The sequence below is a fragment of the Delftia sp. ZNC0008 genome, from assembly GCF_000799035.1.
Taxonomy (GTDB): Bacteria; Pseudomonadota; Gammaproteobacteria; order Burkholderiales; family Burkholderiaceae_C; genus Comamonas; species Comamonas tsuruhatensis.
On sequence record NZ_JTKZ01000466.1, the window covers coordinates 1 to 48,493 of the forward strand.

General features: G+C 65.4%; 58 protein-coding genes, 2 tRNA genes and 1 pseudogene. 43 read left to right on the plus strand and 18 right to left on the minus strand.

What is annotated here, in order from left to right; all coding sequences use genetic code 11:
- The 40 genes and pseudogenes from L995_RS15495 to L995_RS15670 form a co-directional block, all read left to right on the plus strand.
- A pseudogene (locus L995_RS15495) lies at positions 1-267 on the plus strand (hypothetical protein); the annotation flags it as partial.
- Complete coding sequence (locus L995_RS15500; RefSeq protein ID WP_047472531.1) at positions 264-782, plus strand: HNH endonuclease; 519 nt, start codon at positions 264-266, stop codon at positions 780-782. The pseudogene L995_RS15495 and the gene L995_RS15500, both read left to right, overlap by 4 nt.
- Positions 783-868: 86 nt before the next feature.
- The gene (locus L995_RS15505; protein ID WP_231574443.1) at positions 869-1,252 is read left to right on the plus strand and encodes a DUF1367 family protein; all 384 of its coding nucleotides are present in this window, start codon (positions 869-871) and stop codon (positions 1,250-1,252) included.
- A complete protein-coding gene (locus tag L995_RS33185; protein ID WP_156136083.1) occupies positions 1,249-1,386 on the plus strand; it encodes a hypothetical protein in 138 nt (45 codons plus the stop codon). The genes L995_RS15505 and L995_RS33185 overlap by 4 nt, the downstream gene beginning before the upstream one ends.
- Positions 1,383-1,838 carry a hypothetical protein gene (locus L995_RS15510; RefSeq protein WP_047472533.1) on the plus strand — a complete coding sequence of 152 codons (456 nt, stop codon included), beginning with the start codon at positions 1,383-1,385 and terminating at the stop codon, positions 1,836-1,838. Before L995_RS33185 ends, L995_RS15510 begins: the two co-directional genes overlap by 4 nt.
- A gap of 41 nt (positions 1,839-1,879) precedes the next feature.
- Positions 1,880-2,323, plus strand: a complete 444-nt coding sequence (locus tag L995_RS15515; protein WP_047472534.1) for a zinc finger-like domain-containing protein — start codon at positions 1,880-1,882, stop codon at positions 2,321-2,323.
- Between the two features lie 441 nt (positions 2,324-2,764).
- On the plus strand, positions 2,765-3,391 hold the full coding sequence (locus L995_RS15520; protein ID WP_231574444.1) for a Rha family transcriptional regulator: 627 nt from the start codon (positions 2,765-2,767) through the stop codon (positions 3,389-3,391).
- A gap of 48 nt (positions 3,392-3,439) precedes the next feature.
- Positions 3,440-3,513: transfer RNA gene (locus L995_RS15525), tRNA-Gly, on the plus strand.
- A gap of 88 nt (positions 3,514-3,601) precedes the next feature.
- A complete protein-coding gene (locus tag L995_RS15530; protein WP_047472536.1) occupies positions 3,602-3,859 on the plus strand; it encodes a hypothetical protein in 258 nt (85 codons plus the stop codon).
- 15 nt (positions 3,860-3,874) lie between these two features.
- Positions 3,875-4,567, plus strand: a complete 693-nt coding sequence (locus L995_RS15535; RefSeq protein ID WP_052195810.1) for a hypothetical protein — start codon at positions 3,875-3,877, stop codon at positions 4,565-4,567.
- Positions 4,539-5,882, plus strand: a complete 1,344-nt coding sequence (locus tag L995_RS15540) for a PBSX family phage terminase large subunit (protein ID WP_047472570.1) — start codon at positions 4,539-4,541, stop codon at positions 5,880-5,882. Before L995_RS15535 ends, L995_RS15540 begins: the two co-directional genes overlap by 29 nt.
- Positions 5,882-7,687: a phage portal protein gene (locus L995_RS15545; protein ID WP_047472538.1), complete on the plus strand. Its 1,806-nt coding sequence runs from the start codon at positions 5,882-5,884 to the stop codon at positions 7,685-7,687. Before L995_RS15540 ends, L995_RS15545 begins: the two co-directional genes overlap by 1 nt.
- A 1-nt stretch (position 7,688) precedes the next feature.
- Positions 7,689-7,916 carry an Acb2/Tad1 domain-containing protein gene (locus tag L995_RS15550; protein WP_047472539.1) on the plus strand — a complete coding sequence of 76 codons (228 nt, stop codon included), beginning with the start codon at positions 7,689-7,691 and terminating at the stop codon, positions 7,914-7,916.
- An 8-nt stretch (positions 7,917-7,924) separates the two neighbouring features.
- Positions 7,925-9,061, plus strand: coding sequence for a DUF2213 domain-containing protein (locus tag L995_RS15555; protein ID WP_052195812.1), 1,137 nt, complete (start codon positions 7,925-7,927; stop codon positions 9,059-9,061).
- 15 nt (positions 9,062-9,076) lie between these two features.
- Positions 9,077-9,556 (plus strand): structural cement protein Gp24, encoded by a 480-nt coding sequence (locus L995_RS15560; RefSeq protein ID WP_047472540.1) that lies wholly within the window; start codon positions 9,077-9,079, stop codon positions 9,554-9,556.
- Between the two features lie 3 nt (positions 9,557-9,559).
- Positions 9,560-10,540: a DUF2184 domain-containing protein gene (locus tag L995_RS15565; protein WP_047472541.1), complete on the plus strand. Its 981-nt coding sequence runs from the start codon at positions 9,560-9,562 to the stop codon at positions 10,538-10,540.
- An 85-nt stretch (positions 10,541-10,625) separates the two neighbouring features.
- Positions 10,626-10,952: a hypothetical protein gene (locus L995_RS15570; protein ID WP_047472542.1), complete on the plus strand. Its 327-nt coding sequence runs from the start codon at positions 10,626-10,628 to the stop codon at positions 10,950-10,952.
- Positions 10,953-10,954: 2 nt separating this feature from the next.
- Positions 10,955-11,452, plus strand: coding sequence for a DnaT-like ssDNA-binding protein (locus L995_RS15575; RefSeq protein WP_052195813.1), 498 nt, complete (start codon positions 10,955-10,957; stop codon positions 11,450-11,452).
- On the plus strand, positions 11,452-11,841 hold the full coding sequence (locus tag L995_RS15580) for a hypothetical protein (RefSeq protein ID WP_047472543.1): 390 nt from the start codon (positions 11,452-11,454) through the stop codon (positions 11,839-11,841). Before L995_RS15575 ends, L995_RS15580 begins: the two co-directional genes overlap by 1 nt.
- Positions 11,842-11,843: 2 nt before the next feature.
- Positions 11,844-12,905, plus strand: coding sequence for a hypothetical protein (locus tag L995_RS15585; protein ID WP_047472544.1), 1,062 nt, complete (start codon positions 11,844-11,846; stop codon positions 12,903-12,905).
- Between the two features lie 98 nt (positions 12,906-13,003).
- A complete protein-coding gene (locus L995_RS15590) occupies positions 13,004-13,543 on the plus strand; it encodes an HNH endonuclease (RefSeq protein WP_047472545.1) in 540 nt (179 codons plus the stop codon).
- A gap of 53 nt (positions 13,544-13,596) precedes the next feature.
- Entirely contained in the window at positions 13,597-13,989 is a 393-nt protein-coding gene (locus tag L995_RS33190; RefSeq protein WP_156136084.1) for a hypothetical protein, read from the plus strand.
- Complete coding sequence (locus tag L995_RS15600; protein WP_047472547.1) at positions 13,986-14,411, plus strand: DUF4128 domain-containing protein; 426 nt, start codon at positions 13,986-13,988, stop codon at positions 14,409-14,411. The genes L995_RS33190 and L995_RS15600 overlap by 4 nt, the downstream gene beginning before the upstream one ends.
- Positions 14,412-14,423: 12 nt before the next feature.
- Positions 14,424-14,627: a hypothetical protein gene (locus L995_RS15605; RefSeq protein WP_047472548.1), complete on the plus strand. Its 204-nt coding sequence runs from the start codon at positions 14,424-14,426 to the stop codon at positions 14,625-14,627.
- A 104-nt stretch (positions 14,628-14,731) separates the two neighbouring features.
- The gene (locus L995_RS15610) at positions 14,732-15,451 is read left to right on the plus strand and encodes a hypothetical protein (RefSeq protein WP_047472549.1); all 720 of its coding nucleotides are present in this window, start codon (positions 14,732-14,734) and stop codon (positions 15,449-15,451) included.
- Positions 15,452-15,546: 95 nt separating this feature from the next.
- Complete coding sequence (locus L995_RS15615) at positions 15,547-15,975, plus strand: hypothetical protein (RefSeq protein ID WP_047472550.1); 429 nt, start codon at positions 15,547-15,549, stop codon at positions 15,973-15,975.
- Positions 15,976-16,022: 47 nt separating this feature from the next.
- Positions 16,023-16,301 carry a phage tail assembly chaperone gene (locus tag L995_RS15620; RefSeq protein WP_047472551.1) on the plus strand — a complete coding sequence of 93 codons (279 nt, stop codon included), beginning with the start codon at positions 16,023-16,025 and terminating at the stop codon, positions 16,299-16,301.
- Between the two features lie 71 nt (positions 16,302-16,372).
- Entirely contained in the window at positions 16,373-16,867 is a 495-nt protein-coding gene (locus L995_RS15625) for a tape measure protein (RefSeq protein WP_047472552.1), read from the plus strand.
- Between the two features lie 55 nt (positions 16,868-16,922).
- Positions 16,923-17,408: a hypothetical protein gene (locus L995_RS15630; RefSeq protein ID WP_156136085.1), complete on the plus strand. Its 486-nt coding sequence runs from the start codon at positions 16,923-16,925 to the stop codon at positions 17,406-17,408.
- Positions 17,409-17,465: 57 nt separating this feature from the next.
- Entirely contained in the window at positions 17,466-17,675 is a 210-nt protein-coding gene (locus L995_RS15635) for a hypothetical protein (RefSeq protein ID WP_047472573.1), read from the plus strand.
- 86 nt (positions 17,676-17,761) lie between these two features.
- A complete protein-coding gene (locus tag L995_RS15640; RefSeq protein ID WP_082001560.1) occupies positions 17,762-22,660 on the plus strand; it encodes a tape measure protein in 4,899 nt (1,632 codons plus the stop codon).
- The gene (locus L995_RS32080; protein WP_082001561.1) at positions 22,657-23,568 is read left to right on the plus strand and encodes a carbohydrate-binding protein; all 912 of its coding nucleotides are present in this window, start codon (positions 22,657-22,659) and stop codon (positions 23,566-23,568) included. Before L995_RS15640 ends, L995_RS32080 begins: the two co-directional genes overlap by 4 nt.
- Positions 23,565-24,797, plus strand: coding sequence for a hypothetical protein (locus L995_RS33195; protein ID WP_156136086.1), 1,233 nt, complete (start codon positions 23,565-23,567; stop codon positions 24,795-24,797). Before L995_RS32080 ends, L995_RS33195 begins: the two co-directional genes overlap by 4 nt.
- Positions 24,794-25,498 carry a hypothetical protein gene (locus L995_RS32085; RefSeq protein ID WP_082001562.1) on the plus strand — a complete coding sequence of 235 codons (705 nt, stop codon included), beginning with the start codon at positions 24,794-24,796 and terminating at the stop codon, positions 25,496-25,498. The genes L995_RS33195 and L995_RS32085 overlap by 4 nt, the downstream gene beginning before the upstream one ends.
- 10 nt (positions 25,499-25,508) lie before the next feature.
- A complete protein-coding gene (locus L995_RS15645; RefSeq protein ID WP_082001563.1) occupies positions 25,509-26,036 on the plus strand; it encodes a hypothetical protein in 528 nt (175 codons plus the stop codon).
- A gap of 60 nt (positions 26,037-26,096) precedes the next feature.
- Positions 26,097-26,510 carry a structural protein P5 gene (locus tag L995_RS15650; RefSeq protein WP_047472556.1) on the plus strand — a complete coding sequence of 138 codons (414 nt, stop codon included), beginning with the start codon at positions 26,097-26,099 and terminating at the stop codon, positions 26,508-26,510.
- Between the two features lie 6 nt (positions 26,511-26,516).
- Positions 26,517-26,897, plus strand: a complete 381-nt coding sequence (locus L995_RS15655; protein ID WP_156136087.1) for a hypothetical protein — start codon at positions 26,517-26,519, stop codon at positions 26,895-26,897.
- Complete coding sequence (locus L995_RS15660) at positions 26,884-27,294, plus strand: hypothetical protein (RefSeq protein WP_082001564.1); 411 nt, start codon at positions 26,884-26,886, stop codon at positions 27,292-27,294. Before L995_RS15655 ends, L995_RS15660 begins: the two co-directional genes overlap by 14 nt.
- A complete protein-coding gene (locus L995_RS15665) occupies positions 27,291-27,509 on the plus strand; it encodes a hypothetical protein (RefSeq protein ID WP_047472558.1) in 219 nt (72 codons plus the stop codon). The genes L995_RS15660 and L995_RS15665 overlap by 4 nt, the downstream gene beginning before the upstream one ends.
- Entirely contained in the window at positions 27,499-28,032 is a 534-nt protein-coding gene (locus L995_RS15670; protein WP_047472559.1) for a DUF2514 family protein, read from the plus strand. The genes L995_RS15665 and L995_RS15670 overlap by 11 nt, the downstream gene beginning before the upstream one ends.
- A 202-nt stretch (positions 28,033-28,234) precedes the next feature.
- On the opposite strand, the gene L995_RS15675 is transcribed toward L995_RS15670, so the two are convergent.
- Both L995_RS15675 and infA read right to left on the minus strand, forming a co-directional pair.
- Positions 28,235-28,311 (minus strand) — tRNA-Pro (locus L995_RS15675).
- Positions 28,312-28,371: 60 nt separating this feature from the next.
- On the minus strand, positions 28,372-28,620 hold the full coding sequence (gene infA, locus L995_RS15680; RefSeq protein ID WP_012206460.1) for a translation initiation factor IF-1: 249 nt from the start codon (positions 28,618-28,620) through the stop codon (positions 28,372-28,374).
- Between the two features lie 452 nt (positions 28,621-29,072).
- Between infA and asd the strand changes: the two genes are divergently transcribed.
- Positions 29,073-29,927, plus strand: a complete 855-nt coding sequence (gene asd, locus L995_RS15685; protein WP_026062786.1) for an archaetidylserine decarboxylase — start codon at positions 29,073-29,075, stop codon at positions 29,925-29,927.
- 48 nt (positions 29,928-29,975) lie between these two features.
- Here the strand turns inward: asd and L995_RS15690 are convergent, their stop codons facing one another.
- From L995_RS15690 to L995_RS15725, 8 genes are all read right to left on the minus strand, one after another.
- On the minus strand, positions 29,976-30,248 hold the full coding sequence (locus L995_RS15690; protein ID WP_227468472.1) for a hypothetical protein: 273 nt from the start codon (positions 30,246-30,248) through the stop codon (positions 29,976-29,978).
- 86 nt (positions 30,249-30,334) lie between these two features.
- A complete protein-coding gene (locus L995_RS15695; protein WP_047472560.1) occupies positions 30,335-31,387 on the minus strand; it encodes an NAD(P)/FAD-dependent oxidoreductase in 1,053 nt (350 codons plus the stop codon).
- 13 nt (positions 31,388-31,400) lie between these two features.
- On the minus strand, positions 31,401-31,730 hold the full coding sequence (gene fdxA / locus L995_RS15700) for a ferredoxin FdxA (protein WP_012206456.1): 330 nt from the start codon (positions 31,728-31,730) through the stop codon (positions 31,401-31,403).
- A 165-nt stretch (positions 31,731-31,895) separates the two neighbouring features.
- Positions 31,896-33,263, minus strand: coding sequence for a sulfate adenylyltransferase subunit 1 (locus L995_RS15705; RefSeq protein ID WP_047472561.1), 1,368 nt, complete (start codon positions 33,261-33,263; stop codon positions 31,896-31,898).
- Positions 33,263-34,195, minus strand: coding sequence for a sulfate adenylyltransferase subunit CysD (gene cysD / locus L995_RS15710; protein ID WP_016448348.1), 933 nt, complete (start codon positions 34,193-34,195; stop codon positions 33,263-33,265). Before cysD ends, L995_RS15705 begins: the two co-directional genes overlap by 1 nt.
- A 40-nt stretch (positions 34,196-34,235) precedes the next feature.
- Positions 34,236-34,994 (minus strand): phosphoadenylyl-sulfate reductase, encoded by a 759-nt coding sequence (locus tag L995_RS15715; RefSeq protein WP_047472562.1) that lies wholly within the window; start codon positions 34,992-34,994, stop codon positions 34,236-34,238.
- A 1-nt stretch (position 34,995) separates the two neighbouring features.
- Positions 34,996-35,379 (minus strand): DUF934 domain-containing protein, encoded by a 384-nt coding sequence (locus L995_RS15720; protein WP_016448346.1) that lies wholly within the window; start codon positions 35,377-35,379, stop codon positions 34,996-34,998.
- 28 nt (positions 35,380-35,407) lie between these two features.
- Positions 35,408-37,240 (minus strand): nitrite/sulfite reductase, encoded by a 1,833-nt coding sequence (locus L995_RS15725; RefSeq protein WP_047472563.1) that lies wholly within the window; start codon positions 37,238-37,240, stop codon positions 35,408-35,410.
- 381 nt (positions 37,241-37,621) lie between these two features.
- Between L995_RS15725 and L995_RS15730 the strand changes: the two genes are divergently transcribed.
- The gene (locus L995_RS15730) at positions 37,622-38,539 is read left to right on the plus strand and encodes a hypothetical protein (protein ID WP_231574446.1); all 918 of its coding nucleotides are present in this window, start codon (positions 37,622-37,624) and stop codon (positions 38,537-38,539) included.
- On the opposite strand, the gene L995_RS15735 is transcribed toward L995_RS15730, so the two are convergent.
- The 8 genes from L995_RS15735 to L995_RS15770 all read right to left on the minus strand — a co-directional run bounded on the left by L995_RS15735 (position 38,475) and on the right by L995_RS15770 (position 47,407).
- Positions 38,475-39,308 carry an ABC transporter ATP-binding protein gene (locus tag L995_RS15735; protein WP_047472565.1) on the minus strand — a complete coding sequence of 278 codons (834 nt, stop codon included), beginning with the start codon at positions 39,306-39,308 and terminating at the stop codon, positions 38,475-38,477. The two genes, L995_RS15730 and L995_RS15735, sit on opposite strands and share 65 nt — an antisense overlap.
- A complete protein-coding gene (locus L995_RS15740; RefSeq protein WP_047472566.1) occupies positions 39,301-40,314 on the minus strand; it encodes a FecCD family ABC transporter permease in 1,014 nt (337 codons plus the stop codon). Before L995_RS15740 ends, L995_RS15735 begins: the two co-directional genes overlap by 8 nt.
- Positions 40,314-41,375 (minus strand): iron ABC transporter substrate-binding protein, encoded by a 1,062-nt coding sequence (locus L995_RS15745; protein ID WP_047472567.1) that lies wholly within the window; start codon positions 41,373-41,375, stop codon positions 40,314-40,316. Before L995_RS15745 ends, L995_RS15740 begins: the two co-directional genes overlap by 1 nt.
- 5 nt (positions 41,376-41,380) lie before the next feature.
- Positions 41,381-41,932 (minus strand): DUF2478 domain-containing protein, encoded by a 552-nt coding sequence (locus tag L995_RS15750; protein ID WP_016448340.1) that lies wholly within the window; start codon positions 41,930-41,932, stop codon positions 41,381-41,383.
- A 132-nt stretch (positions 41,933-42,064) separates the two neighbouring features.
- Entirely contained in the window at positions 42,065-44,146 is a 2,082-nt protein-coding gene (locus L995_RS15755; protein WP_047472568.1) for a TonB-dependent receptor plug domain-containing protein, read from the minus strand.
- A 191-nt stretch (positions 44,147-44,337) separates the two neighbouring features.
- Positions 44,338-46,278 (minus strand): FAD-dependent 5-carboxymethylaminomethyl-2-thiouridine(34) oxidoreductase MnmC, encoded by a 1,941-nt coding sequence (gene mnmC / locus L995_RS15760; RefSeq protein ID WP_047472569.1) that lies wholly within the window; start codon positions 46,276-46,278, stop codon positions 44,338-44,340.
- 15 nt (positions 46,279-46,293) lie between these two features.
- Positions 46,294-46,962 (minus strand): trimeric intracellular cation channel family protein, encoded by a 669-nt coding sequence (locus tag L995_RS15765; RefSeq protein WP_016453307.1) that lies wholly within the window; start codon positions 46,960-46,962, stop codon positions 46,294-46,296.
- Between the two features lie 172 nt (positions 46,963-47,134).
- Positions 47,135-47,407, minus strand: a complete 273-nt coding sequence (locus L995_RS15770; protein ID WP_012206441.1) for an oxidative damage protection protein — start codon at positions 47,405-47,407, stop codon at positions 47,135-47,137.
- 144 nt (positions 47,408-47,551) lie between these two features.
- Here L995_RS15770 and L995_RS15775 point away from each other — a divergent pair.
- Positions 47,552-48,493: sulfate ABC transporter substrate-binding protein (locus L995_RS15775; protein WP_047472575.1), on the plus strand; the 942-nt coding region annotated here is incomplete at its 3' end.

A 48,493-nucleotide genomic window follows, 5' to 3' on the forward strand; every position in this document is an offset into this window, starting at 1 on the left:
CCGCGTCACGGCTACAGCCAGCACGCGCACCTGAACCTCGGCAAGGGCTTCGCGCTCAAGACCGACGACCGCACCGGCTTCCCGCTGTGCTGCGCGCGCCCGGGCATCGAGGGATGCCATGCGGCCTATGACCAGTACCGCCTGGTTGAAGGCGGCAGGGATGGGCACCGCGCCTACGGCCAGGAATGGGGCCGCATCACCCGCCACACGATCCAACAGCGCGGTCTCTGGCCCGCGCACCTGCCTCTCTGGAGCGAAGAAGCATGAAAGCCACCGACCTGACAGCGGAAGCAGTCCGCGCAATGTTCGACTACGACCCTCTGACCGGGCGGCTCAGCTATCGAGAAGATCGTCGGTGCGGGCGTGGCCGGATCTCCATGAAAGCTGGCCAAGAGGCTGGCACGCAGCGCCCTACAGGCTATCGCCTCGTCAACATCGGTGGCAAACCAATGCTGACGCACCGCCTTGCCTGGCTGCATGTGCATGGTGAATGGCCTCAGCACGACATCGACCACATCAACGGCGATCCTTCCGACAACCGGCTGGCGAATCTGCGGGATGTGCCGCACTCCGTCAACCAGCAGAACCTGCGGCGATCCACCAAAGGGCGCAAGCATGGGACTCTCATGGGCACCGCGTGGCATGCCGGGACCAGGAAATGGCGCGCGCTGATCGCCGTCAATGGCCGGCAGAAATCGCTTGGCTATTTCGCCACCGAAGAGCAGGCCCACCAGGCGTACATCGCCGGCAAACGTCGGTATCACGAGGGCTGCACCATATGAGCCATTGCATCATTCTGAAGGGCGACGACGGGCGCCTGCGAGGGTCAGGAGAGGTCAATGAGCGCGCTTTTCAAAAGTGGCGCCGCATGGTGGCGGAACTCCCTGTGGGGCAGACGCTTTCATTCAGCTTCCGACTGCCGCGCAGCCTCGCGCACCACCGCCATTTCTTTAGAAAGCTCGAGGTTCTGCTGGACCAGACCGAGGCCTTTGACGACGCCACGAAGCTGCGCCACTGGCTGCTGATGGGCGCAGGCCACTGTGATTTCGTCCCGGGCCTGGACGGCAAGCCCAACGCGATCCCCAAGAGCATGGACTTCGAGGCCATGGACGAAGCCGGATTCTGCGAGCTGCAGCGCGCGATCGACAACTTCCTGTGGACGGGGCATGCCCAAGCAGTCCTTTGGCCCGCACTGGACGTGCACCAGCGCTGGGCCTGCATGGAGAGCTTCATGGGAGGTTTCGAGCGATGAGCCAGACCGAGTACTACCTGCTGCTGATGTTGGTGCTGGTCAGCCCCCGCATGAACGAATGGGTGCGCAACGGCATGTTCGGTTTCTGCCTTGGTGCCTGCCTCTGGAAGACCTATGGAGGACTGCTCGGATGAAGCGCCACCACCAACACCGCGCACCCGCGCAGCTGCCCAAGTTCTGGCGGCCGAAGCTGGCCGAGTCCACGAAGCTGAGCGCGAAGGTCGCCCACCACGACCTGGTCCACCGGCTGGAGACCGGCACGGCCACCGTGGCCGATTTGTGGGACTGGATCGAGACCGGCTTCACCTACAGCCAGATGTTCCGGTTGCTGTGGGAAGACGGCGAGCCCCTGACGGAAGAGGCCGAGCACGCCATCGCCGCCCAGCTCAACACCTACCCGGCTGTGTGCCAGCGCCTGCGCGCCAAGAAGCGCGTGGGCCTGTCTGGGCCCGAGCTGCAGATCGCGCGCCAGGCCGCCCAGGTCTTCGACGGCCTCATCGACCTGGACCGCAACGGCATTGCAGTGGCCGCCGTGCAGTGGTCCGAGAAGCAGATGCGCCAAATCCGCCGCGCGCTCTCGATCTGAACCACGCCATCACCTATCCCTGCCAGAAAGAGGACTCCACAATGATCGAAGAACGCTACCTGTCCGCTACCAACGCCTCGAACCTGGCTGACGTGCCCCACCGCATCGGCCAGGTGGACCTGATCAAGGCCAGCGGCCTGAGCGAATACAGCATGGCCTCTCACTACCTGCGCCTCATCTCCAAGCCCACCAGGAGCGACATGGAGCGCATGCATGCCGCCCTGGTCTCCGCTGCAGAGGCGCGCGGGCATACCGACGTGCACGAATCCGTAACGCTGGCCATGGACTGGCTGATGGACCCGCGCTGCAAAGTCTGCAACGGCGCCGGCCTTGTCGAGCGCAAGGGCAAGGACCACAAGTGCCCGAAGTGCAAGGGCGAGAAATTCCGCAAGGAGCCATCCGACATGCTGGCAATGAGCCTGATCACCTATGTGCAGGAATGCCGGCGGGCCCACTCCAGCCGGATATTCAAGCGCCTGCACTGAAATTGACATGGCATAAAACGTGTGGTAACGTTTGCGCCGCGTTGTGTCGAAAGGCACGATGTTTGAGCTGTGCTCAGGCCACTCAATCCGTTGAAGCACTCCCCCGGCGTTGAAACCGGGGCAGGACAGAGATGGATTGACGCGCCCAAAAGATAGCCCGCAAGGTCCATGCCCTGCGGGCTTTTTCGTTTGCGCCCGAACCAGCCGGGACGCGCGCTGCGGGATTGGCGCGCGGGAATGTCTCGCCACAAGCTGCGGAGCTGGTCAGCGAACGGCATCCCCCCAGCGCCCCAGCAGGCGTAAGTCCGATGGGGTGACCAATTCATGCGGGGGTGTTGCAGGGGAGGAAATCCTGTGCTACCTTCTGCCCGTCCGTTAGCAATAGCACTGAACGTTCCGGTTTGCGCCGGAACGGTCGCGACCAGGAAGCCTCGATCAGCAATGACCGGGGCTTTTTTCATTTCCGCGATCAATCCGCGTACACCAATAGAGCCACCCAGTGGCCGCCCAGCAAACCGCCCCAGTGGCGGTTTTTTCGTTTCCAACCACGAAAGGACAGCTATGCAAGCATTCACGCCACTGGTCGTCATCGTTGATGGCGAGCCCCTGGCCTCAACTGAAACCATCTGCCAGGGCATGAAGGCCCAGCACGCCAGCACCATGAAGCTGCTGCGCCGGCATCGCGCCGCCATGGAGCGGTTCGGCTTGGTCAGATTTGAAATCCGGGCAAGAGCGGAAGGGTCGCATGGCGGTGGCGATGTCGAATACGCGCTTCTGAACGAGCAGCAGGCGGCCTTGCTGATTTCGCTCATGCGCAACACCGCCGCCGTCGTAGCCTTCAAGGCGGACCTGATCTCCGAGTTCTTCCGTATGCGTGATGCGTTGAACCAGCGCGGGCATGACCTATGGAAACAGTTGCAGGCCGCCATCGCCCAGGAGGTCGAGTCCAAAGTCCGCGCCTCCTTCGGATCGCACCTGATGCTGGAGCGCAAGAAGGAAAAGGCGCCGCTGCTGGCCCGCATCGAAAGCCTCAACGCCGAGATCCAGCCCGCGCTTCCGCTGCACTGACCACCACCGGTTCTTCGTGGTTGCCCGCTTCGGCGGGCTTTTTTATTCGCGGCCTTGGCCTATCGGTCGGGCATCAGCCTTCCAAGCTGAGGAGCCGGGTTCGATTCCCGGAGGCCGCTCCAGTTCGCCACCGCTCGGGCGCATCCACCACGCCTCACGCGCCAGGGACGCCTTGCCCGCAGCGGTGGCACCTATTCACAGGAGAGCGCCATGACCCCGCGCGACCAAATCCAAGAGCACGCCAAGACCCTTTCCGCCGAGATGCGGACGGCCATTCAGAAATTCCACGATGCCACAGGTGGCCTGAAGGTCGATGAGGTCTATGTTTCGTATGTGGATCACAGCGTCCGCTCCAGCCTGATCAGCGCTGACGGCGACTACATCCTGGAGGGCCGGCACGGTGCGCTCAAGGGGGTTTCTGTGCGCATTGCAGATTGGTTCTCTGACAAGTCCACCAAACAGAACTGATTGAAAGGGCCTGCCATGGCAACACCGGCAAAGGCAAAGCCGGCTGCTGACGTGGCTGGCGCACAAGACAAGAAGGCGCCCGACTGGGAGCGCATCGAGGCGGACTACCGCGCCGGCCTGCTTTCCATCCGTGAGATCGCCGCCGCGTGTGGGGTGTCCCATACCGCGATCCAGAAGCGTGCCAAGGCCCAGGGGTGGGAGCGAGACCTGCAGGCCAAGATAAAGGCGAAGGCTGATGCCCTGGTTGCCAAAGCCGAGGTTGCCAAGTCGGTTGCCACGGAGACATTGGCAACCGAGCGGGTGCTGGTTGAGGCCAATGCGCAGGTCATCGCTGATGTCCGCGTTTCCCACCGCCGCGACATTGCCCGCAATCGCGCGCTCGTCATGAAGCTCATGGAAGAGCTGGAAATCCAGACCGACAACCTCGGCTTGCTGGAGCAGCTGGAAGCCGCGCTTGCTGGAGAGGATGGCCCCGAAGGATTGCTCAAGGCATGCCAGCGCGTGACCTCCACATCTGGCCGCATCGACAGCGCCAAGAAGCTGGCCGAGGCCATGAAGGTGCTGGTGACGATGGAGCGCGAGGCATACGGCATTGCCGAGCCCACCAAGGTTGAAGTGTCGAACCCCGATGGCAGTCTGGCGCAGAAGGGGCGGGGCCTGGCCGACTTCTATGCAGACCATGTACCAGCTCAATCCGAATCTGCGTGACTTCTGGCGCACTCGCAAGCCGTACAAGCTGCTGAAGGGCGGACGGTTCTCATCGAAGACTCAGGATGCTGGCGGCATGGCCGCCTTCCTGGCGCGCAACTACTCGGTGCGGTTCCTGTGCCTGCGACAGTTCCAGAATCGGATTGCGGACTCGGTCTACACCGTGGTCAAGGAGAAGATCCAGCAGGCCGGGTGGAGCGACGAGTTCGACATCGGCGTGTCCACGATCCGGCACAGGGAGACCGGCTCCGAGTTCCTGTTCTACGGCCTAGCCCGGAACATCGAGGACATCAAGGGCACCGAGGGCGTGGATGTCTGCTGGATTGAAGAGGGCGAAGGCCTGACGGAGGAACAGTGGTCGATCATCGACCCCACCATCCGCAAGGAAGGGTCTGAGGTCTGGATTCTCTGGAACCCTGACCTGATCACCGACTTCGTGCAGGCCAAGCTGCCCGCGCTGCTGGGTGACGATTGCGTCATCCGCCACATCAACTACCTGGATAACCCGTTCCTCTCGGAAACGGCCAGGAAGAAGGCCGCGCGGCTCAAGGAGGTCGATCCAGACGCCTATCGCCACATCTACCTGGGGCAGCCGCGCACCAGTGATGACGCCGCAGTGATCAAGTTCGCGTGGGTGGAGGCTGCTGTCGATGCTCATCTGAAGCTCGGCATCAGCCTGTCTGGCGCGCGCGCGGTCGGCTATGACGTGGCCGACTCCGGCGCCGACAAGAACGCCTGCTCGATCTTCGACGGCGCCGTGTGCCTGGAGATGGACGAATGGTCCGCGCCCGAGGATGAGTTGAACCAGTCCACGAAGCGGGCATGGGCGCATGTGGCCGGCGGCTCGCTGGTCTACGACTCGATTGGTGTCGGGGCGCACGTGGGATCGACGCTGGCCGACATGGGCGTGAAGTCGGGCTATCACAAGTTCAACGCTGCTGGCGCGGTCATCAACCCGGATCTGGAGTACGCGCCCAAGGTCAAGAACAAGGACAAGTTCGAGAACCTGAAGGCACAGGCCTGGCAGGACGTGGCCGACCGGCTGCGGAACACCTTCAACGCCGTGACCAAGGGCGAGAAGTTCGAGCCGAGCGAGCTGATCAGCATCAGCGGCGGCATTGCCAAGCTGGAGCAGCTAAAGGTGGAGCTATCCACCCCGCGCCGGCGCTACAGCAAGCGAGGGCTGGACATCGTGGAGCCGAAGGATGCGCTGGCCAAGCGCGGCGTGCCTTCGCCCAACCTGGCCGACGCTTTCATCATGGGCGCGTGCCCGCATCTGGTCGAACGATCTGGATATTCCTGGAGAGGCTTCTGATGGGCATCATCAAAAACATGGCTGATGGGCTCGTCAACATCGTGGCGAACCTGGGCACCGCGCGCGACAAGGCGGCGCACAACCAGTACGTGGACACGCTGCTGGCCGGGCCCGCGCTGCTGGCCGCGTACCGCAACTCCTGGTTAGCCCGGGCCATCATCGACTACCCGGCAGAGGACTCGACCCGGAAATGGCGCCAGTGGCGCGCCGAGGCTGAGCAGATCACCAAGATTGAGCGGCTGGAGAAGCAGCTGCACCTCAAGCGCCGCGTGCAGGATGCCGTGACGGCCGCGCGGCTGTATGGCGGGTCGGCGATCTACCTGAACACCAAGACGGCGAAGCAGGAGCTGCCGCTGCAGGCGGGCAAGGAGGAGGTCCGGTCCCTGGTGGTGCTGACCCGGAATAACCTGACCCCGGACCAGGTGGTGCGCGACATCGACAACCCGTTCTACGGGCGACCGGAGTTCTACACACTGGCCACGGGCGACAACGCCGGCCAGGTGCGCATCCACGCCAGCCGGCTGGTGATCTTCCGAGGTGCCACGCTGCCTGAGGATGCGAACACCGCCACGGCGAACCAGGGCTGGGGTGACAGCGTGCTGCAATCCACGATGGATGCCGTCCAGCAGATGGACGGCACCATGGCCAACATGGCCTCCCTGGTCTTTGAGGCCAAGGTGGACGTGCTGAAGTTCAAGGGCTTCGCCGACCTGCTGGCGGACGGGGGCAATGACGCCCAGGTCACGCGCCGGCTGAGCACGCAGGCGGCCATGAAGGGCATCAACGGCGCCCTGGTCATCGACGCCGAGGACGACTACGAGCAGAAGAGCGCCAACTTCGCCGGCCTGCCGGACGTGGTGGCCAAGTTCATGGACGCCGTGGCCGGTGCCTCGCGCATACCGGTCACGCGCCTGTACGGCCGCGCCGCCGTGGGCCTGTCTGGCTCCGGCGACGGCGACGAGCGCGTGTACTTCGACCGCATCGGGCACATCCAGGCCACGGAGATCCAGCCGGCCATGGAGCTGCTGGACGAATGCCTGATCTGGCAGGCCCTGGGCAAGCGGCCCGAGGAGATCTATTTCGAGTGGCGCCCACTGCGGCAGCTGACCGAGACGGAGCGGGCCGACATCTTCAGCAAGACGGCCTCGGCCGCGCGCTCGCTGGCTGGCGCCACTGCTGGCGAGCTGATCCCCATGGACGCGCTGTCCGATGCGCTGGTCAACGAGCTGACGGAGCAGGGGATGCTGCCCGGCCTGGAGCAGGCGGTGGAGGAGTTCGGGAGCCTGCGCGAGCAAGGCCTGCCGGCAGAGGGCGAGGAAGACCCGCCAGCCACTGGCGCCGCGCCGCTGGCCGATGCCGCGCCGCGCCCCCTGTACGTCAGCCGCAAGGTGCTCAACGCCGCCGAGATCCTAGCCCATTACCGGGAGCAGGGCGTCGGCGATCTGGTGGCCGCCGCAGACATGCACGTGACCATCACCTACAGCCGCCAGCCCGTGAACTGGATGGCGATGGGCGAGGCCTGGGGCAGCGAGCTGACGGTCAACGCCGGCGGCGCGCGGCTGATGGAGGCCTTCGGGGAAAGCAAGGACACGGCCGTGCTGGCGTTCGTCAGCAGCAGCCTGTCCTGGCGCCATGAGGAGATGGTCCGAGCCGGCGCGACATGGGACTGGCCGGAGTACCAGCCGCACGTCTCGATCTCCTACGCCTTCGCCGGCGACATCGATGCCATCGAGCCATGGCGCGGCGAGATCAAGCTGGGCCCCGAGATCTTCGAGGCCCTGGACGAAAACTGGAAGGAGAGCTGACATGGAAACTTTTCAACAGCCAAAGATCACCGGATACCGCCAGCTGACCGAGGCCGAGGCGGCCCTGATGAACGAGATCAAGGCCCAGGGCGTGGTGCTTGGGGAGTTGGTCGAGCGTCTGCGGGCCGCTCCCGATGTGGATGGCCGCTGGGCTGCCATCGGGGCGACTGACCTGCAGACGGGCCTGATGGCGCTCACTCGCGCCGTGGCCCGGCCGACGACCTTCTGAGGCCCGCCATGAACGTGAAATTCGCTGACCGCGTGGCCGTGGGCGAGCTGAAGGAGACCCGCGAGGGCTACCTGGTGGCCACGGCCCGCGTCGCGCGCACCGGCGTGCAGCTGTACTACGCGAGCGAGCTGGGCGACGTGGCGCGGGATGCGGGCTTCAAGCCAGGCGACGTGGTGCGGGTCTATCGGCACGCCGACGAGGTTTTCGCCAAGGACTCGCTGGCCAGCATCACCCGGCTGCCCGTGACCGTTGATCACCCGGCCGAGGAGGTCACCGCGGCGAACTGGCAGCAACTGGCCGTGGGGGAGGTGGGCGACGCCTACGCCACCGAGCCCGAGTGGATCGTGGTCAATCCCATGATCAAGGACGCCGGGGCAGCCAAGGCCGCGCGCACGACCCATCAGGAGATCTCGATGGGCTACAGCGCCGCGATCGTCCCGGCCCGTGACGGCCTGGAGGCCGACTTCGAGCAGCGCGGCATCCGCTACAACCACCTCGCCCTGGTGCCCAAGGGCCGCGCCGGCGAGATGGCACGCATCGGCGATTCCTGGGGCGCGAGCCCTGTCCAAGATTTTCAACCGGGCATTTCGCCCAAATCCAAAGGAGGGCTTATGCCTGACATGAAGACGGTGGTGCTGGGCGACAAGGCCGTCCAAGTTGCCGACACCGATGTTGCTCTGATCGAGCAGTACAAGACCGACATGGCGCGCAAGCTGACCGATGCCGAGTCCAAGCACGCCGCGGCCATCGCAGCCAAGGACGAAGACATCGGCAAGCTGCGCGCTGATCTGGCGACCGCCCAGGCCGCAGCCAACATCGATGTGGATTCCCTGGTGGCCGCGCGCTCCGAGCTGGTGGGCCTGGTCAAGACCATGGACGCCAGCATCGACCCCAAGGGCAAGACCGACGCCGAGCTGCGCAAGGCCGCCGTGCTGGCCAAGCTGGGCGACAGCATCGTCAAGGACGCCAGCGACGCCGAGATCACCGGCATGTTCAAGGCTCTGGCCAAGGACGCCGCCACCACGAACCCCGTGGCCACCGCGCTGCGCCAAGGCGTGGTCAACGTGGGCGACGCCCAGTCCCTGGCCGACAAGGCGCTGGCCACCGCCAATGCCGACCTCAACGCCTGGCGCACCAAGCAGTAAAGGAGGGCACACAACATGCCTATTCAGTTCAAGGAAAACCTCGTCGCTTTCGCTGTTGGCCGCCGCGTCAACATGGAAGAGTGGAACACCATCACTCGCACTAAGGAAGGCTCCGGTACGCTGGGCTTCGGCGTCCCCGTCAAGCCCGGCACTGGCGCGCACACCTGCGTGCAGATCACGGCCACCACCGGTGAAAACGTGCTGGGCATCACCGAGGCCTCGCAGGTCCTGCCGCGCTCCGGTGACGGCTACGCGCAGTACGACAACGTCGGCATCTGCGAATCCGGCGTCATCGGCGTGCTGCTGGGTGCCAACGTGACCAAGGGCCAAGCCGCCCGCTGGAACACGGCCGCCAACAACTGGACCGGCGCTGCCCAGTCCGCCACCGTGGTGACCATCCCCGGCGCGCAGTTCGAGGAAGACGGCGTCAGCGGCGCGGTCGGCGTCGTGCGCTACCGCCGCCCCGTCCCTTCGCTTTCCGTTTCGGGAGCCTAAAAAATGCACCAATTCAACGACCAACAAGCACTCGCGTTCGTCACCAACCAGGCCTACCAGGTCAACCAACGTGTGTACGAGTCGCGCCACCCCGACTGGGAGTTCGGCCGTCTGATCTTCGTGGACAGCTCGGCGCCCGAGTGGTCCCCGGGTATCCTGACCTACACGTCCGACAGCACCGGCCGCGCCAACTGGCAGTCCGGCTACGCCAAGGACATCCCGCTGGCCGATGTCAACCAGGACATGCAGACCAAGACCTTCCAGCTGGCGGCCATCGGCTACCAGTGGAATCTGGAGGAGGTCAACACGACCATGGCCTTCCCTGGTGCAAGCCTGTCGGATCGCCGCGCGCGCGCCGCTCGCCTGGCGTACATGAAGTTCATGTACGACCTGACCCTGAAGGGCGCGCCTGAAAAGGGCATGGGCGGCCTGATCAACTACAGCGGCGTCGTGACGGTCAACGCTCCGGCGGACGGCACCGGCAGCTCCACGCTGTGGGTGAACGCGGCTGGCGTGGGCCAGAAGACCCCGGCCCAGATCGTGCGCGACATCAACATCGCGCTGCAGGGCATCTCGCTGGCCACCTTCGAGACCGAGCTGGCAGACACCATCCTGCTGCCCGTGGAGGCCTACAACTACATCGCCGCGACGCCCTACAGCGCCACGACGATGGAGACCATCCTGTCGTTCGTGCTGCGCACCAACCTGTACACCATGCAGACCGGTCGTCCCCTGACCATCCGCACGGTGCGCGAGCTTGGCACGGGCGCCGCCAACGGCACCACGGGCCGCATGGTGGCCTACAAGAACGACGGCGATTACGTGAAGCTGCACTTGCCCATGCCGCACCGCTTCCTGCCGGTGTACCAGGACGGCCCGCTCAACTACGCGGTGCCCGGCATCTTCCGCACCGGCGGCGTCGAGCTGCTGACCACGGTGGCCATGCGCTACTTGGACCAGATCAGCGAACCGCCCACCCCCTGACGGGTCTGGGTTGAGGGCTACGGCCCTTGACCCGGCATACACAGCCCATTGCCCCGCAGTGGGCTTTTCTATGCCTGGAGCGACCATGAAAAAGATCACGAACCTGACCAACAGCCCCTATGACCTACAGGGCGTCGATGGCCCGGTGCGCCTGCCGGCCTTCGGCAGCGTCGAGGGCGAGTTCTCTGGCGAGTACCTGGACCTGCTGGCTGCCAGCATGGCCGTGCGCTTGGAGGGTGCTGAAGCGCCCGCGCCGGAGCTGACCGCCGCCGAGGACCTGCACGGCGTCGATGCTGCTGCTGAGCCCGCGGACGTGCGCTCCCAGTACGAGGCCCTGGCCGGCAAGCCTGCAGACAAACGCTGGTCCGACAAGCGCGTGGCGGAAGAGCTCGCCAAGCTGCAGAAGGCCTGACCATGGCGGCATACGGAACAGATGATGGCCTGACGGCCTGGCTGACGGCCCAGGGCCTGGCCTTGCCACCTGGCGCCACGCCCGCTACGCTGCGCGCGATCGGCAGCGCCTATGTGGATGCGGCATACGAGACCAGGCTGCAGTGCAGCCACCGCGCCGGCGGCTTCTCCCAGGAGCTGGCCTGGCCGCGCGCCGGTCACCGGGTGAACGGCCAGCCCGTGCCCGAGGACCTGATCCCGCCGGCCTGGATCAATGCCAGCTACCGGGCGGCCTACCTGCAGGCGATCACGCCAGGCTGGGCAACGGGAAGCACCGATCCCAACCGCATCACCAAGCGCGAGAAGGTGGACGTGATCGAGCGCGAGTTCTTCTCGGCGGCTGATGTCGGCGGCGGTGCCTCGGCGGCCGGAATGGCCTCGGACGCCATCATCAATGGGATGGTCCTGCCCTGGCTGTGCTCCAGCAAGCGCCGGGCCGACACGCTGTTCAGGGTGATCTGATGGCCGACTTCTACAGCGAGATGGCCGCCATGACGCGCGGCCTGCTGGCACCGACCAGCCAGGGCGGCCTGGGCCAGGGCGAGATCGTGCTGACCCGCAAGACGCCCGGCACGCCCGGGCCGAACCCGTGGGATCCCGTGGAGCCCGTCACGCAGTCGGAGACGCTGCGCGGCGCGGTGCGCGGTGTGAGCCAGCGCCTGGTCGGAACGGAGATGGGCGGCACGGTGATCCTGGCGTCCGACCGGCAGGCCATCTGCGAGGTGCCCCAGATGCAGTACCAGGCTGGCGACACGCTTTCGGTGGATGGCACGCCAGTCCACATCATCGCCTTCGAGCGCATCCCGGCTGCGGGCACCACGTCGGCAGTGCGCTTCACGATTCGAGGTTGACCATGGCCACGCGCCCCACGATGTCCCAGGCGCGCCTGTTCGCGCTGCTGATCGCCGAGCTGCGGCCTGAGGTGCACCGCGCCTTCATGGCCTCCGTGACGGACCTGCAGGCCAACGTGGATTGGCGCGCGCTGCTGGACGCACTGGCGCGCTTCGACACCCCCGCCGCCATCGCGGCGCTGCACATTGACCCGGCCGCCTGGGCTGAATACAGCTCTGTCATGACCGACACCTACGCCAAGGCCGGCGCATCTACGGCGGCGCAGATCCAGGCGCAGGGCCTGGCCGGGATTGGCAACCGCTTCCGGATGACCAGCCCCGGCGCCCAGGAGTGGATCGCCGAGAACGTGGCCGGCCGTGTGGTGGGGTTCAGCCAGGAGCAGGCAGAGGTGGCGCGCCGCGTCATCGAATCCGGTTATGCCCAGGGCCAGGGCCCGCGCAACATCGCCGTGGACCTGGTTGGCCGAGCCACTGGCGGCACTGCCCGCGAGGGTGGTGTGCTGGGCCTGGACGGCCCGCGCGCCGCGCGCCTGCAGGCTGTGACCGAGGGAATGCGCACGGCAGAGGGTGTCCGGGCCCTGGTGATCGAGCACGTCGACGGCACGCTTTCGGTGCGCTACCAGGTCAACACCGCCACGGAGCAGCGGATCCTGAAGGCCTACAAGGCTGGCAAAGCCGTGCCGGACGCAGAGAGGGCCATCAGCGAGCGCCAGTACCGAAACGCATTGCTGAAGGCTCGGGCCGACACGGTGGCCGAGACGGAGACCGCCAACGCGGTGATGTCGGCGCGGATGGAGCAGTGGAAGCAGCTGGCGGATTCTGGCGTTGTCGACCCAGCGAACGTGATCAAGACTTGGCGCCATCGTCGTGGTGCCTCTCTTTACCACCGACCCGATCATCTCGCCAAATCCGGCAAGTCAGTGCGCGGTCTGTTCACGCCATTTGTATTTCCGGATGGCGCAGCGCTTCAATTTGCCCACGACCCGAAAGGCGGAGCGAAGCACGTGATCCGTTGCGGCTGTGACACTGAATTTCGCGTCGATCACGCAGCCGGGCTGGAGTAGCCAACTGGATGCATGAACAGTAAAATAAGCGAGCCCGCAAAGGACTGGCATCCGATGCGGGCTCTGACCAAACCATCATTCGAAGGAGGAATGAAAGCATGGCTGCGCGCATTTTACCGACGCCTGAGCAACTGCGAGAGCTGCTCCGCTACGAGCCTGACACCGGCAAGCTGTTCTGGCTGCCGAGGCCACGAGAACTTTTCGCAACAAAGCGGTCGTTCAGCTTGTGGAATACCCGTTTCTCTGGGAAAGAGGCGTTCATCACAGTGGGCCCTGTTGGCTACAGATATGGCGCCGTCTTCGGCCACAAGATGTATGCCCATCGGGTCATCTGGGCGATGCAATCCGGCTCTTGGCCGCGCGCAGACATAGATCACATCAACGGTTGCAGAACTGACAATCGGTTCTGCAATTTGAGGGCTGCCACGCGTGCTGAGAACCTGATGAACATGAGTGGTTCGCGCGGAGCATCTGGCGTCAAAGGCGTTTCCCTGCTCGCCAACGGGATCTTCCGTGCCGAGATCAGGGCTTACGGGAAGAGATTCAACCTGGGACGCTTCAAAACCCTGGGCGAGGCCGCGAAAGCCTACGCCGAGGCAGCACATCGTTTGCATGGAGAGTTTGCGAGGACCGAATGACTAATTCATTCTCTGCGGCTATAGGTCAGTGGGCGTCGGAGTCGAAAGAGCGCATGACTGCCGTTTACCGCCGGTCGTTTGAACTGCTCGGTGAAGAGATGGCCAGGTCAAAGAACGAGGGCGGACGGGTTCCGTACAAGACGGGCAATCTGTCGAGATCCATCCTGGCATCGACTCAGGGTATGCCGAAGACGGCAATTGGCCCCTTTTCAGGAAGCAACGTAGGAGTGGTGGCTGCCACGCTTCGGCTGGATCAGCCGGCGTGGATCGGCTATCAAGCCATTTATGCCAGACGCATGAACTATGGCTTCGTCGGCGCTGACAAGCTGGGCCGCGTGTTCAACCAGGCCGGCAGCCACTTCCTGGAGGGCGCCATTGACGCCTGGCCACAGATCGTGGCCCAGGCTGCGAAAGAGATCCAGGGCGCCGTGGAGGGCCGTCAATGAGCGCAGGTATCGAGACATCCATCTGGCTGGCCCTGAAGTCGCGCATCGACACGCTGCCGCTGGCCTATCCGAGGGCGTGGCCGGGGCAGACGTTCCAGGTGCCCAGCACCGGCGGCCAGCTGCTGCCGTTCCTGCGCATCGGCCGTGTCACGGTGGCGCCGTCGCGCCAGCTGCTCGCCGACGGCAAGCCGCACGAGCGCAGCGGGTCGCTGATGCTCACCCTGGTGCAGCCGCTGGGCCAGGACGTGGCGGTCTACGACCAGATCGCCGCGGGCATCGCCGAACACTTCATCGACGGCACGCAGATGCGCTACGGCGCCGTGTGCGTGGCCGTCAGCTCGTACCCGCATGTACAGGAGGGCTACGAGGACACGGGGTACTGGACAGTTCCCGTTCGCATCCCCTGGCGATGTTTTGCATGAAAGGAGGTGGCCATGTGCCCTGACTGCAAGGCGCGGCAACAGCTCGCGCGCGATGCCCTCTACCGGGCGAAGGTGGGCGAGGCCTTGGGCCACGTCGTGAAAGGCGCTGCCGAGATGGTGGGGCTGAAGGAAAAGACCGGCTCTGCTGAGCTGGCCGAGCAACAGGCGCCGCGCGCTGAACGCCGGGCCAAGAAGGGCGCCACGCCCACCGAATAGCGCCCCGCGCGGGCGTCAGCATCGTTTTTTCAACCGACCCGGCCCAGCGCCGGGTTTTTCGTTTCGCCGCCCCTGTGCGGCTTTTTTGCGTAGGAGCAAACACTATGAGCGGTGGACTCTACCCCATTGCGGGTTCGAAGATCTTCATCGGCGGTCCCGTCACCGCCAAGGGCACGGTCGCGGCATCTGACTTCCAGGGCGCCGTCTGGACCGAGATTGGCGGCTGGGCGAACGCCGGCAGCATCGGCGACACCCAGAACGTGGCCGAGCAGGACCTGATCAACGAGCGGCGCACCCGCAAGATCAAGACCACGCGCAACGCCGGCACCATGGAGTCGCAGTTCGTGCCTATGGCCACGGACCCCGGCCAGATCAAGTTCAAGCAGGCCATCGAGGAATGCCGGCCGTACCAGTGGAAGATCGAATGGGGCGCGGACTGCCAGCCTTCGTCCGAGGTCGCCATCAGCATCGCCACGCCGGGCGTTGTGACCTGGAATGGTCACGGCTTGGCAGCGGGCCAGCCGGTGGTCTTCACGAACGAGGGCGGCGCGCTCCCAACAGGCCTGACGGCTGACACGGTGTACTACGTGGTCGCCACGGGGCTGACTCCCAACGCGTTCAGCGTGGCTGCCACCCCTGGCGGCGCCGCGATCGATACCACTGGCACCAGCACTGGCGTCACCACGGCCACCGCCCCCCCGGCAGGCATGACGGACCTCTTCTTTGGTTATGCCATGCCCGGCGCCCGCTCTGGTGGCGCTGCGACTGCCGTGCATCTGCGCACGTGGTCTGTCGCGGTCGACAGCAACATCATCGAGGTCTGACCTCGGCTCACTGAAACCCCGAAAGGGGCCAGGGGCCGGGGGGAGTGGTTCACCCGCCGGCCCCGCCTGAACCATCGAACCGAGGAATTCGCAAAATGGACATCAATAGCCTCATCGTGACCGACGAAGGTCTCGCAGCACTGGACAACGGCGCCTGGGTGCGCGACATCGGCGGCATGCCGGGCCTGGCCCTGAAGGTGCGCGGCCTGACCTCGCCCGACGTGCAGAAGGCGATCACCGCCAAGCAGGCCGCCCTGCGCGCCAAAAACAAGGGCAAGCCCCTCGAAGCTGAACAGCTGGCCAAGACCATGAACGAGATCCTGGCTGAGCAGGTGCTGAAGGACTGGGAGGGCATCGAGGATGCCGGCCAGCCCGTAGCCTACGACCAGGCGCTGGCCACCAAGTGGATCACCTCGCGCAACGGCGAGAAGTTCGCCTCCATCGTGCTGCGCGCGGCCCAGATGGTCGATGCCGACGCCAACGCCTTCGTGGAGGAGGCGGGAAAAAACTCGTCGCCCGCCTGAAGTGGGCACTTGAAAACCCCGACGCGGCCGAGACCATCGCGGACTACGTGCGCTTCGGGCAGGAGATCCCCAAGACGCTCATCCCGCCAGAGCTGACCGACGTGGAGTGGCCGATCTGGCGGGCCTTCTGGGAGCTGTCCACCGAGCGCGGTGTCGGCATGGGTCCCGGGCCGATCCCGATCTCAGCCATCCGCGCCGCCGGCCAGGCACTGGGCCTGCAGGAGCAGTTCTTCAAGCCCATCGTCCGCGCCATGGACAACGCCTACCTCTCGCACGTCACCGGCAAGGAGAAGACCTTCAGCCGGGAAATGATGCGCAAGGGATGAGCCGGCCGGAGCGGGCCGGCGCTTCTTCACCTGGCCCGCTACGCGCGGGCCGCCACATTTCAGGAGGCAGTATGGACTGCAAACCCATCCCCAAGGACCTTGAGTCCGAAGCCCTGAGCGCCGAGGCGTGGAACCACCTGGCGGAATATGCGCCGCGCCTAGTTCGGGCCGCGGCTGAAGGCCTGGGCGTGTCGCTCGGGGCCATCCGTCAAATGGCCGCAGAAGGGCGGATCACATCAGCGGTGCTGGCGGGCGCCTTCCAAAAGAAGGCGCAGGACCAGCAGCAGGAGGACTGCGACCGCATGGCCGAGATCGATGCGAAGGCCGTCGCCTACGGATTCAGTCACGCCGATGTCTTGCGCGCGCTAGATGCCGTGGGCATGCCAGAGTTCGCCGCGGGCGACATGCTCGCCAGGGTGCATCCCGGCGAAGCCATCGTGCCGGCCAAGTTCGACCATTGGCCCGAAGCGCTGGCTCTGGGCCGCGAGATTGTCCGGCTCAACACCCAGATCGCCCGGATTCTGGACCGTTGGGACAGCGACGGCACGCCCAACCAGCGGGCATGATCCTCACCATTCGGAGTTTGCTACGATGGCTACAGTTACAAAAATTGGAGCGAACGTGATCACATACAAGGCCATCTCCGAAATCTTTGCTTCCCACAAAAGGGACCAGCAGGACCAGATTGATGCGATGAAGACCGCCGCGCGCGACTTACTCGATGCCTATGTGGAAAGCTTGGACCTGACATCAACCACATGGGTGAACGCTGCAGGTCATGATGAGCCGTATGTCCAGATGGGCAAGTTTGACGGCCACTCGCACACTGCCAAAAGGGTTCAGGTGATATGCGCGGGTGGTGCAGACCCGAAGATACAGTTCAGCATTTCCCTGGCTCTTCAGTCTTCGCCGGATCTTTTGCCAGACACCTTTGTGAACGTAGACATGGAAATGTCGATGTGCACCAACGAATTCCGGCTCACCATGCTCGACTCGGGACGTGCCATCGGAATTCCTTTCGAAGGCGGGGAGGGAAGATTCGGCGCCGCCTGCTCGGTGATCAGCCAATGCATTCTGTCTGCGTTTACTGTAAAAAAAGCGCGCTGATAATCTTCTGAACATAGGTGCGCTACGATCAGCGCCATGTAACTGCCTGGAGGGCGTATGCGAGTATTGGTCTATATCGGCGCCGTGATCGCGGCCATTTGCCTGCTGTTCTCGTTCTTTGTGACAGGGGCCCCGCAGCAGGCCGCACTGGCGGGAATGGCCTGCGCCTTCGCCATCATCCCCTACGTCCTCTTCCGAGTCCAAGCGACAGCCATTGCTGAAGACCATCACAGAGAGTTGATGGAACTGCTGAAGCAGAAGCAGTAAACACGTCCAGATAGAGCTAGCCACCTCCGGGTGGCTTTTTTTATGCCCGCACGGTAATCCCTGCGGGCTTTTTGTTGGGGTTGAATATGGAAGTCGCAGCACTCGGATTGCGTGTGGACGCCAGCGGCGTGGACGGCGCGGCCAAATCACTCGAGAACCTCACCACACAGGGCGCGCGCGCTGAGAAGTCTCTGAGCAGCGTTGAGGGTGCGGCATCGAAGACGGGCAATTCGCTCAAGACACTGGGTGATGGTTCGGCCAAGGGACTGGGGGCCGTGTCGTCTTCTGCATCGGCAGCGGCTGCAAGCGTGCAAGGCCTGGGCGGCAGCACGAAGTCCGCCCAGCTCTCACTGCGCGAAATGCTGGCCCAGGCGGCCAGCGCCAGCCAATCTGTGGCTCAACTGGCCTCAGCCATGACGGCAGCAGCGAATGCCGCTCAGGCCGGCGCCAAGGCGCAGGCGGACGCCGCCAAGTCTGCTCAGGAGATGGGGCGGGCTTTCCAAGCCGCCAGCGAGCAGGCAAAGGGATACAGCGCTGCTGCGCAACAGGCCTTTGCGACGAGTAAGGAAGGTGCGGCGGGTGCGTCCGAGGCCTTCGGTCTGCTGCGCACTGCAATGGTCGCTGTGGCCTCGCTTACCGTGGTGAAGCAGTTCGCCACGATGGCCGACGCGATGACCAATGTGAATTCGCGGTTGAAGCTGGTGACCTCCAGTTCCCAAGAACTCGTGACGGTGCAGGCGCAGTTGTTCTCGGTCGCCCAAAGCACGCGCATTCGCTACACCGATTTGGTAGACACGTTCGCGCAGATGTCGCGTGCCACCAAGGAGCTTGGAGTCTCTCAGCGTGACATGCTCAAGGTCACGGAGACCATCAGCCAGGCGGTGACGATCTCGGGCGGTTCAGCTGCGTCTGCACAGGCTGCCCTGGTGCAGCTGTCTCAGGGCTTCGCTGCCGGCGCGCTGCGTGGCGAAGAACTGAATTCGGTGATGGAGCAAACGCCCCGATTGGCCCAGGCCATCGCGCAAGGTTTGGGCGTGAGCATTGGCGAATTGCGCCGTCTCGGCGGCGAGGGGGAGTTGACGGCCGAGAAGGTGCTGGGCGCGCTGCAGAAGTCTTCCGAACAGGTGAAGACCGAGTTCGATCAGATGAGCGTGACCATTGAGCAGTCACTGACCAGGGTCGGCAACAGCGTGATGAACCTGGTTGGCACGGTTGACCAGCTGGCCGGTGCATCTTCTGGCGTTGCCGGCATTTTCTCGCGCTTCTCAACGAACCTGGACTCGCTGGATGGACAGGTAAAGGCGATGGCGTCAGCCAACAGCCTGTCGGACTTTTTCTTCACGGCCTTCAACACCGAGCAAAGGCTCAACGAAGAGCTGGCCGTCACTCAATCCGAGTTGAGCAACCTGAGGACACGGCTGGAGGCCAACCCGGACAACATCTATTTGAAGTCCGCGACGGCTGATGCTCAGGCGCTGGTTGGCCAGTTGAATGCTGCAATCGGCCGAATGGCCGTGCTGAAACAGGCTGGCAGCGCATCCGCAGCTGGCGGAAACGGCGATCCCTATAACGACGGTTCGGCATACAGCGGCTACCAGAAACTGGAGAAGGACCGCGAGGATGCGGCGCATCGCCTGGCCCAGATCACCTCTCGGCAAAACGGCATTACGAAGCAGTTTCTGGCCGACCTGAAGACCTACCAGGACGCCCTGAAGACAGGCGTCATTACCGAAAAGGAGTACGCCGAGGCGGTAAATCAGGCCAATAAAAAGCGCTACGAAGGCACTGAGGCTGGCAAGGAGGCCGCGAAGCAGGCGAAGGCGAATGCTGCAGCGGGGAAGCACGAGCAAACCGCGTACATGGGACTCAAAGCCTCCATCGAGGAAAAGATCGCCCTCAACCAGCAGGAGGTCAATTTCTCCGGTCGAATCAACGAGGCCCAGAAGGCAGAGATCAAGCTGAACGAGGACCTGCGGAGCGGGAAGCTCAAGCTGACCGCTGCGGATGAAGCCACCCTTCGCGCGCGCATCGAGATTTGGAAGCAGCAGGAAAAGCAGAAAGACCAGGCCAAGCGCGAAGTGGCCATGTACCAGCAGCAGTCCGAGGCGGCCCAGCAGCTCGCCGACGAATACGTGCGCCAGTCCAAGGCCGTCGAGTCGGTGCGCGTGGCCAGCGACAAGGCCGACCAGGCCCTGCGGGACCAGCTGGAGCGCATGGGCGTGGAGGAATCCATGATCGGCCGCACCACGGCCGCGCGCGAACTGGCCGTGGCCATGCTGGACGCAGAGATCGAGCGTCGCAATGCCCTGAACGCCATCGACAGCAACCTCGACATCAACGAGACCGTGCGCCAGGAGCAGCGCATCAAGGTGGAAGAGCGCTACGCCCTGCGCGTGTCGCTGGCCCAGCGCAAGGTCTACGTGACCGAGTGGGACAAGACCAGCCAGCTGATCAGCGACACGCTGTCCGACTACATCATGCGCGGCGGGGAAGATGCAGCGCAGTACCTGAAGCGGCTGTTTGCCACGCTGGTGCTGCAGCCGGTCGTCCAGGCCGTGGTGGGCGGGCTCATCGGCGGCGGCGGTGCCGGCGGCGCGGCCGCGACGAGCCTTCTGGGCAGTGGTGCCTCGGGGCTGGTCAGCAACCTGCTGTTCGGCGGCATGTCGCTGACCACGGTTGGCAGTTCCATCGGCGCCGGCATCATGGCCACGCTGACTGGCTCCAGCCTGGGCGGCGCGGGCGCGGCCGGCATCCTGGCCGGCGGCTCGTCGGCGCTGGGCATGCTGGGCGGTGCGTTGCCATACCTGGGCGCCGGCCTGGCCGTGCTCAAGATCCTGTCCGGCGACTGGTTCGGCAGCCGTGGCCCCAACCACTCGGGCGGCGTGGCCTCCACGGCGACGCAGGACCGTGCCGAGGCCGCGCGCCAGGCGCTGGGCGTCGATGCCTGGGGCAACACCCTGGGCGACTTCACCTCGCGTGGCAACGCCGAGATCGACAAGCAGCTGGACACCACCCTGAAAGGGATGCTGGACCTGTACAAGCAACTGGCCAAGATCGGCGGCGCCACGGTGAAGGACATCGACATCGCGGCCGGATTCAGCGTCAACCCGAAGCACGGCGACGAAGGCGCGATGGGCTTCTTCCAGATCATCGACAAGGCCACGGGCGAGATCCTGTCCCGGTTCAAGGATCGGGAGATGGACACCGACCCCCAGAAGGCCTGGGCCAAGTTCGTTGCCGAGATGGGTGGCGCGCTTGTCACGGAGATCAAGAAGGGCGACATTCCCGGCTGGATGAAGGAGGAGCTGGACGCCCTGGGCGACGACGTGACGCTGGAGGGGCTGAACGCCGCGATCCAGCGCATTGCTGTCATCGATGCTGCATTCAAGGGCTGGGCGGACACGGTGATCGGGTTCGCGAACCTGACGGCGAAGGCCCAGACCGAGCTACTCAAGTTCTCCAACGGCATCGAGGCGCTGGCCAACAACGTCAACGCCTTCTATGCCAGCTTCTACAGCGAGCAGGAGAGGGCCGAGATCTTGCAGCGACAAGTGCGTGACCAGCTCAAAAAGCTGGGCATCGACATCGATCCTGCAGGCGGCGAGGCTGCGAAGAAGGCCTTCCGCAAGCTGATCGAGGATGCGCTGGCCTCTGGCAACAACGAACTGGCGGCAAAGCTGCTGGCCCTGGCGCAGCTGTTCGGCGTGGCGGCCGACGCGGCGCAGAAGTCGGCCGAGGTGGCCGCTGATGCCGCGAAGACCGCTGCGGAGGAGGCCGCGCGCGCGCTGGAAGAGGCGCAGCAGAAGGCCAAGGACTTGGCCATGGCCAACTTCGAAGCGGCCATTGCCCGAGAGCAGCAGTACTGGCAAGCCGTGGCGTCCAACGCTCAGGAGGCCGTGCAGGCGATCACGGGCATCCTGACGCCTCTGAAGCAGGCGGCCAAGGAGCTGTTCGGCAGCATCGAGTCTGCGGGCCAGATGCAAGCGGTGCAGGGAATGCTGTACATCGAGCGGGCCATTGCGGGCCTGCGCGGTGGCGCCAAGCTGTCTAGCTACGACGGGCTCACGGACGCGATCAGCGCGGCGCGCGGCGGCATCACATCGGGTCGTTACGCATCGCAGTTTGAACGCGACCGTGATGCCCTGGTGCTGGCCAACCAGCTCAAGCAGATCGCCGGCTTCGGAGACCTGCAACTCAGCGTCGAGGAAAGGCAGCTGAAGAACTCGCAAGAGCAACTCCAGAAGCTGGACAAGACGCTGGGCTACTGGCGGGATCTGCTCGACGGCAACAAGGCGCAGATCGATGCGACGCTCAGCGTGGAAGCAGCGATCAAGGCGCTGGAGGCGCTGCTTTTCCCGGAAAAACCTCCCGCATCGGGCGGCGGCTCTGGGCCGGGCAAGACGCCAACGCCAGACTGGGGCGGCGGTGGTGGTGGCGGATTCCAGCCGGCGAACAGCGGCAAGTACAAGACGCCCACGGCGATCTTGGGCGGCGGCGCGGTCATCTACGACTACGCCGCTCCTGACTACGAGAAGCGTCTCGACAGCCTCGCGCCGACGTTCGAAAAGTACCGGGGTACTGGCGATTTCACGGGTCTGGCAGAAGACTTCCGAGCCGCTGGTGGGACCGCCAGGGACCTCGCGTACTTGTATGGCTTCAGCGAGTCGGATGTGCTGGCCGCCCTGGACCGCAACGGCATCCCGCGTTTTGACGTGGGGACGAACCGCGTGCCGCAGGACATGCTGGCCATGGTCCACAAGAACGAAGCCATCGTGCCTGCGGCGTTCAACCCTTGGGCTGGTGGCTCATTGGGAGGGGACCTGGGTCTGGAGTTCCGCGCAATGCGTGCCGAACTCGCGCAACTGCGTGAGGACCAGCGCGCCCAGGCCTCCGCGACCTTGAGCCTGCAACGGCAAACCGCAAAGATTATCCAGAGCTGGGACGGCGATGGACTCCCTCATGAACGACAGGAGCAAAACGCATGAACCAACTGCGTGTGGTTAATCCACTGCAGGTCACCTCTGCGATGCTGGTGAGCACGGACGTGCCAGAGAACGACTATCCCGAGTGGTCCTCTGGCACAACCTATGCAATCGGCGCCCGGGTGATCCTGGCTGCTCAGCACAAGGTCTACGAAAGCGCGTCGGACGGCAATGTCGGGAACAACCCAGCAACGCCGTCCGCCACGCCGAAGTGGAAAGAGGTTGGGCCTACAAATCGCTGGAAAGTCTTCGATGAGTCCAACTCTTCCCAAACTGTTCAGGCCAACAAGATCACATACAGAATTCGCCCTGGTCAATCCATTCCAGCTATCGGGGTTTTAAATATCCGTGCTGGCGTGGAAATCAAGGTCACTGTATTTGACGCTGGCGGAACTCAGGTGACACAGCGTGTTATCAGGTTGGCGCGCTACCCTGTGGCATCGTCTTGGTGGACCTGGTATTTCGGGGAAAAGCGCGCGCCTACGCAGGCTCTGATCACGGATTTGCCTTCGTATCCAACTGGAGAAATCCTGATTGAAGTTACCGGCACTTCGCAATTGGCGGTTGGCGTGATTCTTCTTGGTGTGGTTCGGGAATTTGGTCTTTGGGTAAAGGCCGGCGCGCGGGTTGGCATCCAAGACTATTCGCGTAAAGAGCGAACAGAGTTCGGAGACACTGTAATTGTCGAGCGTGCGTTTGCGAAAAGGGCAACACTGCAGCTTTGCGTCGCATCAGGTGAGGTAGATGCGCTTAATGCATTTATGGCAGAAGTGCGAGCAAAAGCTTGTCTTTGGATTGGATCCGAAAGGTATGAATCCACAACAGTTTATGGTTTCTACAAGAACTACGACTTCGGAATTGATTACTACGACTACTCCACATTTGAAGTGGATCTTGAGGGCCTGACATGACCGACATCATTGCACCACCGACCATCTCGGCGCTGCCGCCAGCGCCGTTGCCAACCGACACCCCGACCGAGTTCGATGCCAAAGCGTTTGCGATGGTTGCTGCCCAGGTTGGGTTTGTCCCCCAGGCCAATGCTCTGGCATCCAACGTCTTCGGCAATGCCACTGCCGCTTTTGAGCGGACTGCGATAGCCCAGGCTGCAGCACTGACTGCGACGACACAAGCAGACGCCGCGCTTGGCTATCGCAACCAAGCCGGCAATTCTGCGACTGCGGCAGCCGGCAGTGCGAGCACTGCTTCCTCGGCTGCGGGCACGGCCACGGACAGTCTCGCGGCAATGCAGGTCATGTACCTGGGGTCCAAGGCTGTCACCTCGCACCCGACGACCGACAACATGGGCAATCCGCTGCAGGCCGGCGCGCTTTACACCAACACGGGCACGAATGCCTCGATCAACAAGCGAGGCTGGTGGTGGGATGGTGCGATGTGGCAGTTGGCATGGGGCGAATTTACCGGCGCATACCTCCCAATCACAGGAGGGGTGCTGCAAGGACACCTGAGCGTGCCGGCCGGGGCGACCGGCAACCAGGTGCCTCGGGCAAATGAGGTGATGCCTCGCGCGGCGGCTTATTACAGCACTGCGACGCCCATGTCTGCATCCCCGCCAGGAACCGTTGGCTTCTTTGAGTCCACGACTGGGGGCGGCACTGATTGGCCTATGCAAGGTAGCTTGACCGTGCATGGGTGGGTAGTGGAGACGTGGGATCGAGGTGGAGTCCGTACTGTGCAGACTGCGACGTTCGCCATGGCGTCGGGGTCTCTTGCTCAGGGCACACAATTCCGTAGATACCAAGTTGACGGTGTGTGGCATCCGTGGGCAAGAGCCGTTTCGGATCTTGATTTTCGTGAAAAAGTCTATGCAACAAACACCGGAGTTGGACCAGGTGATGCGAAGGTTTACTACCTTGACCCATCAAAGGGCTCAATTCATCAGCTGACAGTGCAGTACAACACGTACTTTACGGGAGCTCTTCGTGGTCTGGGTGATCAGATAACACTGCGTTTGAAATTCTCGGGAGGGGCGTGGCCCATAAGTTTCAACACTAATTTCAGGTTTCCTGCAGGCGCCGGATTTCCAACATACGCATCTGGACAAACACTTACGATGACCTTCTTCAACACCGAAGGTTCGTACATAGACGGATTTATTGCAGGAGTGCACAACCCATGACAGCGCGCTGGATAATGGCTTCTGGTGGGCAAGGTGTAATACTTAACTTTTCAGGGTTAAGCATTAATCCCGATCTTCTAGCACTTGCTAGGGCTCAGGGATGGCTAGGCTACGGGAAAATAACAATTAACGTCCTCTCCGGTGGAGATGTCGGCGCTCTAGTGATTCCTAATGATTTCCCGGACGAATCTGTCATTATCATAAATAATGGAAGAATTGGGGGATACGGCGGTAGTCGAAACTCCCGTGGAGGTACGGGCATATACACGCGCCGCAAGATCACGGTCACGAATAACGGCACCATATTCGGTGGTGGTGGCGGCGGCGGTGATGGCGGTGATGCAACGATATGCGCTTATTCCTCGTGCAGCATAGGTCGTGGCGGCGGTGGCGGTGTTGGTGGTGGATATGTCCTCGTGTCGTCGGTTTACCAGTACCGGCAAACCGGAGGCGTCGGTAATCAGGGGTCAAATGACTCGATACCTGGGGTAAATTCTGCTTCTGGCGGAAGAGGTGGCGATGGTGGCGCAATTGGATTAGCTGGTCAATCTGGGTCATCCGGATCAACAAGTGGAACGTCTGAGCCGGGTTCCCCGTCCTATACCACTCCTGGCACTGGAGGGCCTGCAGGATATTACGTTGATGGCAATTCATTTGTTACCTGGCTTGTCGCAGGGACGCGGATCGGAAATGTGATTTAAAGGGGATAATATGTATATTGACAAAGAAACAGGCGATTATCCGTTGAATATCTCACAGATACAGGAAAGGCACCCGCTGACAATGATGGCGCACAATTTGATGCGCTATGCGCTCGTTGAGCGCTCGGAGCCGCCTGAGCACAACGCGGACACGCACAAGCCCGTCGAGATCGAGCCCGTGGAAATCGACGGCGTGTGGCGGCAGCAGTGGTCTGTTGTGCCGCTGTCGGCAGAGGAGCTGCAGGCCGTGGCCGCCGCAAAGGCCAAAGCCGAGCAGGAGGCACGGGATGCAGCGCGCGTGCGCGTCACCAAGCGCCAGGCGCTGCTCGCCCTGTACGACCTCAAGAGCATCCGTGAGGAGGCCATCCTGGCGGCGATCAACTCCATTGAGGACGAGCACGCGCGCTATCGAACGCTGGTCGATTGGCAGGGCGCAGCAACGATTGAGAACGACAGCCCGACTGTGCTGCTGCTTGCCGCTGCGCTCAACATCACGGCCGATCTGCCAACCCTGTTCGATTACGCCGAGGCCCTGTAGGCCGAGATCACCCAACACCAACCCGCTTCGGCGGGTTTTTTCATGCCCGAAAGGAACCTCATGAGCACCCCACGCGGTATCCGTAACAACAACCCCGGCAACATCGACCGCACTGCAGAGAAGTGGCAGGGCATGGCGGCCGACCAATCCAGCGACGCGCGCTTCGTGGTGTTCTCGGCGCCGGTCTGGGGCCTTCGCGCCCTGGCCAAGGTGCTTCTGAGCTATCAGCGCAAGCACGGCCTGCGCACGCCTGCAGCGATCATTGGCCGCTGGGCGCCCCCCGTCGAGAACGATACCGGCGCCTACGCGCGCCAAGTGGCAAAGGCGCTGGGCGTCGGCGTCGGTGACCAGATCGACCTGCAGCAGCCCGAAACGCTGCAGCGCGTCCTGCCTGCCATCGTCCAGCACGAAAACGGCCAGCAGCCATACCCGGCTGCCCTGATTGCTGAGGCTGTGCGCCTGGCGCTGGAGTAACCGCGCATGGATGCACCAGATCTCAACAGCCTGCCGGGTGGCCCATTGGGCGCGCTCACTGCCGCCCTCGCGGCGATCAGCGGCGGCTTCATCTTCCTGCGGCAGTACCTGAGCCGCGGCGCTGCAGACCGGGCAGACGACGCCGGCCGGGTTTCGGCCATCAACGTCTACAAGGAGCTGCTGGAGGCAGAGCGGGCCGCACGCGCCCTGGCCGACAAGCGCGCCGACGACTTCGCCCGTGAGCGCAACGAGGCCATCACGATGATGGGCAAGCTGCAGGGCCAGCTCGAAGGGATGCAGCGGCAGCTGCAGCAGGCCACCGAGGAAATTGCAGGCCTGGAAAACCGGGTCCGCCAACTCACGGAGCAAGTCCATGCAAAAAGCTGATTTGCACAAGGCGCGCGACCTGGCCGCCGGCCTGCTGCTGCTGGCCACGCTGCTCGGCAGTGGCGCCGGCCTGGGCTACTGGCTCGGCACCGAGAACATGCGCACGCTGCTGGTGGAGGCCCGGCAGGCGCACGTTGATGAGATCGGCCGGCTGCAGGAGGCGCATCGCACTGCACTGCAGGCCGTGTCTGGGACGCTGCAGCGCGCGGCAGCCGATACAGCCCAGGCGGCAGACACGGCGGCAGCAGCGGCAGAGACAGCCCAGGGCGCGGCGGCGATTGCGGGCAAGGCGGCCAAGGCTGCAGGCCTGCCAGCGGCGGCCATCGAGCGCGACCGCAAGGCCATCAACTCGACCATCCAGCGCGCGAATGAGCGCATCGGGGAGGGTCAGCGATGATACGTGCCCCCATCCTTGCGCTGCTGCTGGTCGGCTGTGCCGAGGCGCCGACGCCCGCGCCTGCCCCGCCAGAACTGCACGTCATCGAGGTGCGCCGCGAGTGTCCGCCACTGCCCGAGCTGCGCGCCGGGGCATCCGGGGTGGAGCGCCGCATCCACACCCAGACCATCGTGCGCATGTACGCCGCTTGCGCGGGAGGCGACCATGGTCGTTGACAAGCTGAAGGCCTACGGCTGGCAGGCGCTCGCCCTGGTCTTGGCGGCCCTGCTGGCCTGGCAGACCATGGCCCGGCTGGGCGCCGAGCGCGATGCGGCTCAGGCTCGGGGCGAGCTGGCCGGCGAGCGCGAGGCGTCGGCTACGGCCGCGCGCCAGGCATCTGAGCGATATCGAAATCTGGAGGACAAGCACCGTGAGGACCTACGCACCATCGACACCCAGGCCCGGCAGGAGCTGGCACGCTCTGCCGCTGATGCTGATGCTGCCCGTGCTGCTGCTGGCCGGTTGCGCGGCGACCTCACCGACTACATCACCGCCCACCGTGCCGCCGCCCAGGCTCGCGCCGCTGCCGGACAGTGCGCGCCAGACACCGGCGCCCTCGATCTGCTCGCCGAGCTGCAGCGCCGCGCTGACGAGCGAGCGGGAGCGCTGGCGCGCATTGCTGACGACGCCCGAGGCCGGGGTAGCGCCTGCGAGCGAGCCTACGACGCCGGCAGCGCGATGATCGAGGCGGCGCGGTAGGTGCGGCTGCTGGCCGCGCTGATGGCGTGCACGCGGCCGGTTGGCTGGGACTGTGAAAGAGGCCTCGGAGCTGTTGCGGCTGGCGCCGGTCGAGGCCTTTGATGCAGGGCCAGCGTAGGCCCGTGAGACAGCAAAGTGTAGACACCTTGCAGATATGTAGACAAAAGCCCTTAGCTGTTTCCAGCTAGGGGCTTGAATCATTTGGTCGGAGCGGCGGGATTCGAACTCGCGACCCTCTGCTCCCAAAGCAGATGCGCTACCAGGCTGCGCTACGCTCCGACTAAAACGCTATTGTAGCGTCAAAAAAATGGGTATTTTCGCAATGTGCGAATTTTCTGTTCAACGCGATCCAGGGCCGGGGCCACGGTTGGCCAGGTGGCGGAAGGTGATGCGGCCCTTGGTGAGGTCGTAGGGCGACATCTCCAGCGATACCTTGTCGCCAGCCAGGATGCGGATATGGTGCTTGCGCATCTTGCCGCCGGTGTAGGCGATCAGCTGGTGTCCGTTTTCCAGCGTCACACGAAAGCGAGAGTCAGGCAGGACTTCCGTGACGGAGCCTTGCATTTCAATCAGTTCTTCTTTGGCCATGTGTTCAATCTCTTAGGTCTGGGTCGGTTGCGGCACTCATTTGTCGGAACCACGAAAACCTTGCCTGGCCCACAGAACATGGGGTACGTGGTCAGGCTGAAAAGGCTGTGGATGTTCTGCGCAAAAGGCGCAGACCGGACAGAGGACCAGGTCACAACGGTGTCGCAAAGACGAAGCCCGGCAACACCTAAACTTCCTGATTCTACAGTGTTGTATTCGTCGCCGTGCGGGCGGTGCTCAAAGCGGCCATCGTACGCAAAACACAGGTCGGATTCGTGCTGGGACGGCGAGGCTTTTGTCATCCGCGTGTGATGAGATGGCCTCGAAAAACGTGCGCGAGACTTTGCGGCGGTCCGGCCAGGGTTGAAGGCCGCGGTGGCCGAGGAGGGGCGATGGTCGCGGGTTGGCTAGAATCCGCCCACAGCTTCTATTACTTTTATAGCAAAACCTCGATGTCCGATCGACTTGCCGTTCTCTCCCAGTATCTTTTGCCCAAGCAGGCGCTGACTGCCGTCATGGGGCGCCTGGCCCAGGCGCGTGCGGGTGACCTGACCACGGCAGTCATCCGTCGCTTCATTGCACGCTATGGCGTGGACATGTCGGAGGCGGCCGATTCCGATCCTGCGGCCTATGCCAGCTTCAACGAGTTCTTCACGCGGGCGCTCAAGCCCGGTGTGCGACCGCTGGCTTCGGCTGACTGGGTTTGTCCGGTGGATGGCGCCATCAGCCAGATCGGCGCCATCGAGGGCGAGCAGATCTTCCAGGCCAAGGGGCACAGCTACAGCGCCACGGCGCTGGTCGGCGGCGATGCGCAGCTGGCGCGGCAGTTCGACAACGGGCATTTCGCCACCATTTACCTGAGCCCGCGCGACTATCACCGCATCCACATGCCCTGTGCCGGCCGGTTGCGTCGGATGATTTATGTGCCTGGCGAACTGTTCTCGGTCAATCCGGTCACGGCGCGCGGCGTGCCGGGCCTGTTTGCGCGCAACGAGCGCGTGGTCTGCGTCTTCGATACGGACCACGGTCCCATGGTGCTGGTGCTGGTGGGGGCCACCATCGTGGGCAGCATGGGAACGGTGTGGCACGGCATCGTCAATCCGCCGCGGCCCGGTCGCATCCAGGACTGGCGCTACGACGACCAGTCCATCGTCCTGGGCCAGGGCGAGGAAATGGGGCGCTTCCAGCTGGGCTCCACCGTGGTCATGCTGTTTCCCGCATCGGCAGGGCTGCGCTTCAACGCGCAGTGGACACATGCCGCGCCCGTGCGCCTGGGCCAGAAGATGGCCGGGCGCGGCGAGGCCTGAGTCTCGAAGGGTCGTCGATGAAAAACCGGGCCCAGGCCCGGTTTTCTGTCAAAGAATCCAGCTCAGGGCTTCAGGGCGCCGCTGTGTGGTGAACATCGAGGGTGCGATGCTCAGCCGCTCTGGCCTGACGGGGTCTTCATGGCCGACCAGATAGACCATCAGTTCACGGCGGCGCAGTATGACGTGGCTGACCTTCTCGGCCTTCCCGTTCTGTGTGACCTGCGTGCCCGGGCGGAACAGCGGCATCTGGAAGGTGAAGCTGCGCGGATCGGCCGGTGGCGCGACGGCAGTGCTGGGAGGGGCTTCTAGAGTGGCAACCATAGGCTTGATGTGCATGAGTGGACGCTGCCCACCTTATCGGCACTGCCGCGCCGAACTGTAGGGTCGCCGGGCGGCGACCACCAAGCTCAGGCGTCCGGATGGGAAACGCCGAGGATGGCGTGCAGCCGTGCGCTGGTCGTCGTGTACTGCAGCAGCGGTTTCTCGCCCTGCAGGTACTCGGCGGCGGCAAAGGCCGCCATGGTGGCTTCGTGGAAGCCGCACAGGATCAGCTTGTGCTTGCCCGGGTAGCTGACGATGTCGCCGATCGCATAGATGCCTGGCGCATCGGTGGCCTGGGTTGCAGGGTTCACCAGCAGCTGCTTGCGCTCCATGGCCAGGCCCCATTCGGCGACCGGGCCCAGGCGGGGGGAGATGCCCAGACAGACGACCAGTTGCTGCGCCGCCAGTTCATGCTCCTGCCCTTCGCCATCCATCCACTGCACGGCACGCAGCAGGCCTGAGTCGGCATGCAGTTGCGTGATCTGGCCGATCACCACGCGGATTGCGCCGCTGTCGCGCAGCTCCTGCAGGCGCTCCAGCAATGGCGCCGAAGCCTGGAAGGCGTCGCGGCGGTAGAGCAGGCAAGTGGTCTGGGCCCTGTCGGCGCAGGCAATGGCCGCGGCCACGGCCTCTTCGTCGCCACCGTGGACGATGGCGGTCTGGCCGCGCACCATTTCCAGATCGGCAGGATGGTAGTGGAGCTGGCCGGCAGCCAGCAGCTCCACGCCGGGCACCTTCAGCGCCTTGGGCACAAAGGCGCCCACGCCAGCCGCAATGAAGACGCTGCGCGCATGCAGTTCAAGGCCTTGCGAGGTCTGCGCCAGCCAGCGGCCATCGTCCATGCGCTGCAGCTGGGCGACCTGCTGGGAAAGGTGCAGTTGCGCGTCCATGGGCGCGACCTGCCGCTGCAGCAGCTGGACCAGTTCATGGCCCGTGCACACCGGAATGCCGGGAATGTCGTAGATGGGCTTGTCGCCGTACAGCTGCGCGCACTGCCCGCCCACATGGGGCAGGGCATCGACGACATGGCAGCGGATGCCTTGCAGCCCCAGCTGGAACACCTGGAACAGGCCCGCCGGGCCTGCGCCTATGACGAGGGCATCGGTCTGGATCGGTTGCGCGCCGGAGGTGTCTTGCATGGGCTGCGCGGCTTCAGCGTTCGAGCTGGTCTAGCTTGCCGGGCTTGCCGTTCCAGTCGTCGGCGTCGGGCAGCGAGGCCTTGCGCTTGGTGATGCTCTTCCAGCCCTTTTCCAGCGACAGCTCGGCATTGAGCTTGATGAAGGCGAGCTGGTCGGCGGGGACGTCTTCCTCGGCAAAGATGGCATTGGCCGGGCATTCGGGAATGCACACGGCGCAATCGATGCACTCGTCAGGATCGATCACGAGGAAGTTGGGGCCTTCGCGGAAGCAGTCCACGGGGCAGACATCCACACAATCTGTGTATTTGCACTTGATGCAGTTTTCGGTGACGACGTGAGTCATGGGAGTCTTTTATTTGCGGTGTGAATGTCGGTATCAACCCGGGATTCTAGAATTTTTCGGAACACGGTCCTGCACATGCAAGAGATTCTGGCGCGGACTGCTGCGGTTTTCTGAAAGCCCACGAGCCGGCATGTGCCGGCTCGCGAAGCGGGACTGTCCAGTTGCTCAATCCAGCAGTGCAGCGCCTGCGGTAGCGTGGCTGGCCGTGTCCACGAGGATCAGCGCACCCAGCTGGCGGGCCTGGGCGAAGGGCGCCGCGGGAATGCTTTCCTGTAGCAGCAGCTCCACGCGGCCGATGGCGTTGGGCTCCAGCTGGGTGGCCTCTTCCTGGGCCAGCGTGTGGATGTTCAGGCGGTGCACCACGCGGCGGGCCTTGGCCTTGATCCAGCGGTGGCCGTGCAGCGCCAGGTAGGTGCGGCCGGGGACCAGCGGCTGCTCGTCCATCCAGGCCACGGTGGCGGTCAGCTCGCGCTGGCTGGGCCATGCCGGCTGTGTCCCGGGGGCATCGAAGTCGTCGTCTGCCACTGCTGCCGCAGCCACCGGGGCGGCGACGATCCAGTCGCCGCGCGAGACATCGACCTCGCGGTCCAGCGTGATGCCGGCCGACAGGCCCGCGTCGATGGAGCCGGGAACGCGGGCATGGTCCAGCACCTGGGCAATCACGGCCTGCTGGCCGCTGGGCAGGATCTGCACGGCGTCGCCCACGCGTGCGCGGCCTGCGGCCACGCGGCCCCAGAACACGCGGCGGCCCTGGCTGGTATCGGCCGAGGACGAGAATTTCTCCACCCACTGCACGGGGAAGGCCAGCGCCAGGCCGGTGTCGGTCGGCGTGTTGGGCAACTGCTCCAGCAGTTGCAGCAGGCTGGGACCGTCGTAGCCGGCCCAGCCGGGCTCGGCGTTGACCACATTGAAGCCCTTGAGGGCCGAAACGGGCACGGTGGCCGCGGAGGCGATGCCGGCCTCGGCCGTGAAGCGCTCCAGCGCGCCGCGGATGTGGACGAAGGCCTGTTGCGGGTCTTCGACGGCGTCGAGCTTGTTGACGGCAAACACCAGCGAATGCACGCGCAGCAGGTGGGCCAGCAGGCTGTGGCGGCGCGTCTGCGGCAGCAGGGTGAGCTGCGGGTTCTTCCAGTCGAGCTTGGTGGCATCGACCAGCACCACGGCGGCGTCGGCGCTGCTGGCGGCGGTGACCATGTTGCGCGTGTACTGCTCATGGCCCGGCGCGTCGCCGATGATGAACTTGCGGCTTTCGGTGGCGAAGTAGCGGTAGGCCACGTCGATGGTGATGCCCTGCTCGCGCTCGGCCGACAGGCCGTCGGTCAGCAGCGCCAGGTCGGTCTCGCCGCTCTTGGTGACGCCGGCGAGCTGGTCCTGGAGCACGGCACGCGTGTCCACCAGCAGGCGGCCTATCAGCGTGCTCTTGCCGTCGTCGACGGAGCCGCAGGTGATGAAGCGCAGGGCCGAGGCGTTGGAGGCCTCGGTGGCGGGGGAATCCGCAACGGCTGCGCCGGCGGCAATGCTTGCGGTGGTCATCAGAAATATCCGTCCTTCTTGCGCTTTTCCATGGAGGCTTCGCTGGTCTTGTCGTCCATGCGTGTGGCGCCGCGCTCGCTGACATCGGCGGCCAGGGTTTCGAGCACGATGTCGGCCGCCGTGGCGGCATCGCTTTCCACGGGGCAGGTGCAGGTGATGTCGCCCACGGTGCGAAAGCGCACGTCGCGCACCACGACTTCCTCGCCGTCGCGCGGCGGTGTGAGTTCGGTCACGGGCACCAGCAGGCCGCGGCGTTCCACCACTTCGCGCTTGTGCGTGTAGTAGATGCTGGGCAGGGCGATCTGCTCGCGCTCGATGTATTGCCACACGTCGAGTTCGGTCCAGTTGCTGATGGGGAACACGCGGAAGTGCTCGCCCGGCGCCAGACGCGTGTTGAACAGCGTCCACAGTTCGGGGCGCTGTGCCTTGGGCTGCCATTGGCCGAAGCTGTCGCGGTGGCTGAAGATGCGTTCCTTGGCGCGGGCCTTTTCCTCGTCGCGGCGCGCGCCGCCGATCAGAGCGTCGAAGCGGAATTCATCGATGGCCTCCAGCAGCGTCACCGACTGGTGCACGTTGCGGCTTTCGCCCGGATGGGCCAGGCGCACGGTGCCGCGTGCCATGGAGTCCTCGACGCTGCGCACGATGAGTTCGGCGCCGAGTTCCTTGGCGCGCAGGTCGCGGAAATCGGTCACTTCCGGGAAGTTGTGGCCGGTGTCGATCATCAGCAGCGGGTAGGGGATGCGACCCTTGCCGAAGGCCTTTTCGGCGCAGCGCAGCATGACCAGCGAGTCCTTGCCGCCCGAAAACAGCAGGGCGGGGCGCTCGAAGGCGGCGGCCACTTCGCGCAGCACGAAGATGGTTTCCTCTTCAAGGGCGTCGAGGTGGCGGTTGCTGAGATGGCTCAGCACGGAGGTGTCCACACGGGCGTTCATTTCTTGGTTTCCAATCAAATCGGTGTCAAACGCTGTCGTTTCACTTCTTGGCGTGCAGCCCGCATTCCTTGGCCGCTTCATCCTCCCACCACCAGCGGCCGGCGCGGAAGTCTTCGCCAAGGCTGACGGCGCGCGTGCAGGGTGCGCAGCCGATGCTGGGATAGAACTGGTCGTGCAGCGGGTTGTAGTCCACGCCATGGCTGGCGATGTAGTGCCAGACATCGCCCTGGGTCCAGTCGGTCAGCGGGTTGAACTTGGTCAGGCCCTTGGTCTCGACCTCGCTGCGGTCCACGGCGGGCACGTCGGCGCGGGCATTGGACTGCTCGCGGCGCAAACCCGTGATCCAGGCGCTCTTGCCGGCCAGCGCACGCGCCAGCGGCTCCATCTTGCGCACGCCGCAGCAGGCCTTGCGCAGCTCGATGCTGCGGTACATGGCGTCCTGGCCGTTGTCGCGGATGAAGTGGATCACCGATTCGAGCTGCGGCCGGTAGACCTTGACGCTCAGGCCGGGCAGCGACTGGGTGCGCTCCAGCAGGGCCAGGGTCTCGGTGTGCAGCGCGCCGGTGTCCAGCACGAAGACGGGGATGTCCAGGCCCAGGCGGTGGATGATGTCGGTGATCACCACATCCTCGGCGCCCAGGCTGGAGGCCTGCGTCACGGCCTCGGCGCCCAGCGCCGCTGCCTCGCGCAGCAAGGCCTCGGTGGCGGCCAGCTTGTCGGCAAAGCCGCTGCTGGCACGGCCGTTGACCTCGGTGGCCTTGGCCGATTCCTGTCGCGACAGAAAGCTTTGCGCACCCATGTCAGGCCGCCTTGACGAAGTGGGGCTCGGGATGGACTGCATCACCCTGGTAGAAGCCGTGGAAGCGGTCCAGCTGGCGCTGGGCATCGGAGATGTCCACGCCTTCGCGCAGCACGGCCACGTCGAAGCCGCAGCGCTGCATCTGCACCAACTGGTCGATCAGCACGTCGCCCGTGGCGCGGATTTCGCCCTGGAAGCCCAGGCGCTTGCGCAGCAGGCGGGCCTGGCTGAAGGCGCGGCCGTCGGTGAACTTGGGAAAGTGCAGGTCGATGCGCTGCACGCCGGTCAGGTCCAGCGTGAAGGGGTCGGCGTCATTGGCCGGGGCGATGACAGTCTGCTGGCCTTCGGCCGGGCTTTGGTGCTCGTGGGCGGCGATGATTTTCATGGGGATCTCCTGCGGCTCTCACCTGGGGTCAGGCGGCCGCTTCCTCGGTGTGCTTGGCGGGGTGGCGGGCTGCATTGCCGGCGGCCTTGAACGGTTCGATGCCCACGCGGCGCACGGTGGCGATGAAGGTCTCGAAACGGCCGCCTTCGCTTTGGCGCTGTTCGCGGTAGGTGGCCAGCAGGGCCTCGATCACGCCGGGCACTTCGGCGGCGCTGAACGAGGGGCCGATGATCTTGCCGGGCGTGGCCGGGCCGGACAGGTGGGAGCCGTCGGCGCCGCCCAGCGTGATCTGGTACCACTCCTTGCCGTCCTTGTCCACGCCCAGGATGCCGATGTGGCCGCTGTGGTGGTGGCCGCAGCTGTTGATGCAGCCGCTGATGTGCAGGTCGATCTCGCCCAGGTCCCACAGCTCGTCCAGGTCCTGGTAGCGCTCGGTGATGGCCTCGGCAATGGGCAGGGAGCGTGCATTGGCCAGCGAGCAGAAGTCGCCGCCGGGGCAGGCGATCATGTCGGTCAGCAGGCCGATGTTGGGCTTGGCCAGGCCCAGGGCCTTGGCCGCCTTGTACAGCTGGGGCAGCTGGTCGCGGCGCACCCAGGGCAGCAGCAGGTTCTGCTCGTGGGTGACGCGCATCTCGCCGGCCGAGAACTGATCGGCCAGCGCGGCGGCGGCATCCATCTGGTCGGCCGTGGCGTCGCCGGGCGCGTAGCCCAGGCGCTTGAACGACAGCAGCACGGCGCGCAGTTGCGGGTGGCGGTGCGGGCGCACGTTGCTGATCAGCCAGCGGCCGAAATCCTTGTCTTCCTCGGCGGCCGTGCGCAGCAGGGCCAGGGTCTCGGCCTCGGCATTGGCGGGCGACAGGTCCAGCTCGGGCTCGCGGAAATTGGCGGCCACGCGGTCGTACTCGGCTTGCGTGATGGTGTGGGGACCACCCTCGACCTCGACGATCTGGCGGAACTCCTCATCAACCTGGTCGATGTAGTTCTGGCCCTCGGACTTCACGAGGATCTTGATGCGCGCCTTCCAGGCGTTGTCGCGGCGGCCGTAGCGGTTGTAGACGCGGATCACGGCTTCCAGGTAATTCATCAGCTGGTTCCAGGGCAGGAACTCGCGCAGCACCGGGCTGATGGTGGGCGTGCGGCCCATGCCGCCGCCCACGCGCACCTTGAAGCCCAGCTCGCCAGCCTCGTTCTTGAGCAGCTGCAGGCCCACGTCGTACCAGCCCAGCGCGGCGCGGTCTTCCTCGGCGCCGCTGATGGAGACCTTGAACTTGCGCGGCAGGAAGCTGAACTCGGGATGCAGCGTGCTCCACTGGCGCAGGATTTCGGTGAAGGGGCGGGGGTCGGCGATCTCGTCGATGGCAATGCCGGCCAGCGCGTCGCTGTTGATGTTGCGGATGCAGTTGCCGCTGGTCTGGATGCCGTGTAGGTTCACGCTGGCCAGCAGGTCCATCACGTCGGCGGCCTTGGACAGCGGAATCCAGTTGTACTGCACGTTGGTGCGCGTGGTGAAGTGGCCGTAGCCGAACTTCAGGTCGGAGCCGATGCGGCGGCCGTCGTGCAGGGGAATGTCGCCCAGCTTGGCCTGGGTGGCGCGGGCCTCGGCCAGCAGGGCGGCGTCGGGCTGGTCGTACTCGCGGGCCACGCGGGCCAGCACGCGCAGCTGGGCGCTGGACAGCTCGCCATAGGGAACGGCCACGCGCAGCATGGGAGCGTAGCGCTGCACATACCAGCCGTTTTGCAGGCGCAGGGGCTTGAACTCATCCTCCGAGAGCTTGCCGGCCTGCCAGCGTTCGAGCTGGTCACGGAACTGCTCGGCGCGCAGGCGGATGAACTGTTTGTCGAATTCGGTGTATTGGTACATGGCGCTTCGGATGTGGGGTCTTCGACTGCCGCCAGTGGCGGCGGTGCAGGGGCTCATCGCGTGGCACCGAGGCACTTGCGGGACACGCGCACAGAACCCTGCATGGAGGGGAATGTAAGCAATGGCCTTATAGAAGCAAACGATTGTTTTGTCCTGCAAGTATGTGGATATGGATATAAGTGAATGGCAGCAGACTTTGCGGGGCTGGGCATGCCAAACGCATGAGCGGCCGATATGCTTGCCGGCCAGAGGGAGGATTTCAGAATGCGAAACCGTTGTGCCGCCATCGGGCTGGCCTTGGCATTGGCAACTGCTGCTCAGGCGCAGGCCCAGAAGCCGGCACCGCCGCCGTCTCCGTTGTCAGCAGCGCACACAGCTGACATGCCTGAACCCGACAAATCCGCACAGGAATCAGCCTGGGATGCGTATCTGCATCGCGTGGCGGCGCAGTTGGCCGGTTCCGGCAGCGGGCGCGATCTGGCCTTTGCGGCCATCCTCATCAATCTGTCGCCCCGCGACAAAAGCGCTGTCAGCCAGGCCGAGGGCTGGCGCCAGGACGCGCTGGAGCGGGCAGGGCAGGATGCGCTGGCCTATCAACTGCTGGCCTCCAAGGCCCCTGAGGACGAAGGCGAAGTGCGCTCCGAGGCTGCCCGCCGCTGGCTGGCGCTGGAGCCCAGCAATTTCTCTGCGCTGATGCAGCAGGCGCTGGGACCGCAGGAACTGCTGGTTGCAGCGCGCGAAAGCCGCTACGCGGACCTGCACATTTATGACGGCGTGCGCTGGATGCAGTCCGCTTTGCTGCGCCATCCGCCCACGGCACAGGAGCTGCAGGCGCTGGGTGGCAGTCCGAACTACCGGCTCGAGGAAGGCGCGGTGATCACTGCAATAGGTATCTGGACAGCCTTTCCCTTGACGGGCTACAAGGCGCTGCTGGATGCCTGCAAACCCGAAGCGATGGGCAAAACCCCGGCGCGCGAGGCCGACTGCCTGCATGTAGCCCACCTGCTGACGCAGCGCTCATCGACCGTGCTGGATGAGGGCTTTGGGCTGGCGATTCAACGCCGGCTGGCCAAAACCCCGACCGAGCGCGCCGCGGCCCGGGCCCGGCGCCGCCAGTTGGAGTGGCTGATGCAAGCGTCCGCCCCGCTCGGCATGCAGGACGGAGGAACCCGGTTTGCCCGGCTGCTGGCCGATCCTTCCATCCACAGCGAGCAGCAATTGCTGCAGCGCTTGCTCAAGGATGCAGGCCGGCCCTTGACGCCGCCGCCGTGCTGGAAGTGGCGCCCGCCCAGACCTTAGGGATTGCCGGCAGCCGCGCCGCCACCGCCGCCTCGCTCACCCCATAGAGCGCAGCCAGCGCGGCCGGTGTCGCCACTTGCGCCGCCGCACCGCAGGCCTGCAGGCCACCGCGGCCCAGCAGGGCGATGCGGTCGGCCACCTGCAGCGCATGCTCGGGCTGGTGGGTGGACAACAGCACAGCCATGCCGCGTGCACGCAGCGCGGCAATCTGGTCCAGCACGCGGATCTGGTTGCCGAAGTCCAGGCTGGCCGTGGGCTCGTCCATGACCAGCAGCGCGGGCTCCTGGGCCAGGGCGCGTGCGATCAGCACCAGCTGGCGCTCGCCGCCGCTCAGCTCGGTATAGGGGCGCAGCGCCAGATGGGCGATGCCCAACTGCTCCAGGCAGCCCAGCGCCAGGGCACGGTCGGCACTTGAAGGCCGGGCCAGCGCAGGCAGGCGCGCGGCACGGCCCATGAGCACCATGTCCAGCGCTTCGAAGCCGAAGACGCCGGCCTGCGCCTGGGGCACATAGCCCACGCGCCGCGCAAACTCGGCACGCGGCCAGCTGAGCACGGGCTGGCCCTGCACGCGCACCTCTCCGGCCAGCGGCGCCAGCAGGCCCAGCACGGTGCGGAACAGCGTGGTCTTGCCGCAGCCGTTGGGGCCCAGCAGGCACAGCACCTCGCCTGCGGCAATGGCCAAGTCCAGCCCCTGGCTGACGCGCCGGCGCCCATGGCCCGTGGCCAGGGCCAGCGTCTGCAGCACGGGCGCCGTCGGCATTTCAGTCATTGCGGCCCGTGCGCGACAGCAGGTAGAGGAAGAAAGGCGCGCCGACCAGGGCCGTGAGAATGCCCAGCGGCAGCTCGATGCGTGCCGCACTGCGCGCCAGCGTGTCGGCCGCAACCACGAAGCCAGCGCCCAGCAGCGCCGAGGCCGGCAGCAGGCGCACAAAATTGGGGCCGACCAGCAGGCGCGCCACATGCGGCACCACCAGCCCCACCCAGCCGACGATGCCGGCCAGCGATACGGCGGCCGCCGTGCCCAGCGTGGCACAGGCCACCAGCAGCAGGCGCAGGCGTGCCACGGGCACGCCCAGGGCCAGCGCCTCCTCGTCAGGCAGGCCCAGCAGGTTGATGCGCCAGCGCAGCAGCATCAGGGGCAGCAGGGCGCACAGCATCACGGGTGCCGTGGCACCCAGCTCGGGCAGGGTCACGGCGCTCAGGCCGCCCATGAGCCAGAAGGTGATGGATGGCAGCTGCGTATTGGGGTCGGCCAGCGTCTTGACCAGGGCGATGCCCGCGCCCAGCAGCGCGCCCAGCGCAATGCCGGCCAGCACCAGGACCAGCACCGGGTCATGGCGGCGCACGCTGGTGCTGATGGCCACCACCACGGCCACGGCGGCCAGCCCGCCACCAAAGGCCAGGGCCTGCACGGCCGCCATGGACCAGCCCAGGAAGATGCCCAGCACCGCGCCCAGGCCGGCACCGGCCGAGACGCCCAGGATGTCGGGCGAGACCAGCGGGTTGCGGAACATGCCCTGGTAGGCCGCGCCTGCCGCCGCCAGCGTGGCGCCCACGGCCAGGCCTGCGGCGATGCGTGGCAGGCGGATGTTCCAGAGCACGGTCTCGGCGCTGGCGGACAAGGGCGAGGCAGTGCCCGTGGCGCGCGCCAGCAGCGACTGCCACAGCTGCTGCGGCGCGATGGAGAACTGACCCGCTGCCAGTGCCCACAGCAGCACGGCGGCCAGCAAGGCCAGCGCGAGCACCCACCCCAGGCGGCGGCCTGTGACAGGCATCAACGCGCAGTCTCCATCAGCCTGCCCAGCGCTGCGGGCGACAGGTCGGCGCCGTAGAACAGGCGATAGAAGTCGCGCACCTCGCGTTCCAACGGCGGCAGTCCCTGCAGGGCTGGCGCCTGCGGGTGGAGCTTTTCCAGCAGCCAGCGCACACCGATCAGCCGGTTGACGCCGGGCGGACCATCCAGCCAGCCGAAGGGCCAGACCGGCGCGCAGTGCACGCGGCCCGAGCGCACGGCGGCCACGCCGCGCCACAGCGGGTCCTGGCGCATGCGCTCGGCAAGGCCGGGTTCCTGCGTGACGATGACCTGCGGGTCCCAGGCCAGGATCTGCTCCATGGACACGCGCGTGAGCCCGCCACGCCCTGCATCCGTCGCCACATTGCGCCCGCCCGCATATTCGACGGCTTCCACATTGATGGAGCCCGCCAGCCCTGTCTCCAAGCCGTTGGCGCTGCGCGCGAAATACACGCGCGGGCGCTCGGCCGGTGCCATGCCCTGGGTGGCACGCTGCGCCAGCGCCGCCACGGCATCGGCATGGCGGGCCAGGGTTTCGCCACGTGAGGCCTCGCCCAGCAGGGCGCCGACCTCGCGCAACTGGCGTGCGTGGTCGGCCAGCGAGCCCTGGATCAGCACGCAGGGCAGGCCGGTCTGGCGCGCCAGCCGCTCGGTGGCCGAGATATAGGTGGCATCGGCCGTGCCGGCGTCCAGCACCAGGTTGGGCTGCAGCTTCAGCAGCGACTCCAGCGGCATGGTGCTGCCGCGCCCGGACAGGCGGCCCAGATGCGGCAGCGCCTGCAGTGTGGGCCCCAGATAGGCGCGCGAGACATCGTCCAGCTGCTGGGGCCAGCCCAGCAGCTTGTGCGGTGCCAGCGTGGCCACCAGCACGCCTGCAGGCGGGCCGGCGGCAAACACCCGGCGCAGTTTGGTCGCGTCCGGTATCTGGCCTATGCGCGCGGCAATGGTCGTGGTCTGGGCATGGCCGGGAACAAGAGCCGATGAGGCCAGCGCCGCCATGGCCTGGCCCAGCCAGCGGCGGCGGGTGAACAGAAGATCGGTCATGAAAGTCAGGGGATGGGGCTGGCGCAGCCACGGCGCTCAAGCTGTGCCTGGCACCATTGCTCGATCTGCACCTCATCGGCTGCCAGCTCGGCATGCAGGCTGCCGGTGTACCTGCGCCAGTCTTCAAGATGGCGGGCCGCGACGGCCGTGAGCACAGGCGTGCCGGCCTCGACAAAGGCCGCGAATTCGGCGGCAAAGCCCTGGCCCGAGGCCTCGACGATGCCGAAGCGGTTGATCACCACCAGATCCACGCCATCGTCCAGCGCCTGGCGCAGCACGGCGCTGGCCTGGGCCAGGGCCTGGGGGTTGAGACTGCAGGCGCGCGAGGCGCAGCCCAGGTCCTGGGACAGCTCGAATTGGCGGTCACTGCGCAGGTCGAACAGCTGCATGCGCTTGTTGCCGTTGGCATAGCGGTCCTGGCGATGCACCAGACCGCCCACCCGCCAGCCCGCGCCTTGCAGGCGGCGTGCCACGCGTTCGAGCAGCAGCTCCATTGCATGCTCGTCGTCGGGATGGACCAGGGCGGCCAGGGGCAGGGTGGTGAAGGGCGGGTTCATGGCATGCAGGTTGATGCGTATCAATGGGGCTGTTGTACTCCTGCCCGACCCCGGTGTCGTTGACCATGGGCAGCTTGGCTGGACCCGGAGCGCAGGCAGGCGTGGGCGGGCGCTTCGCGCCAGGTCCGCTCCTCAGAAGCGATAGCCCAGGTTGACATACCAGCTGCGGCCCGGCATGGGCAGGCCGTCATCGAACTGGTACCACTTGTCGCCGATATTGGCCACGCCAAAGTCCACGGTGATGTCGCTGCGCGGCTTGTAGCGTGCACGCAGGTTGGCAATGCCGTAGCCGGGCAGCTTGAGCGTCTGCAGCTGGCCGCTGCCCTCCAGCGGCACGTAGCGGCCCTTCTCGGTCTCGACCTCGGCATTGAATTCCCACTGCGCCAGCGGACGCCACTGAACGCCGACCAGCAGGCGGTGGCGCGGCGTGTGGGTCAGTGTGATGCTGGAGTCGCTGGTGTTGCGGCGGTTCAGGTAGGTGTAGCCGGCGTTCACGTCCCATTGCGCGGACAGTTGCTGGGCCAGGGACAGCTCCATGCCGATGTTGCGCGTGCGCCCCACGTTCTGCGCCTGGTTGCAGGTGGCGCCGCCGCATTCGGCCGAGGCCACGACCACGGTCTGGATCTGGTTGCGCACGCGGCTGTAGAACAGCGCGGCCTGGCCCTGGCCGCCCTGCCAGGGTGAGCCGCTGACGCCCAGCTCCAGGTGGTTGGCCGTCTCGGGCTGCAGGTCGGGGTTGGCCAGGGCCGTGCCCATGCGTGCCGAGTAGCGGTCCTTGATGGTGGGAAAGCGCGTCTTGTGCGAGGCGATGAAATACGCCTCGCTGCCACCGCCCAGCGCATAGCCGAGCTTGGCCACGCCATTGGTGGCGCTGGCCGAGCCCGTGGGCCACTGGTAGACCTCGCGCGCATCGCGCTGGTCGTGGCTGAGCGCCAGGTTCAGGCTCCAGCGTTCGGCCAGGGAGATCGTGTCCTCGACCACCAGGGAGCGCGTCACGTCGCGATAGTGCTTGCTGGGGTCCTTGGCCGAGGCGGCGTCGGTGTGCTCGTCGATCTTGTAGTGCGCGCCCAGGCGCAGCGCATGGCCCTTGAAGCTGTAGTTGGCCCACTCGATGCTGGCGCCCTGGCTCACGTCCTTGTAGCTGCTGGTGGGGTCATGGCGCGTGTAGCTCGCGTCCGTGTACATGTCCAGGCCGTTTTGGTAGGTGTCGTGGTAGATGCGTGTCTTGAGCAGGTTGTCGGCATTGATGCGCGTGGTGCTCAGAAAGTACACGCTGTCCTTGTCCCAATAGGGCCAGCGCCAGTAGCGGATGACGTTCTTGCCCGTGGCGCTGCCGGTATACACGGGGTTGCCCTTCTCGCCTTCCTGGCGCACATAGCCCAGCGCGTATTCGTCCGTGGCATTGGGCGTGAGGCCCAGCTTGAACGACAGCCGCCTGTCCGTGCGGTAGGCGTTGTCGCGGTAGTTGCCCGTGTCGGTGGGCTGCTTCTTGAAGTCCTTGAAGCCCTTGGGCAGCGGAAAACTGTCCGCGTCCAGGTAGGAGGCGCCAAGCTGGTAGTACCAGGAGCCCAGGTTGCCGCCCAGGTTCACGGCGGCCTTGCGTTCGCCGCCTGCGCCTGCGCCGATGCGCGCATCGCCCTCGAACGATTTGACGGGCTTGCGCGTGACCAGGTTGATGGCGCCGCCCAGCGTATTGGGGCCATACATCAGCGAGGCGCCGGCCTTGGCCACGCGGATCTCGGACAGGTCGAACGTGGTGAAGCGGCCGAAGTCCACATAGCCGTCATAGGGCACGTACAGCGGCACGCCGTCCACGAAGACCGGCACCTGGCGCGGATCGAAGCCGCGCAGGTAGATCATTTCCTCGTTGCGATTGTTGCGCGACAGCGTGGCGCCCGGCAGCAGGCGCACGGCGTCGGCCACGGTGTCGGCATTGCGCTGGCGCATCTCGGCGGCGTCCAGTCGCTGTTCATCGCCGGATATGGCCTGTGCCTCAACACGCGCACCGTGCACATCGACCGTGCCCAACTGGAAGGTCTGCGAAGCCGGTGCTGCAGGTGCACCCGATGGGGCCTCGACCTGGGCTTGCGCCTGCGTGCTGGCGGCCAGGCCTGCGAGCAGCAGGGCTTGTGTCAGTGCGGAGCGAAGGCGGAACGAGGGTGAGCAGAGGGTGGGTGAGGATGCGGGAGCGCAGGAGCGGGGCTGGCGGGTCACGGTTTCAGGTTCTTGTGTGGTTGAACGCGGGGAGCGGCTGGTTGTTTCCTTTTGAAAACAGGTTCCGGATTCTAGCGATATGCACTGGAAAACATAACGAGTGACAAAAAACCGTCTGCGGGAAGACTCGGGTTTTCTTTCAGGCCGTTGTGTGAATGCCCGGCCGTTCAGGGGCCGGGCGGTTCAACGGCTCAGCGCCTGCGGCCCAGGCGCTCGCTGGCCAGGGCAGCCGCCAGCCTGGCATCCAGGGGCAGCGGTTCGTCGTGTAGGCGTGCTGCCAGCAGCTCGCCGCACAGCAGCGACAGGGTGAGCCCGCGCGAGCCCATGGCCGTCAGCGCCCACAGGCCGGGAGCCTGATCGGACACCGGTCCGACCACGGGCAGCCGGTCTGGCGAGGCCACGCGCACGGCGCCCCAGGTGGCGCGCGGTGGCGCGTCGAAGAAGCCTTGCAGGCCCTGGTAGGCGCCTGGCAGCAGCTGCGCCAGCTTGGCGCCATTGGCTGCATGGGCCGCGGCCTGGTCTCCGGGGCTGGGCGGCAGCGCGGTCTGGTCGCGCTCGAAGGTCGATCCCATGACCCAGCCTGGCCCGGCTGCATCGCCGGGCAGCGGCATGGCAGGCACCAGGTTGCCATGGCCGTTGACGGGAAAGGGCGGCATGGCCTGTGCGCTGGCCGGGGTGTGCACATCCCAGCTGACCTGGCCGCGAATGGGCTGCAGCGGCCAGGCGGCCTGCGCACCCAGGCTGTGCTCCAGCAGCGCATTGGTTGCGGGGCCCAGGGCGAGAACGACCAGTTCAGCCTCGGCCAGCAGATTGCCCTGTGCATCCAGGGCCTGCCAGACGGGCGCGCCACCGGCTGTGTCGGTGCGTGCAAGACGCGCCACGCAGGCGCGGCCCTGCCAGCGCACGCCTGGCAGCGCCAGTTGCGCCTGCACCAGCCGTGCCGGGCGTACCCAGCCAGCTTGCGCATGCCAGCAGGCAGGGGCGTCGGCGGGCAGACCGGCCGCCGAGAGTTGATCGGCGCTTGCGGGCCGGCTCCAGTGGTCGCCCGGGCCGGGGGATTGCCAGTCGCGCGGCAGCCGCGGGGCGGCCTCCACGCCGCGCTCCAGCACGCCGGTATCGCACCAGTCCGTGCCCGGTTGCAGCAGGCCCTGGCCGGAGAGCATTTGCAGCTGCGCCAGGGTCAGGCGTGCGCCGTCGCGGCTCAGGCGGGACAGCAGGCTGTCATCGGGCGAGACATGGGGGCAGAGCAGGCCCGCGGGCAGGGCCGAGGCGCCCGCTGCAGGCGCCTCGGCAGCATCCAGCACGGTGACCTGCCAGCCACGGCGCGACAGGCTGGCGGCGGCGGCCGCACCGGCGATGCCTGCACCCAGCACCATGCAGCGCCGTGGGGTGATGGGTTCCTGCGGCTGTGCACCCGGCCCGCGCGGCCCGCGCGGTTGCCAGGCCGGGTCGAAGACGGCATGCAGGTTGTGGCGCTTGGGTGGGACGCCATCTACCTTGCGCACCTGAAAGCCGTGCTGTGCCAGGCCATCGCGCACCGTGCGCGCCACGCACCAGGTGGACAGCTGCGTGCCGCGCCGGCAATGGCGCGCCAGCGCGCGCAGGGTATCGGCGCTCCAGAGGTCGGGGTTGAGTTCCGGCGTGAAGCCGTCCAGGTAGATGCTGTCGGCCGTGAGCTGCTGGCGCCGCAGCATGGCCTGGGCATCGCCGATGTACAGCGTCAGCAGCACGCGCCCCTGCTCGAAGGCGAGGCGGTGCACGCCGGGCAGCAGGCCCTGGAACCGGGTGGCCAGCTCCTCGGCCAGCAGGCGCAATCCTGGCTCGCGCGGCATGGCCTGGCGCATGGCGTCGGCGCTGACGGGAAAGGCCTCGGCCGAGACGAAATGCAGCAGCCTCGGGCGCCGGGGATCGGCCTTCCAGGCTTCCCAGGCCACGAGGAAATTCAGCCCGAACCCGAAACCGGTCTCCAGGATGCGCCATTGCGGCGCATCGGCCCAGGCCGCCGGCAGGCCGCAGCCGCCCAGAAAGACGTGGCGGGCCTGGTCCAGGCCGCCGAGTTCGCTGTGGTAGCGGTCGCCGAAGCGCGGGCTGTAGGGCGTGCCATCGGGCAGCCAGTCAATGGGTTCGGACATGGGCAAGGGGCAGAACTACTCCTCCCAGCGCTGCTGGTAGGAGAACACGGGCAGGCGCCACTTGAAGCGGATGGCGGCCAGGCGCAGCGTGAGTCCGCCGGCAAAGCAGACGACGGTGCTGAGGTTGGAGCCCACGTCCAGCGTGCGCAGCCCCAGGAACAGCAGGCACACGGCCAGGGACACGCTGGCGTACAGCTCGCGCCGGAAGACGACCGGCACCTGGTTGCACAGCACGTCGCGCAGAATGCCGCCGCTGATGCCGGTCAGCATGCCCGACATCACCACCACCACGGGCGGGTAGCCCAGCTCCAGCGCCACGTTGCAGCCGATCAGCGAGAAGGCGATCAGCCCCATGGCGTCCAGCAGCAGAAAGACCTGCTTGAGATGGTGCATGTGGCGCGCCACGACGATGGTCAGCAGCCCGGCCGAGATGACCAGGTAGACATATTCAGGGTGCTGCGTCCAGCCGATGGGGTAGTGGCCCAGCACCATGTCGCGGATGGTGCCGCCGCCCAGCGCGGTGACGAAGGCGATCACGGCCACGCCGAAGATGTCCATGTTGCGCCGGCCCGCCGCCAGCGCGCCCGACATGGCTTCGGCCGTGATGGCCACGAGGTAGATCACCAGCATGACGGTGAACTGCGATGCCTGGAACGATTCCAGCAGGGAGACGGATGGAAGCACGGAAAACCTCGGATGAAGACCGGCCCGCGCCGCAGGGTGTGCGGCCACTGCGCCGTCCAGCGCAAGAAGGCGGGCATTGTAGGCGGTCTCTGGGCGGCGGCCGTTTGCGGCACCGCAAATGAAACCGCCCCCGGCGCGGTGCGACGGGGGCGGTGAAAGGGCACGAAGCGGCTCAGGCCGTAGGAGGCACGTAGCCGGCCGCCGCATCGGCGCCGCCGCCGAAGAAGTGGTTTTCCATCTGGCGGGCCAGGTACTGGCGGGCGCGTGCGTCGGCCAGGTTCAGGCGGTTTTCGTTGACCAGCATCGTCTGGTGCTTGAGCCAGTCGGCCCAGGCCTGCTTGCTCACGCCTTCAAAAATGCGCTTGCCCAGCTCGCCGGGGTAGGGCGGGAAATCCAGGCCTTCAGCGTCAACGCCAAGCTTGATGCAGTGAACGGTACGTGCCATGGGGAATTGAGTCCTTGTCTTGCAGAGATTCAGATGTTTTGGGAATAACAAACTGAAATCTTATTGGTTTGAGTTTTAAGAGTTGGCTTTGAGAATGCTTTCCACGGCACCAGACCGTCGTCTCCACTCTCTACCGACACTCCAATGAAAATTCGCCGCCACTTTATCAAGTTTCCTGTCGCCGCCGGCCTGATCGCGGGCTTGACCCTGTCGGCTCTGCCGGCGTTGGCCCAGTCGGTGCAACTGCTCAATGTCTCCTACGATCCGACGCGCGAGCTGTACGTGGAGTACAACCAGGCCTTCGCCAAGCACTGGAAGGCCAAGAGCGGCCAGGACGTGAGCGTCAAGCAGTCGCATGGCGGCTCGGGCAAGCAGGCGCGTTCGATCATCGACGGCATCGACGCCGACGTGGCCACGCTGGCGCTGGCCGGCGACATCGACGCCCTGGTCAAGAACGGCAACCTGCTCAAGGTCGACTGGCAAAAGCGCCTGCCGCACAACTCGGCGCCCTACAGCTCCACCATCGTCTTCCTGGTGAAGAAGGGCAATCCCAAGAACCTCAAGGACTGGGACGACCTGGTCAAGCCTGGCGTGCAGGTGATCACGCCCAACCCCAAGACCAGCGGCGGTGCGCGCTGGAACTACCTGGCCGCCTGGGAATTCGCCAAGCGCAAGTACGGCGGCGACGCACAGGCCAAGGACTTCATCGGCAAGCTGTTCAAGAACGTGCCCGTGCTGGACACCGGCGCGCGCGGCGCCACCATCACCTTCGTGCAGCGCGGCGTGGGCGATGTGCTGCTGGCCTGGGAGAACGAGGCCTTCTTGGCACTCAAGGAGTTCGGTCCCGAGAAGTTCCAGATCGTCGTGCCTTCGCTGTCCATCCTGGCCGAGCCTTCGGTGGCCGTGGTCGACAAGGTCGTGGACAAGAAGGGCACACGCGCCGTGGCCGAGGAGTACCTGAAGTACCTGTACTCCGAGGAAGGCCAGCGCATCGCCGGCCGCAACTACTACCGTCCCACCGATGCCAAGGTCAAGGCCGAATTCGCGGACAAGTTCCCCAAGCTGGAGCTGGTCACCATCACGCGG

What these genes read in the sequence shown, in the direction of transcription:
- L995_RS15600 (WP_047472547.1), top strand. Translation starts at nt 13,986, where the DNA reads ATGAGCGCAGGTATCGAGACATCCATCTGGCTGGCCCTGAAGTCGCGC.
- L995_RS15575 (WP_052195813.1), top strand. Translation starts at nt 10,955, where the DNA reads ATGGCGGCATACGGAACAGATGATGGCCTGACGGCCTGGCTGACGGCC.
- L995_RS15565 (WP_047472541.1), top strand. Translation starts at nt 9,560, where the DNA reads ATGCACCAATTCAACGACCAACAAGCACTCGCGTTCGTCACCAACCAG.
- L995_RS15555 (WP_052195812.1), top strand. Translation starts at nt 7,925, where the DNA reads ATGAACGTGAAATTCGCTGACCGCGTGGCCGTGGGCGAGCTGAAGGAG.
- L995_RS15520 (WP_231574444.1), top strand. Translation starts at nt 2,765, where the DNA reads ATGACCGGGGCTTTTTTCATTTCCGCGATCAATCCGCGTACACCAATA.
- L995_RS15640 (WP_082001560.1), top strand. Translation starts at nt 17,762, where the DNA reads ATGGAAGTCGCAGCACTCGGATTGCGTGTGGACGCCAGCGGCGTGGAC.
- L995_RS15770 (WP_012206441.1), bottom strand. Translation starts at nt 47,407, where the DNA reads ATGGCACGTACCGTTCACTGCATCAAGCTTGGCGTTGACGCTGAAGGC.
- L995_RS32080 (WP_082001561.1), top strand. Translation starts at nt 22,657, where the DNA reads ATGAACCAACTGCGTGTGGTTAATCCACTGCAGGTCACCTCTGCGATG.
- L995_RS15740 (WP_047472566.1), bottom strand. Translation starts at nt 40,314, where the DNA reads ATGCCTGTCACAGGCCGCCGCCTGGGGTGGGTGCTCGCGCTGGCCTTG.
- L995_RS15635 (WP_047472573.1), top strand. Translation starts at nt 17,466, where the DNA reads ATGCGAGTATTGGTCTATATCGGCGCCGTGATCGCGGCCATTTGCCTG.
- L995_RS15515 (WP_047472534.1), top strand. Translation starts at nt 1,880, where the DNA reads ATGATCGAAGAACGCTACCTGTCCGCTACCAACGCCTCGAACCTGGCT.
- L995_RS32085 (WP_082001562.1), top strand. Translation starts at nt 24,794, where the DNA reads ATGACAGCGCGCTGGATAATGGCTTCTGGTGGGCAAGGTGTAATACTT.
- L995_RS15615 (WP_047472550.1), top strand. Translation starts at nt 15,547, where the DNA reads ATGGACATCAATAGCCTCATCGTGACCGACGAAGGTCTCGCAGCACTG.
- L995_RS15550 (WP_047472539.1), top strand. Translation starts at nt 7,689, where the DNA reads ATGGAAACTTTTCAACAGCCAAAGATCACCGGATACCGCCAGCTGACC.
- L995_RS15745 (WP_047472567.1), bottom strand. Translation starts at nt 41,375, where the DNA reads ATGACCGATCTTCTGTTCACCCGCCGCCGCTGGCTGGGCCAGGCCATG.
- L995_RS33190 (WP_156136084.1), top strand. Translation starts at nt 13,597, where the DNA reads ATGACTGCCGTTTACCGCCGGTCGTTTGAACTGCTCGGTGAAGAGATG.
- L995_RS15580 (WP_047472543.1), top strand. Translation starts at nt 11,452, where the DNA reads ATGGCCGACTTCTACAGCGAGATGGCCGCCATGACGCGCGGCCTGCTG.
- L995_RS15510 (WP_047472533.1), top strand. Translation starts at nt 1,383, where the DNA reads ATGAAGCGCCACCACCAACACCGCGCACCCGCGCAGCTGCCCAAGTTC.
- L995_RS15610 (WP_047472549.1), top strand. Translation starts at nt 14,732, where the DNA reads ATGAGCGGTGGACTCTACCCCATTGCGGGTTCGAAGATCTTCATCGGC.
- L995_RS15705 (WP_047472561.1), bottom strand. Translation starts at nt 33,263, where the DNA reads ATGACCACCGCAAGCATTGCCGCCGGCGCAGCCGTTGCGGATTCCCCC.
- mnmC (WP_047472569.1), bottom strand. Translation starts at nt 46,278, where the DNA reads ATGTCCGAACCCATTGACTGGCTGCCCGATGGCACGCCCTACAGCCCG.
- L995_RS15690 (WP_227468472.1), bottom strand. Translation starts at nt 30,248, where the DNA reads ATGGTTGCCACTCTAGAAGCCCCTCCCAGCACTGCCGTCGCGCCACCG.
- L995_RS15535 (WP_052195810.1), top strand. Translation starts at nt 3,875, where the DNA reads ATGGCAACACCGGCAAAGGCAAAGCCGGCTGCTGACGTGGCTGGCGCA.
- infA (WP_012206460.1), bottom strand. Translation starts at nt 28,620, where the DNA reads ATGGCCAAAGAAGAACTGATTGAAATGCAAGGCTCCGTCACGGAAGTC.
- L995_RS15560 (WP_047472540.1), top strand. Translation starts at nt 9,077, where the DNA reads ATGCCTATTCAGTTCAAGGAAAACCTCGTCGCTTTCGCTGTTGGCCGC.
- L995_RS15505 (WP_231574443.1), top strand. Translation starts at nt 869, where the DNA reads ATGGTGGCGGAACTCCCTGTGGGGCAGACGCTTTCATTCAGCTTCCGA.
- L995_RS15720 (WP_016448346.1), bottom strand. Translation starts at nt 35,379, where the DNA reads ATGAAAATCATCGCCGCCCACGAGCACCAAAGCCCGGCCGAAGGCCAG.
- L995_RS15725 (WP_047472563.1), bottom strand. Translation starts at nt 37,240, where the DNA reads ATGTACCAATACACCGAATTCGACAAACAGTTCATCCGCCTGCGCGCC.
- L995_RS15715 (WP_047472562.1), bottom strand. Translation starts at nt 34,994, where the DNA reads ATGGGTGCGCAAAGCTTTCTGTCGCGACAGGAATCGGCCAAGGCCACC.
- L995_RS15625 (WP_047472552.1), top strand. Translation starts at nt 16,373, where the DNA reads ATGGACTGCAAACCCATCCCCAAGGACCTTGAGTCCGAAGCCCTGAGC.
- L995_RS15665 (WP_047472558.1), top strand. Translation starts at nt 27,291, where the DNA reads ATGATACGTGCCCCCATCCTTGCGCTGCTGCTGGTCGGCTGTGCCGAG.
- L995_RS15650 (WP_047472556.1), top strand. Translation starts at nt 26,097, where the DNA reads ATGAGCACCCCACGCGGTATCCGTAACAACAACCCCGGCAACATCGAC.
- L995_RS15500 (WP_047472531.1), top strand. Translation starts at nt 264, where the DNA reads ATGAAAGCCACCGACCTGACAGCGGAAGCAGTCCGCGCAATGTTCGAC.
- L995_RS15605 (WP_047472548.1), top strand. Translation starts at nt 14,424, where the DNA reads ATGTGCCCTGACTGCAAGGCGCGGCAACAGCTCGCGCGCGATGCCCTC.
- L995_RS15540 (WP_047472570.1), top strand. Translation starts at nt 4,539, where the DNA reads ATGTACCAGCTCAATCCGAATCTGCGTGACTTCTGGCGCACTCGCAAG.
- L995_RS33195 (WP_156136086.1), top strand. Translation starts at nt 23,565, where the DNA reads ATGACCGACATCATTGCACCACCGACCATCTCGGCGCTGCCGCCAGCG.
- L995_RS15530 (WP_047472536.1), top strand. Translation starts at nt 3,602, where the DNA reads ATGACCCCGCGCGACCAAATCCAAGAGCACGCCAAGACCCTTTCCGCC.
- L995_RS15695 (WP_047472560.1), bottom strand. Translation starts at nt 31,387, where the DNA reads ATGCAAGACACCTCCGGCGCGCAACCGATCCAGACCGATGCCCTCGTC.
- L995_RS15730 (WP_231574446.1), top strand. Translation starts at nt 37,622, where the DNA reads ATGCCTGAACCCGACAAATCCGCACAGGAATCAGCCTGGGATGCGTAT.
- L995_RS15735 (WP_047472565.1), bottom strand. Translation starts at nt 39,308, where the DNA reads ATGACTGAAATGCCGACGGCGCCCGTGCTGCAGACGCTGGCCCTGGCC.
- L995_RS15670 (WP_047472559.1), top strand. Translation starts at nt 27,499, where the DNA reads ATGGTCGTTGACAAGCTGAAGGCCTACGGCTGGCAGGCGCTCGCCCTG.
- L995_RS15750 (WP_016448340.1), bottom strand. Translation starts at nt 41,932, where the DNA reads ATGAACCCGCCCTTCACCACCCTGCCCCTGGCCGCCCTGGTCCATCCC.
- L995_RS15585 (WP_047472544.1), top strand. Translation starts at nt 11,844, where the DNA reads ATGGCCACGCGCCCCACGATGTCCCAGGCGCGCCTGTTCGCGCTGCTG.
- L995_RS15545 (WP_047472538.1), top strand. Translation starts at nt 5,882, where the DNA reads ATGGGCATCATCAAAAACATGGCTGATGGGCTCGTCAACATCGTGGCG.
- asd (WP_026062786.1), top strand. Translation starts at nt 29,073, where the DNA reads ATGTCCGATCGACTTGCCGTTCTCTCCCAGTATCTTTTGCCCAAGCAG.
- L995_RS15590 (WP_047472545.1), top strand. Translation starts at nt 13,004, where the DNA reads ATGGCTGCGCGCATTTTACCGACGCCTGAGCAACTGCGAGAGCTGCTC.
- L995_RS15570 (WP_047472542.1), top strand. Translation starts at nt 10,626, where the DNA reads ATGAAAAAGATCACGAACCTGACCAACAGCCCCTATGACCTACAGGGC.
- cysD (WP_016448348.1), bottom strand. Translation starts at nt 34,195, where the DNA reads ATGAACGCCCGTGTGGACACCTCCGTGCTGAGCCATCTCAGCAACCGC.
- fdxA (WP_012206456.1), bottom strand. Translation starts at nt 31,730, where the DNA reads ATGACTCACGTCGTCACCGAAAACTGCATCAAGTGCAAATACACAGAT.
- L995_RS15655 (WP_156136087.1), top strand. Translation starts at nt 26,517, where the DNA reads ATGGATGCACCAGATCTCAACAGCCTGCCGGGTGGCCCATTGGGCGCG.
- L995_RS15660 (WP_082001564.1), top strand. Translation starts at nt 26,884, where the DNA reads ATGCAAAAAGCTGATTTGCACAAGGCGCGCGACCTGGCCGCCGGCCTG.
- L995_RS33185 (WP_156136083.1), top strand. Translation starts at nt 1,249, where the DNA reads ATGAGCCAGACCGAGTACTACCTGCTGCTGATGTTGGTGCTGGTCAGC.
- L995_RS15645 (WP_082001563.1), top strand. Translation starts at nt 25,509, where the DNA reads ATGTATATTGACAAAGAAACAGGCGATTATCCGTTGAATATCTCACAG.